The organism is Vibrio comitans (assembly GCA_024346835.1).
GTDB lineage: Bacteria > Pseudomonadota > Gammaproteobacteria > Enterobacterales > Vibrionaceae > Vibrio > Vibrio comitans.
This window is the reverse complement of the sequence record AP024867.1, coordinates 749,262-806,932: the sequence shown is the minus strand read 5'-3', so window position 1 is coordinate 806,932 and position 57,671 is coordinate 749,262. Positions and strand designations below refer to the sequence as shown.

Annotated in this window: 52 protein-coding genes (2 of these 52 cut by a window edge); 16 read left to right on the top strand and 36 right to left on the bottom strand. The window is 43.0% G+C overall.

The annotated features are described in order from the left end of the window. Nucleotides 1-856: the beginning of a GH36-type glycosyl hydrolase domain-containing protein gene (locus tag OCU46_RS17430; RefSeq protein ID WP_141271573.1), read on the bottom strand. It extends 1,502 nt beyond the left edge of the window; only the first 856 of its 2,358 coding nucleotides appear in the window; its start codon is at nucleotides 854-856; the stop codon falls past the left edge of the window. Between the two features lie 25 nt (nucleotides 857-881). Continuing rightward, a complete protein-coding gene (locus tag OCU46_RS17425; RefSeq protein ID WP_141271574.1) occupies nucleotides 882-2,501 on the bottom strand; it encodes an MFS transporter in 1,620 nt (539 codons plus the stop codon). 139 nt (nucleotides 2,502-2,640) lie between these two features. Between OCU46_RS17425 and OCU46_RS17420 the strand changes: the two genes are divergently transcribed. Both OCU46_RS17420 and OCU46_RS17415 read left to right on the top strand, forming a co-directional pair. Then, a complete protein-coding gene (locus OCU46_RS17420; protein ID WP_167495392.1) occupies nucleotides 2,641-3,462 on the top strand; it encodes a helix-turn-helix transcriptional regulator in 822 nt (273 codons plus the stop codon). A gap of 74 nt (nucleotides 3,463-3,536) precedes the next feature. Then, nucleotides 3,537-3,989 carry an exoribonuclease R gene (locus OCU46_RS17415; RefSeq protein WP_141271576.1) on the top strand — a complete coding sequence of 151 codons (453 nt, stop codon included), beginning with the start codon at nucleotides 3,537-3,539 and terminating at the stop codon, nucleotides 3,987-3,989. Between the two features lie 75 nt (nucleotides 3,990-4,064). Here the strand turns inward: OCU46_RS17415 and OCU46_RS17410 are convergent, their stop codons facing one another. Next, nucleotides 4,065-4,817 carry a hypothetical protein gene (locus OCU46_RS17410; protein WP_141271577.1) on the bottom strand — a complete coding sequence of 251 codons (753 nt, stop codon included), beginning with the start codon at nucleotides 4,815-4,817 and terminating at the stop codon, nucleotides 4,065-4,067. Nucleotides 4,818-5,485: 668 nt separating this feature from the next. Continuing rightward, nucleotides 5,486-6,391, bottom strand: a complete 906-nt coding sequence (locus tag OCU46_RS17405; RefSeq protein ID WP_244311411.1) for a helix-turn-helix domain-containing protein — start codon at nucleotides 6,389-6,391, stop codon at nucleotides 5,486-5,488. A 308-nt stretch (nucleotides 6,392-6,699) separates the two neighbouring features. Between OCU46_RS17405 and OCU46_RS17400 the strand changes: the two genes are divergently transcribed. Further along, nucleotides 6,700-7,143 (top strand): nuclear transport factor 2 family protein, encoded by a 444-nt coding sequence (locus tag OCU46_RS17400; RefSeq protein ID WP_141271578.1) that lies wholly within the window; start codon nucleotides 6,700-6,702, stop codon nucleotides 7,141-7,143. Between the two features lie 496 nt (nucleotides 7,144-7,639). Here the strand turns inward: OCU46_RS17400 and OCU46_RS17395 are convergent, their stop codons facing one another. After that, entirely contained in the window at nucleotides 7,640-8,875 is a 1,236-nt protein-coding gene (locus OCU46_RS17395; RefSeq protein ID WP_141271579.1) for a hypothetical protein, read from the bottom strand. Nucleotides 8,876-10,141: 1,266 nt separating this feature from the next. Here OCU46_RS17395 and OCU46_RS17390 point away from each other — a divergent pair. Next, nucleotides 10,142-10,945, top strand: coding sequence for a MetQ/NlpA family ABC transporter substrate-binding protein (locus tag OCU46_RS17390; protein ID WP_141271580.1), 804 nt, complete (start codon nucleotides 10,142-10,144; stop codon nucleotides 10,943-10,945). Between the two features lie 182 nt (nucleotides 10,946-11,127). Here the strand turns inward: OCU46_RS17390 and OCU46_RS17385 are convergent, their stop codons facing one another. The 9 genes from OCU46_RS17385 to OCU46_RS17345 form a co-directional block, all read right to left on the bottom strand. Continuing rightward, nucleotides 11,128-11,343 carry a hypothetical protein gene (locus OCU46_RS17385; RefSeq protein ID WP_141271581.1) on the bottom strand — a complete coding sequence of 72 codons (216 nt, stop codon included), beginning with the start codon at nucleotides 11,341-11,343 and terminating at the stop codon, nucleotides 11,128-11,130. Nucleotides 11,344-11,406: 63 nt separating this feature from the next. Next, nucleotides 11,407-13,566: a glycoside hydrolase family 3 N-terminal domain-containing protein gene (locus OCU46_RS17380; RefSeq protein ID WP_141271582.1), complete on the bottom strand. Its 2,160-nt coding sequence runs from the start codon at nucleotides 13,564-13,566 to the stop codon at nucleotides 11,407-11,409. Next, nucleotides 13,566-14,090: a hypothetical protein gene (locus OCU46_RS17375; protein WP_141271583.1), complete on the bottom strand. Its 525-nt coding sequence runs from the start codon at nucleotides 14,088-14,090 to the stop codon at nucleotides 13,566-13,568. The genes OCU46_RS17380 and OCU46_RS17375 overlap by 1 nt, the downstream gene beginning before the upstream one ends. Then, on the bottom strand, nucleotides 14,090-14,911 hold the full coding sequence (locus tag OCU46_RS17370; RefSeq protein WP_141271584.1) for a carbohydrate ABC transporter permease: 822 nt from the start codon (nucleotides 14,909-14,911) through the stop codon (nucleotides 14,090-14,092). The genes OCU46_RS17375 and OCU46_RS17370 overlap by 1 nt, the downstream gene beginning before the upstream one ends. Then, nucleotides 14,908-15,789, bottom strand: coding sequence for a carbohydrate ABC transporter permease (locus tag OCU46_RS17365; protein WP_141271585.1), 882 nt, complete (start codon nucleotides 15,787-15,789; stop codon nucleotides 14,908-14,910). The genes OCU46_RS17370 and OCU46_RS17365 overlap by 4 nt, the downstream gene beginning before the upstream one ends. Before the next feature lie 34 nt (nucleotides 15,790-15,823). After that, nucleotides 15,824-17,065 carry an extracellular solute-binding protein gene (locus OCU46_RS17360; protein WP_141271586.1) on the bottom strand — a complete coding sequence of 414 codons (1,242 nt, stop codon included), beginning with the start codon at nucleotides 17,063-17,065 and terminating at the stop codon, nucleotides 15,824-15,826. Nucleotides 17,066-17,076: 11 nt separating this feature from the next. Next, nucleotides 17,077-18,066 carry a LacI family DNA-binding transcriptional regulator gene (locus OCU46_RS17355; RefSeq protein ID WP_337972458.1) on the bottom strand — a complete coding sequence of 330 codons (990 nt, stop codon included), beginning with the start codon at nucleotides 18,064-18,066 and terminating at the stop codon, nucleotides 17,077-17,079. A 155-nt stretch (nucleotides 18,067-18,221) separates the two neighbouring features. Beyond that, nucleotides 18,222-21,602 carry a GH36-type glycosyl hydrolase domain-containing protein gene (locus tag OCU46_RS17350; RefSeq protein WP_208733544.1) on the bottom strand — a complete coding sequence of 1,127 codons (3,381 nt, stop codon included), beginning with the start codon at nucleotides 21,600-21,602 and terminating at the stop codon, nucleotides 18,222-18,224. Nucleotides 21,603-21,637: 35 nt separating this feature from the next. Next, nucleotides 21,638-22,756 (bottom strand): ABC transporter ATP-binding protein, encoded by a 1,119-nt coding sequence (locus OCU46_RS17345; RefSeq protein ID WP_141271588.1) that lies wholly within the window; start codon nucleotides 22,754-22,756, stop codon nucleotides 21,638-21,640. Nucleotides 22,757-23,263: 507 nt separating this feature from the next. Between OCU46_RS17345 and OCU46_RS17340 the strand changes: the two genes are divergently transcribed. Beyond that, on the top strand, nucleotides 23,264-24,214 hold the full coding sequence (locus OCU46_RS17340) for a hypothetical protein (protein ID WP_141271589.1): 951 nt from the start codon (nucleotides 23,264-23,266) through the stop codon (nucleotides 24,212-24,214). Nucleotides 24,215-24,488: 274 nt separating this feature from the next. On the opposite strand, the gene glpD is transcribed toward OCU46_RS17340, so the two are convergent. The 8 genes from glpD to OCU46_RS20225 all read right to left on the bottom strand — a co-directional run bounded on the left by glpD (nucleotide 24,489) and on the right by OCU46_RS20225 (nucleotide 32,073). Next, nucleotides 24,489-25,982, bottom strand: coding sequence for a glycerol-3-phosphate dehydrogenase (glpD, locus tag OCU46_RS17335; RefSeq protein ID WP_141271590.1), 1,494 nt, complete (start codon nucleotides 25,980-25,982; stop codon nucleotides 24,489-24,491). A gap of 46 nt (nucleotides 25,983-26,028) precedes the next feature. Further along, complete coding sequence (locus tag OCU46_RS17330) at nucleotides 26,029-26,844, bottom strand: phosphodiesterase (RefSeq protein WP_141271591.1); 816 nt, start codon at nucleotides 26,842-26,844, stop codon at nucleotides 26,029-26,031. A gap of 3 nt (nucleotides 26,845-26,847) precedes the next feature. Then, complete coding sequence (locus tag OCU46_RS17325; RefSeq protein WP_141271659.1) at nucleotides 26,848-27,921, bottom strand: ABC transporter ATP-binding protein; 1,074 nt, start codon at nucleotides 27,919-27,921, stop codon at nucleotides 26,848-26,850. A gap of 11 nt (nucleotides 27,922-27,932) precedes the next feature. After that, nucleotides 27,933-28,721: an ABC transporter permease gene (locus OCU46_RS17320; RefSeq protein ID WP_141271592.1), complete on the bottom strand. Its 789-nt coding sequence runs from the start codon at nucleotides 28,719-28,721 to the stop codon at nucleotides 27,933-27,935. A 2-nt stretch (nucleotides 28,722-28,723) separates the two neighbouring features. Further along, the gene (locus tag OCU46_RS17315) at nucleotides 28,724-29,536 is read right to left on the bottom strand and encodes an ABC transporter permease (protein WP_141271593.1); all 813 of its coding nucleotides are present in this window, start codon (nucleotides 29,534-29,536) and stop codon (nucleotides 28,724-28,726) included. 50 nt (nucleotides 29,537-29,586) lie between these two features. Then, nucleotides 29,587-30,606, bottom strand: coding sequence for an ABC transporter substrate-binding protein (locus OCU46_RS17310; RefSeq protein WP_141271594.1), 1,020 nt, complete (start codon nucleotides 30,604-30,606; stop codon nucleotides 29,587-29,589). 2 nt (nucleotides 30,607-30,608) lie between these two features. After that, entirely contained in the window at nucleotides 30,609-31,637 is a 1,029-nt protein-coding gene (locus tag OCU46_RS17305; protein WP_141271595.1) for a substrate-binding domain-containing protein, read from the bottom strand. Between the two features lie 355 nt (nucleotides 31,638-31,992). Next, nucleotides 31,993-32,073: a hypothetical protein gene (locus OCU46_RS20225; protein ID WP_338155905.1), complete on the bottom strand. Its 81-nt coding sequence runs from the start codon at nucleotides 32,071-32,073 to the stop codon at nucleotides 31,993-31,995. 523 nt (nucleotides 32,074-32,596) lie between these two features. On the opposite strand from OCU46_RS20225, the gene mtnN reads away from it, so the two are divergent. Together mtnN and OCU46_RS17295 are read left to right on the top strand one after the other, a co-directional pair. Beyond that, complete coding sequence (gene mtnN, locus OCU46_RS17300; protein WP_337972457.1) at nucleotides 32,597-33,322, top strand: 5'-methylthioadenosine/S-adenosylhomocysteine nucleosidase; 726 nt, start codon at nucleotides 32,597-32,599, stop codon at nucleotides 33,320-33,322. Between the two features lie 42 nt (nucleotides 33,323-33,364). Continuing rightward, nucleotides 33,365-34,633 carry a NupC/NupG family nucleoside CNT transporter gene (locus OCU46_RS17295; RefSeq protein WP_141271597.1) on the top strand — a complete coding sequence of 423 codons (1,269 nt, stop codon included), beginning with the start codon at nucleotides 33,365-33,367 and terminating at the stop codon, nucleotides 34,631-34,633. A 242-nt stretch (nucleotides 34,634-34,875) separates the two neighbouring features. On the opposite strand, the gene OCU46_RS17290 is transcribed toward OCU46_RS17295, so the two are convergent. The 5 genes from OCU46_RS17290 to OCU46_RS17270 form a co-directional block, all read right to left on the bottom strand. Continuing rightward, nucleotides 34,876-36,444 carry a polysaccharide lyase 6 family protein gene (locus tag OCU46_RS17290; protein WP_141271598.1) on the bottom strand — a complete coding sequence of 523 codons (1,569 nt, stop codon included), beginning with the start codon at nucleotides 36,442-36,444 and terminating at the stop codon, nucleotides 34,876-34,878. Between the two features lie 545 nt (nucleotides 36,445-36,989). Then, nucleotides 36,990-38,033 carry a DUF1254 domain-containing protein gene (locus OCU46_RS17285; protein ID WP_141271599.1) on the bottom strand — a complete coding sequence of 348 codons (1,044 nt, stop codon included), beginning with the start codon at nucleotides 38,031-38,033 and terminating at the stop codon, nucleotides 36,990-36,992. A gap of 406 nt (nucleotides 38,034-38,439) precedes the next feature. Continuing rightward, nucleotides 38,440-39,684 carry an NADH:flavin oxidoreductase/NADH oxidase family protein gene (locus OCU46_RS17280; RefSeq protein WP_141271600.1) on the bottom strand — a complete coding sequence of 415 codons (1,245 nt, stop codon included), beginning with the start codon at nucleotides 39,682-39,684 and terminating at the stop codon, nucleotides 38,440-38,442. 237 nt (nucleotides 39,685-39,921) lie between these two features. After that, the gene (locus OCU46_RS17275; protein ID WP_141271601.1) at nucleotides 39,922-40,152 is read right to left on the bottom strand and encodes a DUF3622 domain-containing protein; all 231 of its coding nucleotides are present in this window, start codon (nucleotides 40,150-40,152) and stop codon (nucleotides 39,922-39,924) included. A 262-nt stretch (nucleotides 40,153-40,414) separates the two neighbouring features. Beyond that, nucleotides 40,415-41,080, bottom strand: a complete 666-nt coding sequence (locus OCU46_RS17270) for a fibrobacter succinogenes major paralogous domain-containing protein (RefSeq protein WP_141271602.1) — start codon at nucleotides 41,078-41,080, stop codon at nucleotides 40,415-40,417. Nucleotides 41,081-41,424: 344 nt separating this feature from the next. On the opposite strand from OCU46_RS17270, the gene OCU46_RS17265 reads away from it, so the two are divergent. Then, nucleotides 41,425-42,192, top strand: coding sequence for an RluA family pseudouridine synthase (locus OCU46_RS17265; protein WP_141271603.1), 768 nt, complete (start codon nucleotides 41,425-41,427; stop codon nucleotides 42,190-42,192). A gap of 21 nt (nucleotides 42,193-42,213) precedes the next feature. Here OCU46_RS17265 and OCU46_RS17260 read toward each other — a convergent pair whose 3' ends face one another. Beyond that, nucleotides 42,214-42,708, bottom strand: coding sequence for a YcxB family protein (locus OCU46_RS17260; protein ID WP_141271604.1), 495 nt, complete (start codon nucleotides 42,706-42,708; stop codon nucleotides 42,214-42,216). A 211-nt stretch (nucleotides 42,709-42,919) separates the two neighbouring features. Further along, nucleotides 42,920-43,465: a TetR family transcriptional regulator gene (locus OCU46_RS17255; protein ID WP_167495393.1), complete on the bottom strand. Its 546-nt coding sequence runs from the start codon at nucleotides 43,463-43,465 to the stop codon at nucleotides 42,920-42,922. 151 nt (nucleotides 43,466-43,616) lie between these two features. On the opposite strand from OCU46_RS17255, the gene OCU46_RS17250 reads away from it, so the two are divergent. The 6 genes from OCU46_RS17250 to OCU46_RS17225 all read left to right on the top strand — a co-directional run bounded on the left by OCU46_RS17250 (nucleotide 43,617) and on the right by OCU46_RS17225 (nucleotide 48,097). After that, nucleotides 43,617-44,231, top strand: a complete 615-nt coding sequence (locus OCU46_RS17250) for a glutathione S-transferase family protein (protein WP_141271606.1) — start codon at nucleotides 43,617-43,619, stop codon at nucleotides 44,229-44,231. A gap of 70 nt (nucleotides 44,232-44,301) precedes the next feature. Then, a complete protein-coding gene (locus tag OCU46_RS17245) occupies nucleotides 44,302-45,756 on the top strand; it encodes a dihydrolipoyl dehydrogenase (RefSeq protein WP_141271607.1) in 1,455 nt (484 codons plus the stop codon). Nucleotides 45,757-45,785: 29 nt separating this feature from the next. Further along, nucleotides 45,786-46,277: a carboxymuconolactone decarboxylase family protein gene (locus tag OCU46_RS17240; RefSeq protein WP_141271608.1), complete on the top strand. Its 492-nt coding sequence runs from the start codon at nucleotides 45,786-45,788 to the stop codon at nucleotides 46,275-46,277. Nucleotides 46,278-46,294: 17 nt separating this feature from the next. Continuing rightward, nucleotides 46,295-47,140, top strand: coding sequence for an EamA family transporter (locus OCU46_RS17235; RefSeq protein ID WP_141271609.1), 846 nt, complete (start codon nucleotides 46,295-46,297; stop codon nucleotides 47,138-47,140). Continuing rightward, nucleotides 47,127-47,681 carry a rhodanese-like domain-containing protein gene (locus tag OCU46_RS17230; protein WP_141271610.1) on the top strand — a complete coding sequence of 185 codons (555 nt, stop codon included), beginning with the start codon at nucleotides 47,127-47,129 and terminating at the stop codon, nucleotides 47,679-47,681. The genes OCU46_RS17235 and OCU46_RS17230 overlap by 14 nt, the downstream gene beginning before the upstream one ends. A gap of 80 nt (nucleotides 47,682-47,761) precedes the next feature. Further along, a complete protein-coding gene (locus OCU46_RS17225) occupies nucleotides 47,762-48,097 on the top strand; it encodes a hypothetical protein (protein WP_141271611.1) in 336 nt (111 codons plus the stop codon). A gap of 244 nt (nucleotides 48,098-48,341) precedes the next feature. Here the strand turns inward: OCU46_RS17225 and OCU46_RS17220 are convergent, their stop codons facing one another. Both OCU46_RS17220 and OCU46_RS17215 read right to left on the bottom strand, forming a co-directional pair. Continuing rightward, on the bottom strand, nucleotides 48,342-49,136 hold the full coding sequence (locus OCU46_RS17220) for a hypothetical protein (protein WP_141271612.1): 795 nt from the start codon (nucleotides 49,134-49,136) through the stop codon (nucleotides 48,342-48,344). Nucleotides 49,137-49,529: 393 nt separating this feature from the next. Continuing rightward, complete coding sequence (locus tag OCU46_RS17215; RefSeq protein WP_141271613.1) at nucleotides 49,530-50,306, bottom strand: RelA/SpoT domain-containing protein; 777 nt, start codon at nucleotides 50,304-50,306, stop codon at nucleotides 49,530-49,532. Between the two features lie 468 nt (nucleotides 50,307-50,774). Between OCU46_RS17215 and OCU46_RS17210 the strand changes: the two genes are divergently transcribed. Continuing rightward, nucleotides 50,775-51,770, top strand: coding sequence for a polysaccharide lyase family 7 protein (locus tag OCU46_RS17210; RefSeq protein ID WP_167495394.1), 996 nt, complete (start codon nucleotides 50,775-50,777; stop codon nucleotides 51,768-51,770). 63 nt (nucleotides 51,771-51,833) lie between these two features. Here OCU46_RS17210 and OCU46_RS17205 read toward each other — a convergent pair whose 3' ends face one another. Then, nucleotides 51,834-52,466: a trimeric intracellular cation channel family protein gene (locus tag OCU46_RS17205; RefSeq protein ID WP_141271614.1), complete on the bottom strand. Its 633-nt coding sequence runs from the start codon at nucleotides 52,464-52,466 to the stop codon at nucleotides 51,834-51,836. 68 nt (nucleotides 52,467-52,534) lie between these two features. After that, nucleotides 52,535-53,707 carry a C45 family autoproteolytic acyltransferase/hydrolase gene (locus OCU46_RS17200; protein WP_141271615.1) on the bottom strand — a complete coding sequence of 391 codons (1,173 nt, stop codon included), beginning with the start codon at nucleotides 53,705-53,707 and terminating at the stop codon, nucleotides 52,535-52,537. Between the two features lie 245 nt (nucleotides 53,708-53,952). Between OCU46_RS17200 and OCU46_RS17195 the strand changes: the two genes are divergently transcribed. After that, nucleotides 53,953-55,494 carry a bifunctional GNAT family N-acetyltransferase/carbon-nitrogen hydrolase family protein gene (locus OCU46_RS17195; RefSeq protein ID WP_141271616.1) on the top strand — a complete coding sequence of 514 codons (1,542 nt, stop codon included), beginning with the start codon at nucleotides 53,953-53,955 and terminating at the stop codon, nucleotides 55,492-55,494. A gap of 126 nt (nucleotides 55,495-55,620) precedes the next feature. Here the strand turns inward: OCU46_RS17195 and OCU46_RS17190 are convergent, their stop codons facing one another. The 3 genes from OCU46_RS17190 to atpD form a co-directional block, all read right to left on the bottom strand. After that, nucleotides 55,621-55,881 (bottom strand): DNA polymerase III subunit epsilon, encoded by a 261-nt coding sequence (locus OCU46_RS17190; RefSeq protein WP_141271617.1) that lies wholly within the window; start codon nucleotides 55,879-55,881, stop codon nucleotides 55,621-55,623. 366 nt (nucleotides 55,882-56,247) lie between these two features. After that, nucleotides 56,248-56,691 carry a F0F1 ATP synthase subunit epsilon gene (locus OCU46_RS17185; protein ID WP_141271618.1) on the bottom strand — a complete coding sequence of 148 codons (444 nt, stop codon included), beginning with the start codon at nucleotides 56,689-56,691 and terminating at the stop codon, nucleotides 56,248-56,250. A 15-nt stretch (nucleotides 56,692-56,706) separates the two neighbouring features. Further along, nucleotides 56,707-57,671 carry the 3' portion of a F0F1 ATP synthase subunit beta gene (atpD, locus tag OCU46_RS17180; protein WP_141271619.1) on the bottom strand. 421 nt of this gene lie beyond the right edge of the window, so the window shows 965 of its 1,386 coding nt (coding positions 422-1,386); the start codon falls outside the window, past its right edge; its stop codon occupies nucleotides 56,707-56,709.

The window sequence follows — 57,671 nt, the reverse complement described above, 5'->3', positions numbered from 1 at the left end:
GTTTGTTCGCAATCTCAGCATCATCAAACGCTGGACCTAACAAAAATCGATAGTTCTCTTGCTGGTCGGTATCTAAAACCATTTGGTATTGCAAAGCTGCAGTAGGCGTCTCATACAAGGCATCACCATTGTCTAATCTGCTTTGCTGGACACCTGTAGGGTTGTGCAAACCACCCTCACCTTCAAACACTTCGCGAATAGTCTCATAAGACGTAGGCGCTCTATCATGAAGGAAGAACGTCTTATCTTTCAGGTCTTTATTCTTAAAGTAGTCAGCTACCTTTTGATAAGGCGTTATACAGCTTGCCACTACGCCACCAAGGTCTTGACGGTACTTGGCAGACTGATTCATCCAGCTCATGTAACCGATTGGAAAATAAGGGTAAACGCTGAGCTTTCTAGCACGCCCTGAAACGTTTTTCACCTTTAGCTGCCAAAGCTCTACCACGTCATCTTCTGGCAAGCTAAGACACAGCTCAACTTCGATACCAAGATGTTCAATCTGCCATTGGATATCCGACTGCCCCAATGAGAAGCAATACTGATCTAACTTTGCTCTTACCGGCTCATAAGGCGCCGAGAAGATTTCACCCGTCTCTTCGTCCTTAATGTAGAAGAAGCGCCCAGGGTGATGAGCAAAATACGGTTGCTCGGGCTGCATGAAGCTCTTCGCTTCAAGGTTTGGAGCATGCATGTATTTTGCAGGCTCTGGCTGCATAAATTGTGCGGTTGCGTAACCACGACAATTTACCTGAATCATCATCTGTTTGTTCCACAGAAACCCTGAAGCCTTGGGCATCTCTGTTGGACTCAAAAGCTCTACTCGTTCGCCATTTTGTTTGGTTGTAATCAACATTTTGCTTAGCCTTTCGTTATTATTTTTAAACCGCTGCACGCGCTTTTAGTTCTATTTGGATAGTTTCGATCTTGTTTGCCGTTAGGTCGTAGTAACGCAATGCGCCAATCGCAACAAAGGCAAAGAAAGCAGGGACGATGGTTTGTAGATAGACAATACTGGATAGCGAAGCGCCATCTTGAATTTCATTGGCCGAATATCCAACAACTGCAAGCACCCACAGCACCGTTGCCGAACCAATAGCGCCACCTAGTTTTTGAGAGAAGGTAGCAGCAGAGAAGGTCATTGCTGTTGCGCGGCGACCAGTTTTCCACTCATTGAAGTCAGCAGCATCGGCGTACATTGACCATGTAATTGGCGACTTAGGCCCAAGTGCCAAGCTGATCAAGATGTTCAGAACAAACATAGTGATAATCTCAATCGGCAGCTCTGAGCTGTTCATCACCTCGCCATTCGCTAAGGTTTTCTGAATGCTGATTACCGTACCGCGAGCATCATCAAGGCTGAGCTCTTCTGTACCCTCGGCAACCACAACCTTATCGCTAAATATCCAGAAAGATTTTTGATGTTCAATCCACTCAATATGCTCACCTTCAGCTGTTGGTTCACCCAAGACTTCAGTAGCGGTTAAGGTTATGGACTCGCTTGAAGGCACAGTGACCATGCCCATAGCGGCAGGCTTTGGCACAAAGGAAAACGCAATACTTAGCGAACCAACAATCCCCATCAGAATCATCAAAAGCTTAGCTTTATCAGCAATCTTGCGCGTTAGATAAGGCGTCGCCAAACAACCCACCGCATAGGCTGCCATTTGCAGACCAATGTACGATCCCATTAGATCTGGGCGCTCAACAAAGTACTTGAAGTAATACGTTGCGCTACTGCCGCGAAATACAATGGTCATCATGATGATCATCGCCAGAGCAAACAATATCAGCCAAGGCTTGTTGTTCATCAGATCTTTGATGTCAGAAATTGGATTGGTTTTCTGTCCAACTGGCGGTACGACACGCTCTTTAGTGGTGTAGAAAGTGATAAAGAAGCACACTGTAGCAACACTTGCGTACAGGGCCATTGTTAACTGCCAGCCTCGAGCATCATCGCCGTTACCAAAATAATCTGCTAATTCAGGTGTAAACGCGCCCACTAAAATACCGGTTGCGTACGCGAAGAAAAAACGAAGGCCAAACAGCGAGTTTCTTTCTTCTGTATCGGCGGTTATTACACCCGCTAGCGAGGAATAAGGAGTACTTAAGATGGTGTAACACAGCATCATCAGTGAGTAAGTACCATAAGCCCAGATAAGCTTTCCGCCCTCTCCTAAATCAGGTGTACTCATGGTCAGTACTGCTGCACCTGCCATCGGAATAGCACCAAGCATTAAGTAAGGTCTAAATTTACCCCAGCGAGAGTTCGTGCGATCAGCAATAGCCCCCATCAATGGGTCAGAGATTGAATCGACGATTCGAGTGACCAAAAACATAGTACCTGCAGCTGCTGCAGATAAACCAAAGATATCAGTGTAGAAGTAAGATAAGTAAGATCCGATGATGATCCAGTAGAAGTTAAAGCCAGAGTCACCTATGGCATAACCTAGCTTTTCACGCAGGCTAAGCTTTGCTGTTCTATCTAAAGAGTTCGACATTAGTTGTGCCCTATTTGTTATTATTTTCCGTTATGTCCGTATACACGGCTTATTTGACACTTTAATGTATTCATCTCCTCATTCTATGGCACAATCTCTCTTGAGCATGTCTAAAACTATCAAGAGAGTAATAACGTCGATGGTGTCAAATAAATTCAAATTGGGTAAAAACTCGACTGAGTTATTTATTTCTCAAGACAACGCGCCACTTTTTGCTAGCCAGCAAATACGCATGGCGGGTGTAACCCATGTTTGTGATGAATACCTTTGCTCTAGGAAAAATCCGGACCATCACACACTGCTGTTTACCTTGTCGGGTAATGCTACGGTGGAGAGTGAAGGACAGACAATTAGCCTAACCGCATCGAGCATGGTACTGCTCAAACACGATGTTGACTTTGTGTACTACAAAACGGACAGCCACTGGGATTTTGTATGGTTCATTCTTGAGCCAACCTCTAACTGGGCGGGAATGAACTCGCTCCCTCTCTCTTTGGGAAAGGGTCACTACAACGATAACCTAAAGCACATGCTGCACTTACTGACGTTAGATGTGCCATTTGAAACTAGAAAGATACTCAACCAAGACATCCACCTCTATATTCAAAAGTCCATCATTCAATTTGATGCACCAGATATGAAAGGTCAATTAGAGCGCCTGTTCCTGGAAGTGGATCAGCAACTTCACTTCCCATGGACGACGCAAGTCATGGCAAAGAAACTGCACATTTCAGAGCCCACCTTGCACCGCCTTTGCAAAAACACCTATCAGCAGAGTCCCAAGCAAAAAGTTATAGAACTGAGAATTAAGCGTGCACAATTTTTGCTACTAAATACGCACTGGCCCCTTGCGGTTATCGCCGAGCAAGTCGGTTATAAAGATGGTTTTGGTTTATCGAAAATGTGCAAGAAGGTATTGGGTGTTAGCCCTGAAAGCCTAAGAAACATGGCTGAGCAATAACATCTAGCACTGGTAAAATCATGCATAAGGCTTAGAATGCGGGTCCTATTAAACAGCTAACTAGAGCGATTTTTATGCTTCGTGATTACACCTTTGATTGCCTTGTCACTATGCCCCGCCACGAACTTGAAGAGTTTGGCGCACGAATGATCAGTAAAATGGTGCCAGAAGACGTGATGAGCGAGCTTTTCACATTCGATCATGAAGAAGTGGATAGCGAAGAGCGCATGATGTCAGCACGCCTAGATGCCACACTGCGCATGACGGCTATTGCTCTTAGTGAGATTCAGCAAGCCTTTGATGACTCAGAAAATGCTAAGCAAAATAGTGAGAGAATGACACGCTTGGTACTGTGGCACTTCTACGCAATTTCGTTCAACCTAGAAGAAGCCATCACCCTCGAAACTCACTGCGAGCAGGTAGAGAAGATTTTAGTCAATGCTCCTCAAGATGCTTTTGGTTGGGTAAAAACGCTCACCGAGCTTTTGCACACCTACGCGAGTATTAACGCTGAGCAGAATCCTTAATTAGAGATAAAACTCTGTATCGAAAGAAACAGGCTCCAATAATGATGCTGGAGCCTGCCCATTTATGCCGTTGCTTTACGCATCAACAGGTTTTAACGCCCAAAACATCATGGTCGTCACACTAGGTATCGCAAGGTGTGCGAAATCAAATTGATCGTATAGGTACGTAGGTGGGATATCTTTGGCAAGGTTGGTTTGACCATCAATAAAAATGATCTGATCTTGCTGTTTTTCAGCATAGATATAGTGGCTATTGTCGCGAATAAGATCCTCTTTTAAACCTATTGCAACAACAAAACGAGTCCCATTCGGGTATTCGTTCATTTCATGCCAAGACTGAGACTCCTGTACCTTGGTTTGATCTAACGCTTTCCATTGACTGCCTTGTGGTGTCGCGAGTTCAAATGGCATATCTTCGGTCTTAACAGACAAGTAGTTGGAAATACCCACTAATTGCTTCTCTACCGTAGGAGCATGCTGACCCCAAAAGTGGTCCCCAGTGTTTGGCATCATATCTTCAGCTTCATCCGAAACCGAAGCTGTTGTTTGACGCGTCGCAAGCCCAGTCGCATTCAATGAGCAGTTCGATAACATGCGACTCTCATTATTTGTAAGGAGTGCAACGTTGATAATTTCACCAACCTCACTAGAAATTTGATTCGCCACTGGCTCTAAGCCCTGATTTAGTGCAACAAACGCACCATTTTGGGCCGCCACCGCATCCTTAATCACGGCAATACGCTCATCATCTATATCACTAGAAGTAAGTGCATAAGCGCTTGGTGCTAATAAACAAATTGCCATAGCTATGGATTTTACTTTAAACATATTCATCTCCTGTATATAACAGCCAGAAAGATGCAGAAGCCAGGCCAATGTTTGCCATACTGGCCACAGTAAATGTAAGGAAGTGTAATCGGTGTCTATTTGCAACAAGCCATTGTGAGACCTATCTGCGATCTGTGCGTATCATGGGGCATAGAGGTACGATTATCCTCATTCACTTCAAGTGACTTACTCCATATGGAACAAGGCAACTCTTCATCTAGGTTACTAAAAGTATGAACTGGGTTGATTCTAGTGGTAGCTTTAAAGCTAAACCTCTGCTTTGCTTTTTCTGAGACAAAGTCGGGGTATTTTTCAAACGCAATGTTTAGATGCAACTCGTTTTAAGGCAAAGGCAATTTAGCTTTGGCTCCCCCAACTCGTCTGTGGACAAAAGTGAGTTTCGATTTTTGATGAGTAGTGAGTCTTCGGATAAAATCAAGTAGGGCAAAAGGTAAGACCTGCCTCCGTTTAGTGCGGCTTGGTTCTAAAAAAGTAACTAGAATTGAAGTCTGGCATATTTGAGCCAGTATAGACGTTGCTGGGGCATCTATGGAAAAGCCTAGCCCACATGGCTCCTTCAGGAGTGAACGAAGTTATTGACTCGATTTAATTAGTACTTTTATTAGACGCAACCTTTGTAGTATTCCATCATTCGTTCCTATCTATAATTAGTGCGTAGTACGATATTGACGAGGACTTATACCCATTTTGGCTTTGAACAGCTTCGAAAAATGTTGCGGATATTCAAAGCCTAGATCAGAAGCAATTTTGGTAATGCTATCTTTGGTACCAAGCATTTGCCGCTTTGCTCGATCAATGAGGAACAAATGGATGTGATCTAAGGCACTTTTCCCCGTTTCTTGCTTTAATAAATCACTTAAATAATAAGGTGATAAGCCTAACTCTTTACCGCATATTTGAACGCTTGGGATCCCGTACTCTAGCATGGTTCCGTCGTTATAATACTGATTCAAAAACGCATCGAAGCGATCTATTAGCTCTCTATTCTGAGGTGATCGCAGCATAAATTGGCGATCATAGAATCGAGTACAGTAACTCAGCAGCAACTCTAAATTAGCGTTCAAGACCTTCTTTGTATGGCGGTCCATATTTTGATGTGTTTCAGAGGCTATGTTAGTGGCAATCTCTCCCAAAATGTCGATTTCTCGTTGGGAGCAATGGAGGGCTTCACTGATATCATATTGAAAAAATGAGAATCGCGATATTGTGAGCGCTAAATCCATACCCTTTAACAATCTAGGGTGAAAAGCGATACTCCAACCGACATCGTCAGCGGATAATTCCATTTTATCAACACGAAATGTTTGACCAGGTGCCATAAAGGCAAGCATGCCCTCTTCGAAATCATAGATGTTATGGCCGTAACCAAATTGGCAGTTGGCGCAATCTTTTAATGCAATTATGTATAAATTTAAGTCAACTTCCGTACCTACTTCGGCGGTGACATGCAATTCAGACTGCTTAAACACGGAAATTAATGGGTGTAAAGGTTTGCCCAATCCTAAGTTGCGATGAAGTTGTGCGATACTGTCGATGGCAATGTGTTTACTCATTGTAGTTCTCCGTATATAGCACTATTTATCTCAGAAGTTGAGGCTAGTGCTTACCTTCTCTTGGTCTGTTTCACACCCCGACCTTACATCTATTGATCATACGTAACTTATACATTTCTCGAAATTTATTGTGCTGAAAGACGCAACGAGTAGCTCTCTAATAAATCAGCTAAACCGCCATATACAAAGAGGGTTCGCTGTTTTCAAACAGCATAACTGACCAATTTCAACCTTTTACGAAATGTATACGTTTTGGATTTTAACTTGCTATAAGCTAAATCTCTAATCATCAATATTAAGGAGTCAAAATGTCTATTTCAGCCAACCAGAATACGAATACTATCGACATCAATAAGAAACACGCTTTAGACGTTATTAACGCCATCAGCAATGGCGACTGGCAATACGTCTCTGATAATTTTGCTGACGACGCAAAAATATGGGTAGCTGGCTCTATGCCTATCTCAGGTTATCATGATAAATCCTTTGTGGATGGGTTAGGTGAAAGCAATAAAGTGGGTTTTCCTAATGGGATGAGCTTTACCGCCAAAGCCATGACAGCGGAAGGTAACCGAGTCGCGATTGAAGCAGAAACGTTAGGCACTCATGCCAATGGCAAAGTCTATAATAACCACTTTCATCTTTTGATGGTGTTCCGAAACGGAATGGTTATCGAGTGGAAGGAGTATATGGATACGGAACACGCTAACCAGACGTTTTTTGGTCAATCATGTTTCTCTCTTGGCTGCTAATCAAGTCTAGTTTGCAGCCATTCATTTCTAAATAGAGTTCAATACGTTATTCAAACCTGTACCCACAGGCTTATAACTACAGCATAGAACCACACTCCTGCAGTAATCCTCAAACGTCGGAAAATTTGCAGGAGCAGTTCTTGGTTTGCCCCATTAGTTTTCATTGGTTAATTATGACTGGAGAAAAGTCTTGTTTCCATCAGTGCCAGCACGGAAAGGGCATTTCTGAGTTACGAATTACCCCGTTGTGACTGTTTTGGACAAAAGTTCTAAATTAAGCTTGGTTTTTATGAAGCTCTCAAAATCATCAAGTAATGAGTGAGAAAAACTGAGCTAAATATTATATTAACAATCACTTACCAAGTAATTATTTACTTTTAGAGGAATAAATCCTCAGTAAAAAGATTGTCAACCTCGAAATAGCCTTTTATTTAACCACACAAAATTTCATCTATTAATACTCGCCCCTTAGATTCAAGGGGCGGATACTTGTACACTAGTAAAGGTTCACCTCACCTGGACCACCGATAAATGTGATAGTCGAGTCAGTACGATCTACTGACTCTTCACTAATTACAAACGTGTATTTTTTATTTGGCTCTAAGAAGACACTTGCAATATGCGGTACACCACCACTATCTTGACCTAGTAGATTCCCGTAGTCTCCGCTAACAGGTAATTCTCCTTCAAAAACATACAAACTGACAGGTATTGACCATATTGAACCTGATTTAGCTTGTACTTTGAATCCGTAAACTCCAGCAGTATCTACTTCTAACTCCCACGAGCGATATGATACCTTTTCCTCTGTGCGCCCTAAATCTTCGCCTGTGAAATAGTCAAAGTCAGGTCTATGCCACTCCCCTTTATAAGGAGTACTGCTATAAAACTCAGAAATTATTGGATTAAATAATTCAATTCTTAAATTGCTCCATTCAATTTTATTTTCAGTAATTTCACCAGTATCAGGATCTATGTTAAATTGATTGCCATTTCTATTTTCATGTTGGATAGAGTATTTATCTCCACCTGGGATACCGATTAATTCAACACTCTCACCATCAGATGAGAAATAACCTGTAGCACCAAGAGGAGCATGCCAATCTACTTTGTTTACAGTATCTTGATCTATATAACCTGTATATTTAATCCTTTGTGTTTCAAGCCCCCTCGCATACAAGAAGGTTGATGTGTATCTCATGTACTCACGAGCGTATCCGCTATGTTTTTGAGTCATATCATAGACAGTTCTAATTCCTTTATATGACTCAACATTTGGTAATTCAATTAATTCTTTTCTCGCTAAAGCACCACCCCGCCCACTACCATAAAGAGTAATATCAAATGGTTCTGAAGTAGAGTATGCAAAAGCACGATGATCCCTGTAGCACTGACTACCGTCATACTTATAAGTCAATGCATCTTCAAAAACAACATCATTTCCGCAAGGAATATACTCATTCCTATAGGGGTCAAATACTGATATATATTTAATTTTATCGCCTTTAGAAATATTAATTGCTCCTGAAATCAAGAAACTATCATGAGGGAAATAAATATGGTCTCGGCCAGAATGAATCCATCCATTGACTGAGTCAGCAGCAGGGCCGATCATACTTTGAGATTGAAATGCTCCATAAATAGGACTATCTGAAATGTTCTGAATTGATATAGTGTCAGCATGTGCAACAGCACTAACTAGAATACTACTTACTAATATGAATTTATTCATTTTTCCCTTCATTTTTTAAGTTTTAAAAAAGCATAATTACTTAGCTCTCTTTTAATATACAAGATCATGAAAAATGACTGGTAATACCACATAGATATAAATACTTCATATAAACATAAGAAAAAGACAATAAAAACCATTTATAATCAATGATTTAGAATTTTACACTGGATCTAGTTGAATTAATTAGGATAAATAAAACAATCTTCTATTTCATCTTTTTTATATATTACAAACCCTTACATAACCTAACTCGTTATTTACATATTGTGACATCGATTTGATCTTTCCCGTTTAACAATTACCATATTAAAACAATCATCAATACTTGGTATTCATATAACTCCTATTATTAATTAAGCTATATCATGATTCGTGACGACAAACGCAGCTATGGTATCGTTGTCTCTCGAACGAGTTACTCAACGACGCTATCAGTTGAATCAACCGAACAAACACTAGTGACCTAGAACCACTCTGTAGTGGCCAACTATAACTAGCCGCTGTTTGTATATTTCCCAGTAAACGTTCGGCTAATTTGGAGTGAGGTCGAAATAGTGGTATGCGATATGAGCTAACTTTAGTACTTAATGATATTGCCAACAAAACTACTCCAAATATCAGATAAACGAAGAAACGCTTCTTTAGGATATTGAATCGCAAAGGTTAGATTGCTCTGTGTAGCACAGATATTAGAACTACTTACTTTGGATAGTTATTGGTAGAGAAAACACACGAGCCCGCATTTTGGAGAATGTTCAATCTCAATGATTTAGGGGCATAAACGAGCTAGCGGTGGTCATGCTAGGATGTATCGAGACATAATGAGTTTTCCAACATCCTCCCTATTACACTCCGATCAGTACGGAAAGCACAACCTCTATAAGAAATATGCTATCCCCGCTACCTTCATTAAAACTGTAAACACTCACAACTAAAAAAGTAGTTACACCTTTAGTTATTTGAGCTATTTCATCGAGTACATAACATTCGATCACAAACACCCCAACGCAAGGGTTCAAAAAGTTGATCGAGTGCCACCTCACCTCACCCTCATTGCACCTATGGATTTGTTGATAGCGTCATCAGCGTTGGGCTAGCTTAGCTGAATCTCATAAAATCTTAACTCTCTGATAAGTATGGGAATCGTACAATTATTCGTTTACTTGGCGGGTTCTCTGAAATGTTTATTGACCCAGGAAAATGAAAAGATATTATGGATGTCTAGACATCTGTTTCGTCTTTTCTACATTAAATGGAATTATTATGAAGATCACTAAAAGAATCACAGCATCGCTGTTGGCATCTGCACTCGCATTTGGCTTAACAGGATGTGGTGACAACGATGAATCTGTTATTAAGATTGGTGCAACGGTTGGTCCACACGCCCAAGTTGTTGAAGCCGTAGCGAAAGAAGCTGAAAAGCAAGGTATCCATATCGAAGTAGTTGAATTCTCTGACTATATCACCCCTAATGCGGCCCTAGCCGATGGAAGCATCGACTTAAACAGCTATCAGCATCAGCCTTTCTTGGATAACTATAACGACAACCACAATAGTGAACTGGTTTCTATTGGTCGCTCTATCTTGATGCGTATGGGGGTTTACTCGAACAAATACAATACGCTTGAGTCGATTCCTGAGAACGCTCGAATCGCTATTCCTAACGACCCAACTAATCGCGGTCGAGGCCTACTACTACTTCAAGAAGCAGGTTTAATAACACTAAAAGAAGATGCAGGCTACAGCGCAACCTTAGGCGACGTCGTGGCTAATCCCAAGAATATTCAGTTGGTAGAGGTGGATGCAGCTCAATTGCCGCGTACATTAGACGATGTAGATGCAGCAGCAATTACCATGAACTATGTGATGTCTTCGGGTCTAGATCCTAAAGAGCAAGGCATCTACCTAGAATCAAAAGATGCACCTTTAGCAGTGATGGTGGTTGCTTCGAGAGATACAGAGAAAGACAAAGAGGTTTTCGAGCAGATCATGTCTATCTATCACTCGAAAGAAATTAGCAGCTTCTTGGATACCACCTTCAAGGGCACCATCGAAGCGGCTAATTGATAAAATCAAGAACAAACAGAAAAGTCATGCACTTTACGGTTTACTTCAAATAGCGGTAAAAAGAAGGCCTAGTCGCTAGTAATAAAGTTCGGGACTAGGCCTTCAAAAAGGTATTAATACTTCTTAACTCACATGTATTACCTCATTAGAGGCAAAGTAAAAGCTCTAGCTAATCGCGCTGATCAATCACCGTGTTCAAAGTAATCCATCGTCGCGTCTAGGCGGGCTTCTTCAGCCAGCATCTTACACAGCTTCGCATCAACACTACTCACAGCGGATGCCAGCTCGATAACACGCTCATGGTCGTTGACCGCCTGAGCCTTACCCAGTTCAATACATGCTTCGGTACTGGCAAACGCCGATGCAGAGAAGAGTGACAAAATCAGTAACTTTTTCATAATCGCCTCACAGGTCCATTTGTCCACAGATGACAAAGAGATAAGACCCGCTTTGGCTCAAATTTATTTCGTTATAGAAAAGCTAGTAAATAAAGAGCACTCACTACTACCACCCACATACACCTCTACATCGCCTTCATCATTACTAAAACAACTGTCGATGCCATAGTAAGAAAGTAACTCTGGTGTTAGCTTGAATTCAATCAACTTCGACTCTCCGGGTGCTAGTTGGATCTTGTCGAATGCTTTCAATTCTCTGAGCGGTCTCGTAGTCGTTGCCACTTTACGACGGATGTAGCACTGCACTGTCTCTAGCGCGCTCTTCTCACCAAGATTTTTAACTTCAACAGAAACCGTTTGGGTCTGATCTTGAGATAGCTCGTTTAGCGCTACACTCAGATTGCTATAACCAAACTGGGTATAGCTCAGACCATATCCAAATGGATACAAAGGCGTTTCTGATAGATCTTTGTACGGCATGTACTCTTGATAATCACGCTTCTTACCTATCTGCTTTCGCCCATAATACATAGGGATTTGCCCAGTGCTTCTCGGCACTGTCATGGACAACTTGCCACTTGGTACTGCCTTGCCAAATAACAGATGAGCAACGGCAAGCCCTGTCTCTGTACCAGATTGCCAAGCCTGCAGAAGCGCATCAGCATAACGCTCAGTCATGGGTGAGGGAACAGGGCGACCAGTACACTGAACTACAACTAAAGGCTTACCTATTTGACCGATAGCTTCAATCAACTGCTCTTGACCCGGGGGCAACGTTAGTTCTGCAATGTTGCGAGCCTCACCGGTACGTCTGTGACTTTCACCCACACATAGCACCACCACATCCGCTCTATGTGCACACTCAACCATCTCATCGCTGAAGCTAGATGCTTCTGTGAGTACCTCAACATCTGGAACCACTCTGGTTATGCCTTCGGCAATTGAGGTTACGTCCTCAGCCTTACCATCCAAACACCAAGACCCCAAATGCTGACGTTTTGAATGAGCATGTGGCCCTAAAACTGCTACCTTGAGTCCTATGGTAGACAAAGGCAGAAGGTCATCTCGGTTTTTCAACAGCACCATGCTTTGCTCTGCCAATGCCAACGCATCTGTAACATGTTCTGGATGGCGAAGTAGGTGCTTGTGTCCATTAGGATCCACATAAGGCCTTTCAAACAAACCTACTTTAAACTTGGCCAACAATACACGGCGAGTAGCCTCGTCAATAGCATCGGCTAAATCAGGTTCTTGCAAAACCTGGCGCTCAAGATGCCCCTCATAAGCATCATTAGTCATCGCCATATCAACCCCTGAGAGCAATGCTTTTTTAGCTGCTGCTTGCTTGTCTGCAGATACCCCAAAGTATTCAAGGTCTGAAATGGAGCCCCAATCACTCACGACCATTCCCTCAAAACCTTTGTCAGATTTGAGCCAGCCGTTGATTAAGCTTTCAGCCGAAGTAGTGGGTGTACCGCCTAAATCGTTGAAGCCTGTCATCAAAGTCGCAACGCCCGCGTCAACTGCAGCTTCAAAAGCGGGAAGATACACGTTATGTAAAGTGTTATCGGTGATCTCTGTAGTGTCATAGTCACGCCCACCCTCCGCAGCACCATAGCCGATAAAGTGCTTAGCACAGGCCAAAATTGAGTCAGGGTCACTTGGATTGTCCCCTTGGAAGCCTTTAACAACCGCTTTCGCAAACTGGCCGCCAAGATGCGGGTCTTCACCGCTACTCTCAATCACTCGTCCCCACCGAGGATCGCGCACTATGTCCAGCATAGGAGCAAAGGTCCAATTAATACCTAAAGAAGCCGCCTCTTTTGCAATACCTCGATAGGCTTTTTCAACCAAATTTGGATTCCAAGAACAAGCTTGCGCAAGTGGTATAGGCAAAACCGTTGACTGCCCATAAATAACGTCCCTAGCAAAGATAATAGGGATACCTAAGCGGCTCTCCTCTACTGCAGTTCTTTGGATCTCATTAAGCTGCTCAGGATCAACACTTTCGCCAAGTGCATTCCCTGCCCATGCTGTATCGGCCAAAATACGTGAGCCCCATTCGCCCTTACGAACCTTTTCAAGATATGTCTCGCGGTTATCCTGATAGTCGAGCATAGGTGACTGACAAAGCTGCCCTACTTTCTCAGCTAGAGTCATACGTTCTAGTAGGTCTTGAACTCGCAGTTCAATTGCCAAGGATGAATTTTTATACGCTTCCATTATTCTTCCTCTTCAGACAGCGTTATTTGAGCCAGTTCAATAGCACCTATGTTTTCCCTATAGAAATGAGGAAATGCTTCTTGTAAAAACTCATCCATCTCATTTGCTACTTCGATATCGCCATTAAGAGTTGCGCGACTTAGCAAAATTGAGGCGGCCTCTGGAACGTAACGCATATCGAGCTCCACGTAGATTTCAATAAAGCTCATCAGCTCTTCTTCATTGAGTTTGCCTAGCATTTCACCAACACGACCCTTTGCCTGGTAATAGAAGTCTGGCTTGTAACCAAGCACCGCCTCTTCCCAAGTTTCAATCACTTGTTGATAGCCACCTAGGTACACATCATCCCTACGAAGCTCTAGTTTATTCATCCCTTTAAGCGCAATGGTGTAGTTCTCTACTTCAGCTTGAGCTTCAGCAAACTCGAAGTAATCCGAGGACATGTTGTAGGTCTTCAACCATGCATAGAAAAATGCCACGGTAACTAAACCCACCAAGACAGAGAGTTTGACAATAGATTTCATTATTTCACTCCTACACCGGTAAAGGCTTTAATGAAGTTTTTCTGTAGGCAGAAGAAAACAATCACCACAGGGAAAGCAATCATGGTCGTCATCGCCCAAAGTTGCTCTAGATTGGTTGAAGGCACTTCTGTTTTGAAGTTGTACAGTGCCAACTGAAGCGTCATCAGTGACTCGTCGCGTACGTACAACAGTGGGCCCATAAAGTCGTTCCAAGCCCCCATAAAGGTCAGGATACCTACCGTTGCAAGCGCCGGGCGCAGCATTGGAAGCACAACCTTAAAGAAGATACGGAACTCACTAGCACCATCGATACGTGCAGCTTCAAGATAAGCGTTATCAATCTGCTTCATAAACTGCACCAACAAGAAGATGTTGTACGCACTGATCGCACCAGGAATGATAAGTACGCGATAAGTGTTAATCCAGTTCCACTCGTACATCATGATGTACGTCGGGATGGTAAACAGTACCGCAGGTATCATCATCGAACCCAGAATTACCTTCAGCCAAAATTCACGCCCTGGAAGATTCGTTTTTACAATCGCATACGCAACCATGCAAGAAAACAAAGTATTTAGAACCGTTACCGATACTGAAATAAAGATGGTATTAAAAAATACACGACCTAAATTAACCGTTTCAAATACCTCTAAATAACCTCTAAATGAAATAGATGTAGGTAGAGAGTTTGGCGAGTGTAATATTTCTGGCCCTGCTTTAAATGAGTTCATAATCATATAAAAGAAGGGGTAAATCACGATGAGGCTCGTTATTATTAACGCGCCGTAAATCAAGGTATTCTTTCTTACCTGGCTGTTCATTCGTGAGCTCCTTTACTGGTGATTTTCAATTGCATCATGGTCAGTAGATAGATAACTAGGGCTAGCATTAAGCCAATGGTTGAAGCTTCTCCCATCTTCATCTGTTCAAAACCGGTTTGATACAGATAGAGCACAGGGGTTAGAGCGGATTGATAAGGACCACCGCTCAGATCAAAGTTCATGAATACTTCCACAAACATCTGCAAGCCATTGATAATATTGATAGTCATTACAAAAATAATTTGAGGTTGAAGCATAGGTAGGGTGATACGACGAACCTTTCTCCACCAAGATGCGCCATCAATGTCCGCAGCCTCGAATAGAGACTTGTCGATACTTGCAATACCACCAAGGAAGATAATCATCTGCACGCCGAACCACTTCCAAGCGCTGAAAACGGCGATGACTGGCATAGGCAACCACTGCTCAAACTTCCAAAATACTGGCTCTTCGATAACGTTGGCATTTAGCATCACATTTTGCACCGGACCTGTTGGGCTAGATACAAACTCAAAGATGATCATAGCAACCGTAATAGAGGTAATTACCGGAATGAACATTACAGTACGAAATAAACTCGCACACCAGCGGATTTCATGAAGTAATAGTGCCAAGCCTAATCCCATCACAAAGCTCAGGATGACAAATATCACTTGGTTAAATACAACGTTAAACAGTGATTTCCAAAATAGATTATCGCTAACAATTGAAATCCAGTTTTTAAATCCCACAAAACGTGTATTTTCTGGAGTGAGAATATTTACATTTAGAAAACTACTTTCAAATGATAAAAAGAGTGGATAAAGCAGAAATACTGCGAAATAGACTATCCAAGGTGCAAGGAATACATACCCAACACTGAAGTTCTTGAGTTTCATAATTTAGCCTTAGAATTTATTTAAAGAAGTCGAACTATTGTCTTAGAACTTTTCTAGACTTATCCCCTGCATCAATAACCGCCTGTTCACCGGACACTGATTGCTTGAGCACTACCTTGGAATATTCGTCCAAAATGACATTCGCCACATCAGATACCTGGGCAAAAGGTTCACTCATTAAAGAGTTCTGCAATTGGTCCACAAATGGTTTTACATCATCTCGCTGGTAATATTCATGCTCTTTTAGGCTATTTAGAACAGGAAGTTGAGCTAGGGCCACATTGGCTTTGTGGTTCACTTCTTCTTCCATAAGAAGCTGAATAAATTCCCAGCCAAGCTGTTCTGTAGGTTCATCACTCTTAAAGATCATCAGGGCTCGCCCATCTAGGGTCGAATAAGATATATCGCCCAGATTACGAGTTGGAATAGGCGCGACACCAATGTCTTTCCCGATAGACATAGGTCTGTCTGCTGCTTCAGTAAAGTTGGCTTTCCAACCAAATCCAAATTGTGGCCACATACCGATAGTGCGAGAGAAAAAGCTCTTCTCCATGGTCATAGGAGCAAATTCTTGCGCCTTTGCAATAGTGTCCAAAAATTGATCCATATTGGCATCAGGGCGATCAAACACCGGATTAGTACCAAAACGGTTAAGAAGCTGATACAGACCGTCATTGAAGTTGTAGTACATCTGCGCGAGCATTCCCCAGTACCAACTGCCAGTAGACAAGACCTCATTCCAAAAGACAGTACCGTAGACTGGGCTACCGTCAGCACGCGGAGGAAGCTGACTGATTTTCTCAGCAGCATACAAGAACTCATCCCAAGTTCTTGGTGGCTGGTCTGGGTTTAATCCCGCCTCGCGAAATAACTCTTTGTTATAGATCATCAGCTGTGTGGTGGCATTCCACGGGATATAGTAGGTGCGACCAAAATTTTGACGCATAAATTGAGGATCAATGCGCTCTACAAGCTCGTCGTATCCCTCAAACTCATCGAAGTATGCCAAACGCCCCATCTTGGCATATCGTGCTGGTTGATAACCAAACACACCAGCATAGACGTCCGGTAAGTCCCCTGCAGCGATGCGAGTATCAAGGTTTTCATCGTTTGTAAGAGAAACTCGCACATTTGGGTGACGCTTCTTAAACTCAGGCAACACTTCTTGGCGCATAAAGTCCATGTAGTTGCCCACTGGCGTCATGATTTCAAGTTGTAGGGCGCTAGCTGTTTGGCTAGTTAGAAGCAGTAATATTCCACTCAACCATTTTTTCATTCGAACAACCTTTACAAGGTTTCCCTTGTGATCAGCTTGGTCGGTAGCATAGTGAGTTCTTCAGGCTGATTGCCTTGCAGTGCGTCAAATAGCCTTTGTGCAGCCAATTGACCCATTTCGGACTTTTGATGAGAAACTGTTGTCAGCCTAGGCATGATAAGCTCAGCCATTCTAATGTCATCAAACCCAACAATCTTTAGCTGCTCAGGAACCTTAATCCCAAATTCATTTGCAGCGCGTAAAATACCTATAGCCATCTCGTCATTCGCAGAAAAGATTGCGCTCGGTGCTTCACCCGTTTGTAGGATTTCTTTCATCTGCTGATAGGCAGTGTTCTCAGTAAAGTCTGAAGAAATCAGTAACTTACTATCGAAACCAATGTTGTAATATCCTAATGCTGCGATATAGCCGTCTAGGCGCTTTTGATTGTCATAGGAATCCTGAGGACCACCAAAAAAGTGCACTTTTTTGCTACCCGAAGCAATTAGAGCTTTGGTTGCTGCGAACGCTCCGCCGAAGTTATCGATTAGAATGGTATATATGTTAGGAGCGGCAATCTCACGGTCTAACACCACCAGCGGTAGCTGGTCACTGGCGATAGACTTTAGAAACTCGTCATCAAACGTACTGGTTAGGATGATAGCGCCATCCACCATTTGATCACGCAGATACTTATAAGCCGTAGAGTTAGTTTCGCCATAAAGGCTACACGCGACTAAGTCATACCCTTGTTGGTGAACAATATGCTCGATGCCTTTGACCAGCTCACTATATATCGGACCAAACCAAGAGTTGAAAAACACTCCTATACACTTGGTTTTCTTCTGTTTCAGTAACTTGGCGTTGCTGTTCGCAACATAATTCATTTCTTTTGCTACTGTAAGTACACGCTGTCTGGTTTCTTCACTGATGCGATCACTGCCGTTGATTGCATAAGAGACGGTTGATATCGAAACACTGGCCTTTTTTGCCACGTCTTTGATGGTCACCTTCACTTGCATCTCCTTAGATTATCGCCAGTTTCCTGGCCTTATTGGTGGTTTCATTAGAGAAAACCGTTTATTGAAACGATTCTATCAATTTCACAAATAAAGCCAATAGAAACCATGTGATAGCTCATCATCGAATTGTGTCAATGAGCTACCACTCGCATTTACTACAGTTTAATCAATAACTTATTATCGTTATCCGTGAGTTGTTTTTTCAGCCACTCAGCCGAAACGCGGGCTCCACCGGTTCGATAACGGTTTGGTTCAAGGCTAAATGGCGCCTCAATACCGTTAACAGCGATAGATTTAGGGGTATGCTCTCCCTGTGAAGTCGTAATTGTGATTTCAACAGGCTTACCGAACAGATTGAAGTTCAGGCATACATCACCCACATTTCGGTCAATTACTGGGTCAAGAATCAGATCTTGTTTCAAGAAACGTAAACCCAAAACACTGTGGATGATCTGATTAATATAAATACCTGGGCCACTTGAGTAGATACGCCATCCACCCTTCACTTCCACTTCGCCGTTCATTACCTTATCCATAGAGGCATAAGCTTGGTATCTATCGTTAAAGCGAGCATCGGAGCTTGAGAAATAGGCGTTAGATTGACGCACTGCAGCGTTCGCAACCGTACTTTGGATACCCATAGGCACAATTTTGAACAGGTTCTCGAACACTGATTTCGCATCACCTAGCTTACACAATGCTTCAATGAAGCGGATGTGTGCATGGCAGTACTGGAGACCCACCTCACGACCTAGGTTTGCAGCCAACTCAGCACGTTTGAAGTAGGTTTGCTCTCCAGCTTTGTACTCCGCCATCCTATCCATCAGGCGTACACCATCCGGGTAAACCAGTTTGTCTTGTATAACCGCCATATGGCTCTTGGCCATCTCAGAACTGAAAGTCTCCGCGATAATAGAGCGACTTGCTGGCAACAAGCGGTGCTTTATGCCCGTTTTCTTATCCGATGGATGCAGAAGGTATTCGATCTCTTCTACTTCACCTTTATCATCACGAGCGAAGTGAATAAAGCCAGCAATGGTTTCGTCTTTAATCAGATACTTCTGATAGTCGGCATGCATGTTGTCAAACAACTCGGCCAGTTTGCTGGAGAAAGTCGCGTACTCTCGATGCCCCTCAAGAGCGGTGATCATGGTTTGCAGTGCTTGCAGTGTAAGAGGAATAGTCCATCCACTTACCATGTTCTCTCGCAAGGACTGGTTTGCCGGTTGCAGGGTGTCATCCCAATCACCGTCGCCATAGCATGACAAGAAGGTTCCCGGAACTAGGTTGTCTTCGATGTGTTTGATCTGACGCTCAACGTGTGCGAACAGGGTTGTTGTTTCCTCTGTAAAACCAAACTCTTTGTCAATGCTAGTGAATGGGACTTGGGTCTCAAGGATATCTACATTTGAGGTGGTATTGATGTAATCCGCTAGCGCCTTAAGTGGCCACACAACGATATCACCATGAGCCTCTTCTTGTTGAATGGACGCATAGTTATCGAACATAAACCATTGTGGCCAGGTACCCGTTTCAATGTATTGGTGACTATAAATAGTCTCTAGTAACTGCTCTACCTTGTCGTACTCTTGCATTGCCATGAAGAATTCGAACGGACCCTGTGATACATCTCGAGTACCCCAAGCCGCGCCAGAATATTGCTCTAGGCCATGCGGTGTGCTGTAGTGAACCAGAGCATTGTGAGTAAACCACTGCATCATATCGTTGAGCTTTTGGCTGCTATCTTCATCGTTGGAAAGCTTAATACTAAACTGCTTGATGAGCGCATCTTGGTTGACTTGGTACAAGCCTTTCTCGATGGCAAAATCTAGCGTAATGTCACGAGTATCAGCACCATTTAGTGTGCCACCAAAAGTAATGCTCGCCTTGTCAGTTAAAGTGCCTTTAAGCATCAGGAACTGAGCTGAGCCAGTCTCAGAATCTTGGATTAGTTCAGCTTCAGCTAGGTTTGAGCTCGGGTTAATAACAAAGCTCAGACCTTCGCTCTTGTTAGCAATCAATGAATCATTACCAGATACGACAAAGGTGTTGTGATCGCGACTAACCTTAACCTCGGACTCATTCTCATTGTTACCAAATACAAGCTGATGGGATATCTGGATATCCAGTGCCTTGTCTAAGCCCTTGGTCTCGATGTCTATTTGAACAGCTGGTTCTTCGGCTGAAGAGAAGCTAGTTACCAAGATAAAGCCGTTTTGATACTTATAAACCCAGCGAGAAAAGTTCAGTCCCACTTCATAAGCGGATGGCATACCAAGAACCGCATAACCCGCTTCTTGTTTCACCCAAATACGCTGACCCGTATGTTTGAATTGGTTTAAGCTATTTCGATTCACACCTAGGAGCTTGTTGAAAGAGGTGTTACCTAGGGTAAGCTGGGAGTTAAAGATACCGAAGATATGGTGAGTAGAGCTCATGATTGCCTGTTGGCAATCTTGGTTATTACCCGAAGAGATAACATGACCGGTTGCTCGCTCAAGGTGCTTCTCTTTTTCTTGAAGCGTCACGTAGTGGTTGTCACCGTAGAAGAAAGAAAGCAGTTCTTGCTCACGATTCTCTTCAAAGCGTCGCTCACTTGGCTCACAGAAAAACTCATTAACTTCAATTGCTGTGAGTGACTCACCAACAATGACGTTGTCTTTAAATAGCTCGCTGTCAAATAGCTCTACCTGACGTTCAACGTCCCACGCAGTGTTTACTAGAGCATTGGCAATGTCACTAATAGGTTTAGCTAACTTAACATTAGATTTAGGACAATCCATTTCGATCATCCCGTAGAAAGCCGTCGCCTCACTTTCACCGTTGGTCAACGAAACAGCTTCTGTTTGTAGGGCAATATAAGCCATTTCATATTGATACTTTTCACTGCAAAGGGTTGGCTGCTGCAGTGCAGGGATAACCTGATCAACCTTGTATTGATTACCAAAGAACTGATAACCATCGGTACTGTACGCGATAACTTTAGACATGGAACCCAATTGAATCATAGGGTTACCACTGCTTTGTGGTAGATTCTGACGGCTGCAAACCGTATAGCCGGTATCGTCCGCATTGAATACTTGGTGATCAAGATACTGACAGCAATAGGCTTCATTAGTCTTAACTGCGCCAGTATCCGCAAGAGCCATATCTTGACCATAGACAAGGTCATAGGTCATCTCAGTGCGAGCAGAGACTTCAACTTGATAGAAATAGGTATTTGTTAACTCGGCAACCGATGCAATAACGGTAGCAGTCCACTTATCTGTAGTGGTTTTCCAGCCGATACGATTCCCAGAAAGCTCGAAGGTCTCGATGTCAGCATTTGAGAACAGAAGTGGAGTCACCTCAAAGCGACCATCGTTATGTTCACGTAGAAAAATATTAGAAATTGCGTTTTGAGTCGTGGGCGTCTCAAACTGAGAGACCATTAAATTACCTACTCTGATAGCGTGTAGGGTGTTGTTGGCATTGAATTCTAGGGCTAAAGAGCCGTTGCCAATCTTCTTAGTATGAGTTGGTGCGTTGAACAACATTGCGATTACATCTCCAAAAAGGCACAACTTCAAGATTACTTGTTGTAGAAAATATTAAATTCAGTGCTTTCGTCGAACAGATGACACTTAGCCATGTTCAACTTGAGGTGACAGGTTTCACCTGCAGAAAGGGGCGTTTCATGATTGATTAATTTACAAACTAAGCTGCAACCATTCACTTGGGTGTGTAGGAATTTCTCAGAGCCAAGCTCCTCTACTGCCATGATAGTGACTTCGATTGCCTCTTTGTCTGACGCCTCCGCTAGCTCAAGATGTTCAGGGCGAATACCGAGATAAACCGATTTATCCTCCCAGAGTGATGCTTGTGTTTGCTTGCTTTGCGGTAAGTTAAGAGAGAGATCTGCAATAGACACCGACATGTTGTCACTTGCCTTTACAAGTGTCCCCGGAAGCATATTCATTGCTGGTGAGCCAATAAACTCAGCAACAAACTTGTTCTTAGGGTTGTGATACACCTCCATTGGAGTATCTACCTGCATCAAGCGCCCTTTGTTCATAATACAAACACGATCGCCCATGGTCATCGCTTCCACTTGATCGTGTGTAACATAGATCATGGTGGCTGGATTGCCTGCTTGTTTGAGCTGTTGATGTAGTTTGCTGATACGCAAACGCATAGAAACTCGCAATTTAGCATCTAGGTTGGAAAGAGGCTCGTCGAACAAAAATACCTCAGGCTTGCGAACCATAGCTCGCCCTAGCGCAACTCGTTGACGTTGACCGCCAGACATCTGCTTTGGTTTTCTAGCCAGAAGGTCAGTGATCTCTAGGAGTTCTGCCGCTTCTGAGACACGCTGTTCAATTTCAGCTTTTGGCCTCTTTGCTGTCTCAAGACCAAAGGCCATATTTTCATAAGCGGTCATATGTGGATAAAGCGCATAGTTTTGAAAAACCATCGCAATACCTCGGTCTTTAGGCGCAACGTCATTACACAGCTGCTCACCAATAGACAAACCACCGTCCGATACACTCTCTAACCCTGCGACCATGCGCAGCATTGTAGATTTAGCACAGCCTGATGGCCCTACTAAAACCATAAACTCCCCATCTTCGATATCTAGATTGATATCGTGAAGAGCATGAAATCCATTTTCATATACCTTATTAATTTCCTGCAGTTTGACACTTGCCATGTCTGCTTCCTCTATGAGTAGAAACGTTTCAACAAAGATAACCTGAAAATTGCTTTGGTCAACCGTACTAAGCCTCGTTCTGAGTAAAAGCGTGATGTAGGTCGCTACTCAATTTCATTCATACAACTTATACATTAACCTGCTATCGAGCCCTTATTGTACAAGGGCTGACAAAGCTTCTACCAGTAAAGTTCCCAAACTGGTAAAAACACTAATAAGCATAAAAATCATGAGGTTACGCAGAGAAGAAACAAATTGTTTCGATTTCAATTTTGTGACATTGCTCAAAATAGATCTTTACGCACTACCAGAAACCGCTCATAACAAACAAATTAAACTCAATCATTTCAATAACTTAATATTAAAATGCGTGAATTGCTCATTTTTTGTTTCTGAAGTGAGTCACACTTTTACTACAACCATTTGAATTATGAATGTATAGATCGGAGTATCTTTATCGAAACGTTTCAAATCCAACTATCCAAATAACAACAATAGTGGTTCAAAATGACTAAAAAATACGCACCATTTTTACTCTCTGGCCTTCTTGTCTCTGCTGGAACATTTGCAAACGTGGAAGAAAATCAAGGGGCCCACGGAATGCTACTTGCCAACTTAAGCACCGTGGACAGTATGCAGGATCAGTACGACTATGAAACTCAGATCGAACGCATCGAAAATAGAGACATTCCGACTCGCACTCGCGCCCTGACGGGTATTGAATATGAGAACATCAACCCTGATGGACAAGGGAATATTGAATATCTTCACTACATCTACGCCGATGGATTCACACGAGTGACTGATTACTTCAGCATGGGCTACGTATTAAAAGAAATTCACTTCAAGGACGACGGCAACTCTGTAGGCCAAGCTAACTACACCGAACTTATTCCAGCCTTCTTCTTCCCTATCAGCGAAAACATTCGCGGTAACCTATTTATGGGGTATGAGAAAGTGATCGGTAACGGCTACGGCTGGAACTATGACAAATATAAATTCAAGCCTGGGCTAGACTTTGATCTTGGAAACCACTTCTTACATGTGAATGTAGAACTAGGTTATGAAGACAATCATGGAGATAACGGCGCATTCTTCGAAACTGAACCGCTTTACCTCTACAACCTGACTGACAGTATCAACCTTGGTGCAAAAGTGCTTTATGTAGATGTGGATAACGACTGGAACTATCGCGAGTTTGCAGTGAAGCCACTAGTGCAGTTCAACTTCGACAATGGTAACTACCTAGAGCTTCGCTATGAGAACGGTTGGCTAGAAGGCGCAGCTGGTCAAATGAAGCACGATTACAATATCTATGCTCTGTATACCGAGCTACCAATTAACGATACCTTCTCAATACTGGCTGACATTCAATACAAGATGCTAGAAACCAGTAAAGGCAATGCGCCTGACCAAGATATCTTCTTCTCTAAAGTAGGTATTGTCTGGAAATTCTAGACCTAACATCAAAATCAAGACCAAGCCCTTAGGCTTGGTCTCATCACTCTTGCTATTCGTATTCTTTCAAGCAGCAATTTGATGGTTTTATTTCGCTCTAGTGTAAAAAAGATAAGCACCTAACATCGACCTCACCTAAAATTCACATATAGCGCCATTCAACTCTATAATCTATTGATAATATTGGGTAGGTTAATGATGGCTCAATCTCTTAATCGCATTCCGTTTGCTATCTGACACTGTCATAGACAAGACAAAATAATCCTATGCAACATCAATGAATATAGCTATCTAAATAGTCTTGGACAGCTTTGGTTTCTTCAAGTGTATAGCCTAACCCCAACTTAGTTCGCCTTTTTAAGATATCCTGTGGTTGATACGCTTGTTCTATTTCAACCAGATAGCGTATTTCTGCCTCGAATAGGCTTGGAGCGATCTGGTTACCAAGCTCACTTTCACAAGTGACACCTTGAAGAACATTGTGAATATCGCACCCAAATTGATTCAAGTATCGCTTTGCAAGCGCACTTGATAGCCACGGATATTGTTTCTCCACCTGTTGGCTAAGCTGCTCAAAAGATTCGAAATCTCCTCCCGGCAGTACACTCGTTGCCGTCCATTTGTCATCCATATTAGTAAAGTGAGGCTTAAGCTTATCTAATGCAGCTTCAGCAAGCTTTCTGTATGTGGTTAACTTGCCACCAAACACTGATAGTAACGGGGGGATATCGGTCTCACATTCTAGCTCAAGGGTATAATCGCGTGTAATTGCTTGAGGAGAAGAAGATTCATCTTCACACAGAGGTCGTACTCCTGCATAGCTGGACACTATGTTTTGTTTACAGATCCCTTTCACGAAGTGTTGATTCACAATATCAATTAGGTAGTCGGTCTCTTCCTGGCTAATCTCACATTCTCGGGGATCTCCTTTATATTCAACATCCGTTGTGCCGACTAAAGAGTATTTATCAAGATAGGGAATGACGAAAACTATCCGCATATCTTTGTTTTGTAGAATATAAGCCTGCTCATCACTATGAATTCTAGGCACAATAATGTGAGAACCTTTGACTAAGCGAATACTGCGTGGTGACTCACGCTGCATTTGCCCTTTGATAAAAGATTCAACCCAGGGGCCAGCAGCATTCACAAGTGAACGAGCATAATAGTTAGTGCTTTTACCGCTGCGCTTATCTAACACGGTGACGCGCCATAAACCATCAACTTGCTGGGTACTAGTCACTTCTGAGTAATTGTAGGTCAGTGCGCCACGTCGCTGAGCATCCAGTATATTAGCTATGACCAATCTCGCATCATCAACCCAACAATCGGAGTATTCAAAGCCTTTTTTGATTGCGTCTACAAACATCCCGCTTTGTGAAAGGTTAACCGTACGAGTGCCCGGTAAAGTGTTGCGGCTAGCCAGTATATCGTACAGAAACAATCCTGAACGAATCATCCATGCAGGGCGAAGAAAAGGTCTATGAGGCAAGCGAAAACGCATTGGTTTAGTTATATGAGGCGCTTTATTGAGAATCACCTCGCGTTCAGCTAGAGCTTCAGAAACCAGCCTAAATTCGTAGTGTTCAAGATAGCGCAAGCCGCCGTGTATAAGTTTGGAGCTAGTGCTTGAAGTCGCACTTGCAAAGTCATTGGCTTCAAACAGTGCCACCTGCAAACCGCGACCAGCAGCATCGGCTGCTATGCCAGCCCCATTGATTCCACCACCTACGATGATCATATCGAAAGTTTCATTTATATTTGTCATTGTATTTTCCGCATTGGGTTTAACCAAGTGACTGCGCCGCAGCAGGCTAGTCGATTAAGTTGCCTTGAGCATTAAAGAAAGGGTACGGCCCTTCACTGTCACTAATGTAGCTAATGTGTGACACCACCGAATCCCCTTCAAATTTGAGAAGTTGAATCGCGTTCGGCTCAAGTGAAAAAGATGAAGGCGCATTTTTATCCAAATCTAAAGTTACAGAGTGGCTATGAGATGGCCCTACCCAAACTGGCAGTGAGTTCCACAATGCCGTAATCGGTCTGTGTAAATGCCCTGCAATCATCCCTCGGATATTACTAAATCTGCTCAGCACAGAAGATAACTCATCAGCGTTTTGTAAGTTTTGCACATCCATGTGACCTAGCCCCACCGTCATCGGCGGGTGATGTAAGAACAGTAAAGCAGGCTTACATTGATGCTGTTCAAGGGTCTCTTCTAGCCATAACAACGTCTCTGCAGATAAGCGGCCATATGGCTTTCCTATCACTGAACTGTCAAGCCCGATTAGTACCTGTTCCTCATAGCTCACGGCAAAATTACAAAACTCTGGGTGGTCGAAATCAACAAGCTCTTTTAGCCCCTTACGCAAATTGTCTCGATGGTCGTGATTACCTGGAACGATCAACATCGGCATCTCTACTTTCAGCAGTTCTTGCTTGATTACTTGATACTCTTCAGGTGTACCAAAATCGCCTAGATCTCCTGTGATCACCAGATAATCAGGCCTTGGTTTAAGGCGGTTAAGATGGCTAACCGCCTTACGTAAACAGTCAAGTGTGTCTACACGACGATAAGCTTTCTTACCGCCCTTTTTAATATGTAAATCTGTTAGCTGTGCAATCAACATGACTTATTTCTTTAGTGGAATTAGGCGAGAAGGGTCAAATGATAACGTCACTACTTGCCCCGCTTTATAATCGACGCGCTCGAAGCAATCGACCATGATTTGTGTATTGTTAACTACACCTGCGAGCATGACTCGCGATCTATCACCAAGGAAAACAGTGCTTGCCACAGTCCCAGTTAATGTACTTTCTTCACTGGTGATTTCCGTAAGCTTAATATCTTCCGGCCTTAGCATAACGTTAAGCGTTGTATTGCCATCAACGATAGTGCTGGGTAAATGTAGGCTTTTACCTGTATCGAGACGCAAGACATCATCATCAACTTGGCCTTCAAATCGGTTCATTTGCCCGATAAAATCTGCCACAAAGCTGCTGTTCGGTTGTAAATAGATCTCTTTCGCTGAGCCAATTTGAGCAATCTCACCATGATCGAGAACCGCAATACGGTCTCCCATCGCCATTGCTTCCTCTTGATCGTGCGTAACATAAACCGCGGTAATGCCTAAGTTTTTCAATAAAGTTCGAATATCCCCTCTTAAGCGTTGCTTCAGCAACGCATCCAGTGCGGATAGTGGCTCATCAAGCAAGAGAACATCTGGTTCGGTAATGATTGCACGCGCTAGTGCTACCCTTTGACGCTGGCCACCAGACAATTGGTGCACGCCTCGGCTTGCATACTTCTCTAAATCAAACATCATCAGCATTTCTTTCAACTTTTTCTCGCGAACCGCTGAATCAATACCTCGAACCTTAAGACCATAGGTGATGTTTTCACTTACGTTCATGTTAGGAAATAGCGCATATGACTGAAACACCATTCCGACTTTACGCTGCTCAATAGGTTGCGCAGTGACATCTCTGTCACCAAATAATATCTGGCCACCATTTTCATCAGCAAACTCCAATCCCGCAATCAGGCGCAGAGTCGTGGTTTTACCGCAGCCGGAAGGACCGAGCAAAACTAAAATCTCACCTTCTTCAATCACAAGGTCAGTTGGCTTAAGTGCTAAAGTGCCGTCATCAAACGTCTTGGTAATATTGTTGAGCGTAATTTCTACGCCATTTTCTTGTTTTAACATCATGTGAGTTCTTAGCTATTGGTTACTGGCTTTCTGTTGAGCAGCTGCGCAAGCACCAACAGGGGTAAAATAAGACAAAGGAAAATAAGTGTGTAAGCAGAGCTAATTTCCAAACGCATTGATGCGTAAGAGTCCGCCAGCCCTACTGGGAGTGTTTTCGTTAATGGAGTATGCAGCATCCAAGTTAGGTTAAACTCCCCAATCGATAAAGTCAGTGTCATTAACATACCTGTGACTATGCCCGCTTTGCAGTTAGGTACGATAACGTGGAAGAATCGTTGCCAGAAACTGGCGCCAAGACTTGCAGCCCCTTCTTCAAGCACCGAAAAGTTAATGCTCTGAAGGATCGCTAGCACCGACTTCATCATAAATGGCAAGGTAAAGATGACGTGACCTACTAGAATAAACATCCAACTTGATCGGAAATCGCTATAACCACCGTAAGCGAGAATCAAACCTAAAGAGATCGCCATACCTGGAATTGCGATAGGCAGCGTTAGAATTTCATCTAACAACGAAGCCCAGCGACTTTTGCTTTTTGCTAAAACATACGCACACGGAACCCCTACTAAAACATTAATAATAGTTGTCGCCACGGCGATTTTTAGCGTGAGCCAAATGGTATTGGAGTACAGAGTCCAAACTTGCTCTACCCAGCGGAAAGTAAAGCCACTTTTCATCCCAACAAAGTAATTGTTCGTCAATCCAGCCACCACAGACATGATCACTGGCACAATTAAGAATGCACAAACAAGCAGTGTGAACAACAGTTGTGCAAAAAAGTATTTGTCTTTCTTCATGATTAACCTCCCATCGCAACGGCAGAGTTACCTTGCCTTTTGGCCAGAGCCAAACACACCCAAGTAACGAAGCCAAGGATCAAACTCAATGCAGCTGCCATAGCGAAATTCGCATTCAGGGTAAACTCGGTATAGATGGTCATCGGCAATACGTTGATGTTGGTTGCAAGTGTAAAAGCAGTACCAAAAGCCCCCATCGACGTCGCAAAACAGATGGAACCAGATGAAATTAACCCTGGTTTAAGTGCAGGTAAGGTTACATCTTTAAAGATTTGCCAACGATTAGCACCTAAGGAGCGCCCCGCTTCGAGCAAGTTATGATCAAGCTTTTCTGCCGCTCCCATCACAGTTAGTACAACTCGTGGAATAGAGAAGTAGAGGTAACCAAGAAATAGACCCGCGATAGAGTATGCAAACATCCAACGTTCCCCGGCTAACAACAGCCCAGCGTGAGCAAATAGACCCTGACGACCCGAAAGCATGATGACAAAAAAACCTATAACAACGCCCGGAAATGCAAGAGGAAAACTCAGCATAGCTACCAATAGCTCTTTTCCTTTGAACTCATAACGGGTCAGAAACAGACCGCTGACTGTTGCAATAGCAAGGCTAACCACGGTGACTAACGCTGCGAGTGTCACTGTTGAAAACAAACTTTTTAAGTACACAGGTCGAGTCAAAATGTACAAGTAACTTTTCGCTCCACCGTCCACCAATGACACCTGAATCAACTGAACAACAGGCAACAAAAAGAAGGCACAACTAATGATTAATGCAGGCAGGGCCAGCAAAATGGAAAGATTATTATTTTTCATAAGAATTATGGGTGGGATAGACTCCCACCACCGAATTTAGACGATTGAGATTAGTTCACTTCACGTAGGTAGCGATCAGCGAATGTTGCTTGATTTGCAGACATAGCAGTAAAGTCTACTGCGCCAGCACGTTGATATTCCGTATCAGGCAAGAACTTGCTTTGTGTCTCTTCGTCCATTACACCTTCAATCACTGGACGTAAGTAGGCGTTGGCCCAAAGTTGTTGGCCTTGTTCAGAAAGAACGAAGTCGAGTATTTTCTCTCCATTTTCTGAGTTTGGTGAATTCTTCACCTTACTCATCACGTAAGGTATGGCAATGGTGCCTTCTTGAGGAATAACAAACTCGACGTTTGAAAAGTCATTGTACTTAGCTCGGTAAGCATTGAAGTCATAATCAAGAAGAATTGGGATTTCTCCTGAAATAACACGTGCGTACGATGTCTGTCTTGGCACAATTGGTCGGTTGGCCTTTAACTTCTTAAAGTATTCAATGGCTGGCGTAAAGTCATTAATATCGCCCCCCATAGCTTGGTTAACAGCGACCGCACTGGCATAACCCACAAATGCACTAGTCGGATCAAGGTACCCTACCATGCCTCGGTATTCTGGTTTTAGCAGATCGTTCCAGCTTTGTGGTACGTCTGCACCATCAAGCGCATCAACGTTAACAAAGAAACCAATCGTACCAGAGTGAATAGCAAACCAGTTACCTTCAGGATCTTTCATTCCTTCAGGAATTTTATTCCAGTTGGCAGGTTTGAATGGCTCAACAACTTCTTGGTTTTTCGCGTTAATGCCAAATGAGACACCGTAATACACCACATCCGCAACTGGGTTGTTTTTCTCAGCCACTAGCTGAGAAAGGGATTGACCAGAGTTTTTGTTATCCATCGGCACTCGAATACCCAGTTCTTTATTGATCAACTGAAGTTGCCCACCCCAATTAGCCCATTCTGGAGGGCAGTTGTAGCAGATCGCATCTGATGCTTGAATCTGGAACGAGGCAAAAGCTAGACCAACCAGCATTCCTGCTGCTTTAGTTAATTTTGAACGTGTTTTAACAGCCATTTTTATTCTCCGATAAGTGCCTGTTCATTAAAGCGTGATTTTGGGGCTGCACCGAGTGAGCCGTTCATTTGAAGTTCGTATTCCATCGCTAGGCTGGTAGCTAATTTTGAGCCTGCTTTGGCATTAAATAATATGTCTACGGCGACTTGCCCCATTCTTAAGTGGGGAACTGAAACCGTGGCAAGACCTGGGGTGATTAATTGGGCTAAGCTCATTCCATCAAACCCTATAATAGAGACATCGCTTGGGACGTTGAGCTCAAGCTCTCGAGCTGCGTTTATTGCTTTTAATGCAAGTAAATCGTTACTACAAAACCATGCAGTTGGAGCATCATCTGCTGTCATTACTTGGGTTTCTTGCTTACCAAATGAATCGAGTTTATTTTGGTCAACCTCAAGTAAGTCACTTAATTGAATGCCTTGCTCTACCAATCCATCCCTAAACCCTTGATAACGCTTTTTCGCTCGATCCGACGACTGAAATGAACCTGTTATCATGCCAACTTTTTGATGCCCTAACTCAATTAGCTTTAATGCGACGTCACGCCCTGCTTGGTAGTTATCAACGTAAACGCAAGGCGCTTGAGTGGACTGATTGTGGACTAAGCAATAAGGAAAGTTGAAATCCTTCAGCACAGCCAAAGCCCTATTGTTTGCAGAATTGGCAACAGTCATAACAACACCCTCAACGCGTAACCTGATCAAGTCAGCAACAGCTTGCATTTCTTGTTCAGAGTTATATTGCGTGTCAATGACGATTGTTGAATACCCAAAATGTTGAGCTCTTCGTTGAATACCCGCTACAACTTCGGAAAATACAGGATTGAGAAGGCTTGATATCACGACCCCAATGGTAGGATTTTTACTCATCTCCACCTTTTTATCCTGTTTCGCAGCGTTGTAACCCGTGAGCGCAATAACGCGTTCGATTTTCTCGGCAGTGCCTTTCGCAACTGAAACTGGTTGGTTCAAATACCTAGACACAGTAGAGGGCGAAACCCCGGAAAGCGCAGCTACATCCTTGATGTTCATCTTTGTGTCCTTACCTGATTCGATGTGGGAGAGAGTAATGAAGGCGCATTACACTTTTATTAATGTAAATTTCAGTTTTAATGAAAAATACCTACCAATTTCACCAAGTTAACCGCCATTTAGTGAAAATTAAGTCATGAAACACTTTCGTTTCATGAATATCATGTGAATTAAATAGATTGTTCGGCCACCACAGAATTGTGACTAGAATCACATAAAAACAGATCGTTATTATCAAAGCAGAACAAAATTCAAAATGAAAAACACTATGAAGTGGGCTTAGGCGGCGAAGAAAACCGTCTAGTATGAGGCTAGCCATTCCATGTTTTACCTTCTGCTCGCTCTCTCTAGAAAATTAATCCATCAAAGTTAGCCATTTATATTCGCCAAGCGGTGCTTCTATTTTCTTGATAAAGCCTAAAATGTTGGTATACAAATCGAGAGCTTTCTCTTGGTCGTCAACAGGAACGCTCGTTACGTGAATTTTCTTTGAAAATAGCCTATGACGTTTGGAATAAGCCAATAATAGTCAAAGCGATTTGGAAAAATTTATTCTAGATTGCTTTTATCTAACTTTTCACACTTGCTGAATAGGTCGGAGAACTATCTGAGTATTGATAGCCTTCACTAAAGCCCAAATAACTATCAAGATAGGCTGAAATATCCCGAGTTACATCTAGTTACCTTTACTCGAGATCACTGGTGTTTGGGTTCCTGTCTATACCCTTAAATATTCTGGGCATTTATGTCTATGAATACTCTGCATGTTTTTCGATGATCACAACTAGCTTCAATTAAACATGGGTAGGTTTAAGCTCTTATGCAGCAATATAAGCGCATTGAAGCAAACGATTGCAACTGGTAGACTCCGCGCTCTTTTTCATTGAACAGTTTTACCTATGCAAAATAATCAAGTGTTAACACATTCAAAGGGCCAGCCTATTCTTGTGCAAGGAGCCATGGATGTTGAAACAGAGGCTCTCATTGCCTCTTTAGATAACCCGATTAAAACCACCATCGCTTCATGGACGTTTTGGCAAGGTGAATATTTTAACTACCCTGTTGTTGTCTCTCGTACTGAGATTGGACTTGCGAATGCTGCTGCCGCAACAACACTAGCAATCGAGCACTTCAAACCAGCCTGCATTATTAACCAAGGTACAGCCGGAGGGCACGATCCAGAACTTTATCGTGGCGATATTGTTGTTGGTGAACGTAGCTTCAATATGGCGGCGCTTAAGTCACAGTTCACTGATAAAGGAAAAGGAATGCATCCTCAAACGTGGAAACGCCTTGGTTATCCAATGCACCTAAGAGAGGATGACAAAGTCGTTGAACACGAGCAGTTTTTTGCGACCCCTGAACTTGTAACACTCGCACTAGAGCAAGCTGGGCATTACTCACAAGGTAAGGTGGTTAAGGGTGTTATTGGTACCGCTGATGAGTGGAACCGTGAGTTGGATAGAATCAACTGGTACCACGAGACATTTGGTACCTCAGTAGAAGAGATGGAAACATCCGCTGTTGCCCTAGTTGCACACGCTTATAAAGTCCCTTTCTTGGGTGTTCGAGTTCTATCAAATACCGACCAACACGAGCAAGATTTTGAGCCTCGCACCGCTATTGATTGCCAGAACTATACCCTAGTCGTCATTGAGGCACTTATCAAAAACGTACTTTCTTAATCGAATATACATTCTCCTTTAAAGATTCTTTCGGAACACAAGATGCACATTTTTATTAGTTTTATCGGCATTTTTGCGCTGCTATTTATTGCTTACTTAGTATCAGAAAATCGCAAAGCCATTAATTTCCGTACTGTTGGTTACGCATTTCTAATCCAATTTATTCTGGGTGGAATTGTTCTTTATTCATCGTTTGGTCAGGCAATCATCCTATCTCTAGCCAATGGCTTTTCAGCCGTTATTGGTTATAGCAATGAAGGGATCAGCTTCCTGTTCGGTGGTCTTGTTAGTGACAAGATGTATGAGCTATTCGGTGGCGGTGGTTTTGTCGTCGCATTCAAGATTCTACCGGTCATCGTTTTCTTCGCGGCGCTTTCGTCCATTCTTTACCACTTGGGCATTATGCAGTTTGTGGTTAAGTGGGTGGGTGGCTTCTTGCAGAAACTGCTTAGAACCAGTAAAGCAGAATCAATGTCGGCAAGTGCTAACATCTTCCTTGGCGTGACTGAAGCTCCTCTTCTTATCAAGCCTTATATGCCAAAAATGACTCGCTCTGAGCTGTTCGCTGTAATGTGTGGTGGCTTGGCTTCAATTGCCGGCACTATGCTAGTGAGCTATGCACAGCTTGGGGTTAAGATGGAATACCTTCTAGCCGCTTCATTTATGGCTGCGCCGGGTGGATTACTTTTCGCTAAGCTTCTTATCCCAGAGACAGAAACATTCAGCGATGAAGATTTAAAAGAAAGCGAAGAAACCAAAGCCTCAAATATCATCGATGCTGCGACCCAAGGTACACTAAGTGGCCTTTACCTCGCATTCGCTGTTGGCGCAATGCTACTCACTTTTGTCAGCTTGGTTGCCATGTTAAATGGCATGCTAGGTGGTGTTGGCGGTTGGTTTGGTTTCGAAAACCTTAGCCTTGAGCTTATCCTTGGTTACATCTTTGCGCCAATTGCATGGCTTATGGGTGTTTCATGGGACGAAGCTATGCTTGCTGGCTCATTCATTGGACAAAAGATTGTGGTAAACGAGTTCTTCGCGTACATCAATCTAGCTCCATACCTGTCTGGTGATGCTATTGTTGCAGCCACGGGCCTGCCAATGACTGAGAAAACTCAGGTAATCATATCGTTTGCACTGTGTGGCTTTGCCAATATTGGTACGGTAGCGATCGCAATCGGCGGTATTGGGGGCATGATCCCAGAACGTCGCGAGCAAATTGCTTCTCTAGGCGCCAAAGCTCTGCTAGCGGGTATCATGTCAAACCTAATGGGAGCGACAATCGCCGGTATTTTCATCAGCCTTACCTAAAGTAAGACTTCCTTAAATAAACAATAAAAAGGGTAATGGCATACTCAATGCGCCATTACCCTTTTTTGTATCTTCACTCAGCAAAAGTCTTTGTAGATTTTTGCCTCAACTTGATTGCTATCAGTGTAGTTAAAGCCGAGACATTTTATTGCTATATCTAGATTTATACAGTGAAAAATGAAGACGGGTTATTCACTTTAAAGTGAATAACCCGTCTTAAAATTAATAGCTATATAACGCTATTATTTGAATACGATGCTAGAACCAACCATGTCTTCAGTTAATACTGTTAGGTTAGATGCACCCACAGTACCCACCGCTTTGATTAGGCCTTGCTCATCTCTTTCCATTGCTGGCTTTTCAGTTGAGATCCCTTCTGGCATTGGCTCAAGTCCTTGGATTTGACCGTAGAAGATGTTGTTAACATATTCAGATCCAACCATTTGGAATTTTTCACCGTCAAACTGTCTGAATGCGTTTGTACCTTCATTTGCTGCAATCGATAGGTTGTTTTCAAATACCGTATCAACTGCTGGGAAGATAGTTTCTACACGAGCATCATCAGTTAAGCTCACTCGGTGAATTGCGTTGCTCGCAAAGATGCCTTGCGTGTTATTGACTAGGGTATTGTTCTTAACAATCACGTCTTTAGGCGTCCACTGCTTTTGTAGTGTCTTACCTTCAGTAGAGTCCTTAGTTAGCACTTCGCCATTAGCAACATCGATAATACCTGTGTTTAGAACAAGTGCGCCTCGGTAGGTGCCTTTACCTAGAGTACCCTCAATGTAGTTATTCTCAATTAGATGGTTCTCATCGTAGATTCTGATGCCGCCAGAGTTCGCCGTGTCACCCGGCAAGATAACGTTGTTGGTGACAACGTTGTTGTGGCCGTGTCTTAAAGAAATCATTGAAGTACTATTCTTGATAGTATTTCCATCAAATGTGATGCCACTTGCCTTAACTGAAATCAGTTCAATTTCACCAGAGCCGTTTTTACCAACGTAGCCACTGATGTTGTCGAAGTAGTTATTTCTTACAACACTTTGAGAGTCAAATAGTGAGTTGTGGCTATCGCCAACTCGGATTGCTTGTCGGTCGTTACGGTTTGTTCTCACCATTTTAGGGTCAGAATTTTCGATCAACTCGATATCCAAAGCAGTTAAGTCTTTGAAGATATTACCTTCAATCAATGTTTTCTCTAGCTTGTCAGAAGTCGCAACTACAAGCATAGCGCCACGCTTGTACTTACCTTCAAACGTATTGTTGGTGATTTTATTGTTCTCGCCACCAACAGTTACCCAACGGATGTTAGGGTACTTGCCTTTTTCATCTGCAACGTATTCGTAGTCATTGAATTTGTAAATCACAGAGTTGTTTAGAGTGTTGTTTTTGCCGAAGATCCCAAAAACACCCATGATGTTAGCATCATGACTTTCTTTGCTTAATGTCGCGCCACCATCGGTGAATACCAAGCTTTCAATCAGGTTGTCATTACCCTTGATCACAAACTGAGTCGAACCATTAAAGATTACAGAGCCAGGTTTTTCAGCTTTGATAGTTACGTTATTTGCAGTCAGAGTAACACTACCTAGGTCTGCATAACGACCCGGCTTAATGCTGATGGTATCGCCATCTTGAGCATTAATAATGCTTTCTCGTAGCTCTAAAACCTCTTGCATTGAAGCGATAGCAACGCCTTGGTCTACCATGATAAATGTTGGTTGAGTAACTAGCTCTGTGCTTCCTTGATTAGAAGAACAACCAGCTAACAGTAATGAACCGGCAATTAATAGAAGTGGTGACTTTTTCATAAGTGTCTCTTTAAAAGGGTGTTTCGGTTGAGCAGCAGGTTAGCAACTTGCATCATATCTAGAAAGTCTCTTTGGCCTAGTAATGCCGACTCAAACCAACTTTGTTTACCAATTTGTGGACACCTTCAAATAATTTAATAATACAATTAAACACAAATCGAAATATGCTTGAAAAAGACAGGACATCGCGTTAACTGTATTCTGTGCCAACCGTAGAGAACAACAAGGAAACCACAGTAAATTATTGTTTTAATTTGATTTATCTAGGTAAACCCATTGGTAGATAAGCCTAGATCGCTTTCATAGAAGTGAATGTTCAGTGAGGTGATGCATAGTTAAAACAATAATAAAACCCCTCAAATTTGAGTTAATTGTAATATTTTATTTCTTTGAGTTGATGACTTAATCGATAGGCTAGTATGACGAACCGCTTGGCCAGGTTCCTATATCATGTCGCTAGACAGTAAAGTGAGGACAGTAAATGCTAGCATCAAAAAAGGCCTGAATAATCAGGCCTTCTCATCAGCAAATTTAGATAGTTGTGGCTATTTTACCGGAGCGATACCTTTACTCGGGTCAATGCCCTTATACAGGAACTCGGTCGTTGGTGCATAGTGACGCACTAGCACGTTCCATTTTTGGCCTTCCTTCAAGCCGTCCAAAGGAATATTGTTCGCACCGTATTTTTCTTCATCACATCCAAAGTACACTGTGTAAGTACCATCTGCATTTGGTTGTGCTACACCACTGTTAGCGCTCGCATCATCATTGAACATGAAGCCGTCTTCGTTATACACAGTAAATGACCAGAAGCCTCTGTTTTTAGGATCTTCAAATGTCACTGAGTGACACTGAGTAGATTCAAAGTTAGGCGAGTATTGATAGATATTATCTTTGAACGTCGCCCCGCCCCATCCGTAAGCTGCACCTTGGATGCGTTTTTCTGCGGTAGTGTATTCACCCGTACCAAACATCTTCTCTGAGTCAGCTACGCCTTCAACAGCGATCTCTGTCAAAATATCTTTCTTCACTGGCTCAAGTTTGGCTGCAAGAGTTGGCAAGTCGTAGCCACCGAAAATTGGGTAGTCATCTTTTGAGCCCGCTTTGATAACTAGCTTGTCTTGTAGCTTATTTAGCTCTGCGATCTCTTGCTTATCACTAATGTTTGGAAGATAAGCGCGAACAACCACGAACATGAACTTTGTCGAATCTGGCACTTCTAGCGTTTCATCGCCCTTAGTGTAAACCATGTCAAAGGTTTGGTGGTTTTCATCAGTAAACTGCACCATTACAAAGCGATCACCAAAGTCAGGTAGTGTCAGTGTCGCGCCTTTTTCCGTATCAATGACCGCTGTAGAGTAGATAGTGTCACGGTTCATACGCACGATTGGCTGGTCTTCAGTCAATGGCGGAGTACGGAAGTGTCTCCAGCTATTCACGCCATCTGTCGCTTTTGCTTCAGTTACCGCAAAATACTTAGAGGTTTCAGCTTGAATATAATTGTCTCGACTAATATTTACTTCCGCAGATGCAATATTTGACATGCCTAAGATACTTACCGCAATTGGTGCTAGTAGAAACTTTTTCATCTATTCAATACCTCAATTCTTTCTAAGTAAAATGCAACCACTGTAGATATTTTCAATATTAGCAGTTGATTCAAAAGTTATGCTTCTCAATGAATTGCAATCATTGTCTCAGCAAGTACGAATGAGTTTATGGTGTACTGGGGCGAATAACAAATTCCTATTCATGATATCAATAATAACTGAAGAGCATATCATGCTATTCATGGCTATTATTTCTCGCATATCACAATGACCCTAACCAAGAAAGATTAGAGCACTTGGAGAGGGACAGATTAGTTACTATTACAAAGGATGGAAGTATATTGTCTAAACAGTGTACCTGAGCGGTTCATCTATCTTTGATCGACAGAGCCTAACACAGGCTCTGTCATTTAAGGCATCGCACTTACTTATCTAAATTCTGGGGTTATGCTCTACGTTTTTTGAATGTATGCCACCCTGCACTTAAGATGGTTTTAACTACAACACCAAGTGCACTTAATTTAGGGTCGGTGTTTTTACCATCAGCAATACGCCACATTTGGTGCTCATACCATACCAATCCAACCATCGCCATTTTATCGAGCGCCGGTTTGCCCGTGGTTGGGACGGTCAAAGGCATTCCATAATTAGGGTCTTCAATTAGCTTGTTAGGGAAATCGGGATCCACAGCCATAGTTCGTGCAATACCAATAAAATCCGTCGCTGATGTATTTAATGCTTCGTTCATCGCTGGAGCTGTTCTAAAGCCACCCGTCACCACCAGCGGTGTGCTTACCAACTCTCTGGCCTTAACCATATAATCCATGAAATAAGCTTCACGCTTTATTGTGCTGGCTTTCACTGGCTCACTTTTACTCTTAGATCCCATCATAGAGGGGCTTTCATAAGTACCGCCGGAGATCTCGATGAGATCAATGCCGTTTGTACTCATAGCTTGCACAACCTGCATCGACTCTTCTTCGGTAAAGCCGCCTTTCATAAAATCAGCACTATTGAGCTTAATCCCTACAGGAAAATCATCACCCACCTCTTTACGAATCGCTCGGTACACTTCCAATACAAATCGAAGTCGGTTTTCCAATGAACCACCCCATTTGTCATCTCGTTGATTGTGGCGTGATGATAGAAACTGGCTGACAAGATAGCCATGAGCACCATGGATCTGTACCCCAGTGAATCCCCCATGCTTTGCAAGCTTGGCACTAGTGGCAAACTTATTAATAATTTCGTGGATTTCTGTTTCAGTTAATGCGCGTGGCGTATTGAAGCCTTTCTCCAAGCCATGACCCAGTGAAATTGCAGAAGGTGCAACTGGCTTATCACAAAGAAACTTAGGAATTTGTTTACCTGGATGATTCAGTTGCATCCATATCTGCGAGCCATTTTGCTTTCCAGCATTTGCCCACTCAACAAATTGCGACAAGTCACTTTTCTCATCGAGAACAACATTATTTGGTTCACCAAGGGCACTTCGATCCACCATTACATTACCCGTAACAGATAAGCCAATCCCTCCTTGAGCCCAACGTTGATATAGGGTGGCGATGCCGGATATCGGGTTATGCTGCTTGTCTCCAAGCTGCTCACTCATCGCTGATTTAAACAAGCGATTCTTGATAACTTGGCCGTTGGTAAGGGTGAAAGGTTTGCTGAGATCGATTGAATTCATGCTTACTCTAACAATTAGGTAATCTGGGTATGATGCAGGCAGTATGCTTTATTTTGCGTAGAGTTCCGAGCATTTAGCGCACAAAAAGGCTTAATTTAGAAACTGTAGGACTTGTTGGAGATGCGAAGTAGAAAAGGTTTTTGGGTGCTCGTGAAAGGCAATATTCAATGTCGTGAGCAAAAGAAAAGTCAGCGAAGGTTTCGCTGACTCGACAGTTGGTGCGTTCTACAGCGGAGCTTAATCTTCTGAACGACGATCAGCCGCTTTACGTTTGTTACGCTCTACTTGGTTTTCAATGAAACCTTTTAGCTCGTTCTCGCCCCACGCTTGCGCTAGTTCTTCAGTTTCGAAGCCCATTTCTCGCTTAGACACGGTTGTTCTACGAGATGTTACTTGGCGAACAATCTCGGCACACCAGCCATTACGTTTTTCAGTAGTGCGAACCGTGAACTTTTTACTATCAGACATATGTAATTCTCTAAAAATCTTTGCATTGCTTGGGGTAAAAACACTCTCCCCCGAGCTCATTGCCAACACAAGCTAGCTTGGTTGAAAACTATAGATGACATCCATAAATAACACCACCTATTGGAAGGGCGACATTAAAGCATATAAGCGGGATTTAATGTAATTATTTATTGAGTAACCTTTTGTCAATCTTCGAGAATCACCTGTGGTGCGGGGAAAAATCTTAGCTATAAAATGATATTTCAATAGCAGCTACACAGCGCTAGATCTTCACACACCGAACCGAAAACATGTAATCCTTTGTACTAGTAGCTCTTCGGATTTCCCCTTTGTGCACATTCCACCAAGAGTAAGCTAATGTTCGGATAATCGCTTTTTTCTCTGATTCGCTGTTTGCTGTCCAGAACTCGCTATAAGCACCTTCGGTGATATACCAACCGTTCCATTTCACGCCAGCAGGTCTTGCAAAGAAGTTATGCTTGTTCACTACAGCAGGGTCGATTTTTGTGAATAGCCCCCCAGCTTGGGCTTCTTTTAGCTGCAGGCCTAGGCTCTGCTCGCCGCCGCGCCAGCCTTCTTGATTCACTTCTTCTTCAGACATGCCGATATTTCGTTCTAGCTGCTTCCAATCGGCATCAGTCGCTACACGCCATCCCACAGGGCACAAATTTCGGTCATCAGCAACATCATGCCAGTTGTACAATCGACCGTATTTCAATAAGTTTGCTTGATCGTCCTTTGGAATTACCCCTGTTCGCACATCAGAGCCATCTTGAAATTTAGTGCTTCTAAGGCTTTCGGCTAACCAAAGCTGATCTCCGATCTTAACAGTGCGATACACGTTCCCTTCCATATCCTTAACCGTATCTTCCAGTTTATATAGCTCTTGGTTAATTGGGCTTGCAGATGATGTCGCGGCAAAAACCATGCTGACTCCTATTGATAAGACTGACTTATTCACGCGGGGATACCTCTAGCGATAATATGCCCATACTTTATATATCAAAATGCTTTAAACCTAGGCGATATACTCTCTAAAACATGCCTATTTATATCAAAGTGATTGAATAATTGACTCGCTAAGCAAAACTAAAGAGCAGACATTGAAAATCAATCTAATCGCAAAGAAAGGCTACTATTTCAAAATTATCGAGACTAAGAAGTTTAGGAGGACAGATTGTATTGCAATGGGTTCGGTTTACCGACAAAGTAGAGGCAAGCTGAGACTACCTCGGCTTATACCATCCGATTACTACCGCATCAGGGCTTTAAATGTCTCAATCAGACTCTGCTACAACCAGTGACATAATAGATAACTTTGTAGCGCCAAAGTGTCTGGCGAGGCTAGAGATACTGTATCAAGATGATGATATTTTATTGATTAATAAGCCAAGCGGATTGTTGAGTTTATCAGGCAAAAACCCTCTGAATTGGGATTCCGTACACTATCGTCTAGTTAACGGTCAAGATGCAACCGAGGTGGCAGAAGCCACGCCTGCTTTTGCTGATGCCAAACTGCCACATCGGCTAGATTTGGGGACTTCTGGAGTTATGGTAGTAGGGCTTAACAGCGCAGCATCGAAGAGTCTAAATAAGCAGTTTCAAGCACGTACAGTACAAAAGCGATACCTCGCTATGTTAGCTGGCTGGGTTGAAGCTGATAGTGGCCAAATATCAGCCCCTATCGCTAAAGATAAAGCATTATTCCCTCGCGTAAAGATTTGCCACGATACGGGCAAAAGCGCGCTGAGTGGCTATCAAGTCGTAGATCGCTTGGCTAATCCTTTGAGAACCCTAGTGCAATACACTCCCGTTACAGGTCGTACCCACCAGCTACGTATCCATAGCCTTGAATTCGGCCACCCTATTTTGGGTTGTGACCTTTACAATAGTGCAGAGCTAAAAAGTAATTGTGAGCAAGAAATCAGTCTTGAAGCAGGTGAATTTGCTCAACGCTTAATGCTGCATGCCAGCGATATCTACTTCACTCACCCCACCACAGGTAAAGCTATACATGGTCATAGCCCAAACCCCTTTTAAACGGGTTTGTACCCATTAGCGCTAGTTGCTTTTTGACATTTCTTGCTTCTCAACAATGTACGCGATCGCTTCATTATTTAAGCATGATTTACTGACATATTGGCGCTGTTTGCCTAAATGAAGGACTAGTCCTAAATCGCTTTGTTCAAGCTGATCTATTTCACCCCAGGCAATGTCACGAGTATTTTTACCACTTTTGTAGCTCATACCCTTTGAGTTAACTTGAAGTGTCACTTTGCTACCAGAGCTTGTACCGAGTGTTTGGCGCCATAACCACCAAGCTCTCTTAAAATAAACACTAAGCGCTTCAATAAAACTCAAAACAACGAAGAACCAACCCACATAACCACTCGGTAGCAGTTCAAATTCTAATAAAACCACACCAAAAACAAGAAAAAACAGTGCTTTCAAATAGTCTTTAAACACATTAGGTGGACGGCTCGTTTGATCGTAACACTCAGCAAAAAAGGTCTTGTCGAGCGTATATTCGGTGGTGAAATCAAAATCTTTAGACATATGGGGCTACTTTGAAGTTTTCTGTGATTGAGCATCCCATGCTGAGATCTCGCAACCGCAGTATTGTATCGCTTCACAGCGTTTTTCTTTAGCTATTTTGGCTCTCTTTTTAAGTCGGCAACACATCGAGGAGTTACTACCCTAACCCACTTTCTATTCAAGCTAAGTAGACTGCACGTAAATATGAAAGACTAAAGACCTGTAATCAAAATTACTTGATGATCTCCAATACCATACATTTGGCTGACTGAACCATTTTAACATCTTGATAAACCAACAATTTAGACATAAGTCCTTCGTAAATAAGCTCGATATGAAATAACCGTTCAGGATCCTGGCAACCTATCATTTTCAGCCTAGACAAGAGTTCGTGTTGAACCGCCTGTTTATGCTTCTTTGCGGCAATGTGGATGTCATGTTCGAGCTCTGGGTACTCACGACACATGTTTACGAAGATACATCCATGAAATAAACCAGCGTTAATGATCTCTTCAAGCTCAGTGAAAAAGCGCAAAAACAGCTCTTTTGAGTCTGCTATATCAACTCTATCTCGCTCCCAGTTAGCTTGCACCCTATTGCTAAATCTAGTCAGAGCTTCCACTGCTAAGGCTTCTTTACTGCCAAATTGATTGTAAATCGTCTTTTTGGAAACATTGGCGTATTTTGCTATCGAGTCCACGCCCGAAGCACTCATCCCTTGTTCAGATACCAATGCAATAAAGCTATCAATCAAATGATCGCGTTTAGTTGTATTCATACTCATCTTCGTAATGTTTTCTTTTAAGCAATCATAACACGTAAATCTAAGATTACACAGATCGGTGTAAAAACACCTTGTGCGTTTAGTTGGGTACTTATAACATTCACTTACACCGACCTGTGTAAAAGTTTAATAATAAGGTTTAACAATGGATATATATAGCTTCCCATACTCACTTCCTTCTTACCGTGCTCGCTTAGCCGCTTCAATGCTCGGTTGTGAATTCAATACCGTCAATATTGATTTAATGGCAGGTGAGCAAAAGTCTGAGCATTACCTAGCAATCAACCCAATGGGAAAGATTCCGGCTCTAGTTAACACCTATAAGGGTGAAAAACTGGTTGTTTCTGATTCAATGGCAATTCTTCGTTACCTAGCTCGCACTAGTGGAGGCAGCACTTGGTACCCTGAAGAACAATTCGATGTAGCAGCAAAAATCGACGTTTACTTATCTATGGTTGCAAATGAGCTATTCGACTCTGTAGAAAAAGGCCGAATAATCAAGGCATTCAAAATGATTGATGAGGCTGAATACCCAGCATGTTCATCTCTTGCTTATGATCTTTTTACTCAAATTGATACAAATCTCGCTAGGTCAAAATTCTTGGCGGCTGATTTCATCACCCTGGCTGATATTGCTGTTATTTCTACATTGGTTTACTTCGAAGAAGCCGGCCTTTCTTTAGATAACCATCCAAATATTCAACGATGGATGACCGACATCAAAGCCACTGAAGGCTTTATTGCACCTACCTTGTTGTAAGTATTTTGGTGCTCCCTACAAAGTCATTGCGCACAAGAGAAATGGCTCCCTTCAACTTATCGGAATTATTATGAAAAAAACGCTAACCGTTGATGTCGCGATTATTGGTTCTGGAACCGCAGGTTTAAGTGCCTATCGTGCAGCAAAACTGAAAACACCTAATGTAGTGATGATAGAAGGTGGCCAATATGGCACTACATGTGCACGCGTAGGTTGCATGCCTTCAAAGCTTCTTATTGCCGCTGCTGAACGAGCGCATCAAGTGGAAACGTCAGAAAAGTTTGGTATTTCCTACAACGGTGAGCATCAAATTGATGGTCGCCAAATCATGGGCCACTTGAAAAGTGAACGAGACCGCTTTGTCGGTTTCGTTATTGAGGGTGTTAACGCGATTCCAGAGCAGGATCGTCTTGTCGGTCATGCTAGGTTTGTAGATCAACACACAATTAAGATTGATGACGATATCACTGTCAATGCTGAACGCATTGTGATCGCAACTGGCTCTCGCCCATCTTACCCACCAGCTTGGAATAAGCTTGGCTCTAAAGTTATCGTGAATGATGATGTATTTGAGTGGGATGAACTACCAAAATCAGTCGCAGTATTTGGCCCAGGCGTTATCGGCTTGGAGTTAGGTCAAGCGCTACATCGTTTGGGGGTTGACGTTCGAGTATTTGGAATGGGGGGCAAAGTAGGTCCTCTTTCAGACCCAAAAGTAACTGAATGCGCAATCGAAGTCTTCAAAAGCGAATTTTATCTTGATGTTAATGCTGACGTTAAATCAATTGAATTAAGTGAAGACGGTTCTGCCGTTGAAGTCACTCATATAAACCTAAATGGTGAAGTTGAAACTTTCACCTGTGATTACCTATTAGCTGCAACAGGTCGTCGACCAAATATCGACACTCTAGATATTCAAAATACCGATATCGCTCTTGATGAACGTGGCGTGCCAATAGCTAACCCAAGCACGATGCAAACATCGGTACCAAATATTTTTATTGCAGGTGATGCAAGTAACCAACTGCCTTTACTGCATGAAGCCGCAGACCAGGGCTTTATCGCAGGAACAAACGCAGGTAGTTTCCCTGACATCGAATCAGGACTGCGTCGCTCAGCGATAGGCGTCGTATTCTCTGATCCTCAAATAGGTACAGTTGGTCAAACACACCATCAACTAACAAATCAATATCACGGTAACTTTGCCGTTGGTGAAATGTCGTACGTGAGTCAAGGGCGCTCGCGAGTCATGCAGCAAAATAAAGGTTTGATGCGTGTTTACGGTGAATTTGGGTCGAACAAATTTCTTGGCGCAGAGTTTTTTGGCCCTGCTTCTGAACATATTGCTCACTTGCTCGCTTGGGCACACCAACAAAACATGACGGTTCCTGAAATGCTCGATATGCCTTTTTATCACCCAGTGATTGAAGAGGGGCTGAGAACAGCTTTAAGAGATCTAAACGAGACCCTCAGATCGTGTAACTGTCCAAAAGAAGACTGCAGTAACTGTACTCCAGGCTGCTAATTAATTTTAAATCTTTACGAGGTAATATTATGTCCAACGTTAATGAATCAAGAGCAGATCAAGTTGCTCTACTAAAAAATCTATTAAAAACAAATAACCGCGCTGTTTCTTATGCAGCATGGGCGGCCGCTTTTACAACAGGCAGCACTTACGTTCGCGATCTTGTTGCAAATGAAATCGATGCTCTTTCTGAACTAGAAAAACGAGATGTAGAGTTCGCTGTTGCGCGCATGGGTGTCACAAACCCTTACTTTGTTGCACGTCAATTTGTATCTGTCGGCGCAGGAGGTTCCTTGGAGGCACTTAACTTCCGTGGCTTCCCTCAACTCGATGTCCAAGATGATGCTGCTTATCATCACGCGTGCGTTGCAGTATCTCTAATTAACGGCGGTTACGTTTGTCTTCGTTCACACGTCACTCAGTTACAAGCAGCAGGCGTTTCTGATCAGGATATCGATGTCACTATGCGTATCGCGGCAGCGTGTCACTCCCTAAAAATCTTAGGTACTCTGCCAGAGTAACCCTTGGGAAATACACTATGTATGCATTCTTAGGAGCACTCGCATTTGTAGTATGGGGATTAGTCCCCATCTACTTCCATGAGTTAGGCCCTCACGAACCACTATTGATTCTCGCTCATCGTATCTTTTGGTCAGCACTTATCTTAATTATTATTGGATGTGTTAAGACAAACTGGATGCCGACTAAAAAAGAGCTGACTCGAAAAAATGTTGGATTGACCGCTTTATCCGGTTTTTTCATGAATATATCTTGGTGCGGCTTTGTTTACGCTAGTATCAGCGATAATCTGATGGCAGCGTCATTGGCCTTTTACATTACCCCTATTTTTGTATTCGCGATTGGATATGTGTGTTTTAAGGAAAAGGTCAAACTAAACCAAGTGTTCTCGTTGGTGCTTATGGTTTCAGCTGTAGCTATCTACGCCTTCTCTGACGGTCATTTCCCTATTCTAAGTCTATTTATAGCTTCATCTTTTGCTGTCTATATAGCACTAAAGAAAATGATGAATATAGGGACTTTCAGTAATTTGTTACTGGAGCATGTTTTGTATATGCCTGTTGCGTTAATTTATATCGCTATGCATTCCCAAAACCTAGGGTTTAATGCTGATTTATTATCGCTAGTCGGTACGGCACCACTGCAGCTGATTCCAGTGTTGCTAGTGACAATTTCTTTACTGAAAACGTCACTCAACAAGATGAGTCTGCTTCAATATATTGAGCCAACGCTTCATTTCTTATTAGCTATATGGTTCTTTCATGACCCTGTTTCTAACGGACAGAAGTACGCTTTGATCATCATCTTTGTCTCAATCTTAATGTCATCGTTTAAAAGGAGTTCTTTTAATCATGCTCACCATTGATACACGAAATACTGAGCATTTCATTCAAGCTCATATTCCCGGCAGTGTTTTTGTCGGCTACTCAGAAGGCAACTTTGAATACTGGTTCAAACAGGTTGTTCCTGACCCAAGTACCCGATTCCGTCTAGTTACTGAATTGAGCCAACTCAGTGAAATCTGCCATAAGTTGAAAGAGATGAACTATGAAAGATTTACTGTGGTTAATGACCCAAGCTTGTTCACGCAGCGCACGCCCAACATTACGTCTACTGATTTACAGAAACAGCTACAACAGTGTCGAATCTTAGACGTACGTGAAAGGTCTGAGACACAGAAAATCAAATTGAAAAGTTCTGAAAATATGCCTCTGTCAGATATCTTAAACGGCAAAAATCCAAAGGCAGATCTTGAATACTATGTGCATTGTGCGGGTGGGTATCGTTCTTTGGTTGCCATATCTTGGATAAACCGAAGCAAAGCTTACAACCTCATCAATATACAAGGCGGTTTGGAAGCTCTAAGAGCAACATTAGAAGATGAGCTTTTTGTAATCCCTGAATAGGAAAATGGTAGTACGAGACCTAATACACAAGGTTCTAACTTTTCCTAAGTCGTTATTAATCATATTGAGGAAGAAATACTGTGCCAAATACATCAGCAGAACGCGCCATAGAACTAGGAGCGCCATCATTAAGCCACATCGCTACACGGTGGGGATGTACGACTCAAGATCTTGAATATTTGTTTAAGGTGTATCCAGAGCGATTTGAGATGCTAGTTTCTGGCGTTCTAACTTACGATGAATTAGATGCAAAGAAAGCAAGTCACAAGCAAGCTCATGACCTCGAGTTTGAAGTAAAAAGCTTATTGTTTGAAATCATAGAAAGTGCCCGTCTCGACTCGATGTGCGAGGCTAGAAATCTATCGGAAATTGCGTCTGCTCGGGTAGAAGAGCTTTCTAGAATAGCCAAGAGTTAAAAGGGCACTAACATTGAATAAGCTAATTGCTAGCCTATCAAAAGTAATCGATGAGTTGATGAAAAGTGGCTCGCTCTACTTGAGATACTGAGCCACTTCGGTCAAGAAATGATAAAGGTGCTTCACTGAGCCTATCTGTTTCGCAATCCTAGTCGTGGACAAACCGAAGAATTTGACAGGACTAACTTAAAAGGCCCCATCATTAACCAGATCCAAAGCTTGATTTTCCATATCTTCAATAAAGTTAATCAGAGAAAGTGTGGCTGTATGCAAGGATGATTTTCTGCTCAGCGCCGTAATCGTTGTCGGTAGCAATACCTAACAAGTTGATGGAGTCTTTCTTGGTAAACTTGTATCCAACACCTGCTCCAAGCCAATAGCCGAAATAGTCATCCGAGCCCACGGAAGCCCCGGCAAAGGTAATAACCGTAAATTCTTCTGAAAGAGGTTTTAAAGAGAAGTAGCCAAGGTAACCACCCGTGCTATCACTTGGGTGCAGTACGTATGGGTTCGATGGGTCGAAATTTGGCTCTCCCTCGTTAAGTGGTCTTTCACCATCGGTGTAATTAAAGCCCGCCATTGGGAATATTTGCCAGCCAGCAGGCTCTATACCAAACACAGAGAGGGGAACAAAGGTTCCGATACTGTAGTTGTTGAAGTTAGAACCGTCCTCATACTCGCTCTTGCCGAAGTTGAAATTGACAATACCGAAGTCGAACAGCCATGAACCACCTAGAGTCCACTCCTCACTATCAGGGTGATATCTGAGATTAATTTTCTGTGCTTCACTAAGGCCGATAGAGCCGGATATCGAGTAACCAAACTTATCAGATTCAAAGTTGTAGTCTCCTGCAACACCTAGCTTTGTAACCACGCGAGTTGGGTCATCAACATGCTTATTTTCGTTGTCGTAAATATCCTTTTTAGACTCTGAACGATTAATAGTACCGTCTTCAGACGAGCTAGAGGTATCTGCGAGCGCACTTGTGGTATTTAAACCAGCAAAGAGAATAAGAAAGCTCGTCGATAATTTACGCATTAATAGGCTCCTGTGAAGACTCACATGCTTGTAGAAAATAGAGGGAAGAAGCCTACGAAAATTAGGCTATAGACAAAAACAATTCAGAAAATTGATCAGATATAGTGTACGGCATGAAATCCTAAGAAACTAATTCTTTGTATTTATATATGATATTCACTAGAGCTATGTTGTTCTATGGAAGAAACTGTGGGTTCAGGCTTAGATAGGTACAAATAAATTGTTATAGCCCTACACAAACGCTCGTCTCCAAAGCATTTTATCAGAGGTATCTTCTACGACTATGCTACATAGGCACACTAAGTGGTAGCTTGTAGCGGTACTGGTTTTAAAGTGATGGCGATAGTTCAATACGACTAAAACACCACCACTGCATGTTGCTAAGTGAGATCTCTAAGCTGCTTCAATATTGGTAGTAACATACGGCAGCCATGCGTTTTGGTACAACTCCTTTGACTGAAAACGATAGCGCTTGATCTGAGAACGTTCGATATCGGAAAAATCACGCTGTTCCATTGCAGCCAAGCGCTCTATTTTCTGCACTTGTTCATAGATACTGTGTTCATAACCGTTTTTCACATCAGCAATGTCTTTAAGGTGAAGCTGAACTTCGGCAATCATGTTGGTTTTTGGCAGTTGCACCAAGACATTTAAGTCGCGATAACCTGACTCGGTAGGCTTTTTAAAGCGGTTCTTCACTTTTACAATCGTCGCTTCACGCTCAAGTACTTCATAGGCATTCATTAAGCTAGAGATATCATTCGCCACTATGGTTGCGCGAGCCAGATCTGTGATTCGTTCAGCTTTGCCACCCAGCTCGTACTGCACTTTCTCCTGTGCACGTTGTTGTGATTTAACACCTGCGAAGTAGGCTTCTGATGAGGTCAATAATGCTGTGCTTTTACACAAGGTTTCTAGCTCTGATTGAGCTTGATGTGCCTTACTGAACAGAACGTCAAAATCGGAATAAGGTTGAAGTGGAGAAACGTCGTGATTTGGGATGCCGTAAAGCCCACTCAAGCTATGTTTGAATTTAGCTGAGCACACTTGGCCTTGATTGTTGTTCGATCTAGAGTTGTCGTTGTTTGGTGCTACTGGAACTGCGGCAAACGCAGGAACACGGGTCAGCACTAACAGAGATAGTACTGCGGCACGCAAGAATAAGCTCATTGGCTCTCCTATTTTGTTTCGACTCAAAAACGGTATCGTAAAAAGACTGAGTAAATACAAAAAAGGTTCTGATTACGATATGGGGATAAGACCGAGAGATCCAACCTCTTTACATTTCTTTTCGTGTCTAAATGTGAATGAAATCACACCATATTTCGCAAACTGTTGTTTAGATTAATAAATCTATGAGCATCGCCTTTTTGGCAAGACTAAAACGAAAATTCACCTATCTAGTATTAGCCCATTCAATCTGTTTGTTTCTTTATAGGAACTTCCCTTCTGCCCAATGCCCACTTGTCTCACCCCTTTAGATTAGGCTCATTCGCTAAACAAATGATTGTTATACATTAATACTATTTCCAAACTGCATTCTGCCTGTTTATCTTATTTTTAGTGCAACGGATTTCGCAGAAACCAAGCGCACTAAAACAAGAACTGACATCCCTAATACTATAAAAAAGAATAGCTATGAAACTAAAAACAAAAACTCTGTTAACTGCAATTTTGGCAGCCACTGTATCCTCCCACGCATTTGCACAGTTAGACCCAAACAAAGCGCCTTCAGAGAACTTCGATTTGAGTCAATGGAAACTCAATGTACCGATTGAAGACACCAAGCCTGAGCGCAAAGGCCAAGTAATGGAAGTCTCTGTAGCCGAGTTAAATGAAGGCTATGTTCATCCAGAATGGTTCTACACTGACTCACGCACTGGCGCCTTGGTTTTTGTCGCACCGAATAAAGCAATGACAACACCAAATTCCAGCAATGCGCGTTCAGAGTTGCACGCTATGCTGGCTGATAACCCTGAAGTAGGTACTTACGACCCTGCAAATAACTTTGCAGTGGCATCGAACAAAAATACTGAAGCCTACGCCTCTGTTGGCGGTAAGTTGAGCGCTGAGGTTTCAGTTGATCATGTGAGTGTCAGTGGCGATCACAGACACAACGATTCTTTCTCAGTAGTTATCGGGCAAATCCATGCTCGCCACAACGAACCACTAAAAATCTTCTACCGCAAACTTCCGGATCATGAGTATGGCTCTGTTTACTGGAACTACGAGAACAATGCATTGGGCGATGATTACCATAAGCGCTTAGACATTTCTCATGACGTGTTCGGTAAAGCAAAGCAGCGCTTCGGCCACGAAGACCCGCAAGATGGTGTGAAACTAGGTGAAAAGATCTCTTATGAGGTGAATGTTGAGGGCGACATTATGCACCTTGAATTCATCAAAGACGCCGATAGCGATAATCCCGTGAAGAAGACGTTCGCAATCAATATCGCAGAGGGCAACTATCTTGGTAACAAATACGATGCTGGCTATGCGCAATCACTATTCTTCTACAAAGCAGGCGCATACAATCAATGTAGCACTGGCTCTGTAGGTTGTACTAACAACGGTATGGAAGCAGGTGACTACACTAAAGTGAGCTTCTATCATCTAGAATTAGACCACGGTTAAGCTTCTTCTATTCAACTAGAAGTCACAAGGGATCTCAACTGAGATCCCTTGTTATTTAATAGATTAAAGTGATGCCCATTTTGGCACCTGTACTTTCTTTCTTATCGCTAGATAACGAATATACAAAACCAACGCAATGGCTATTACTGCGCTAATATCAGAAAGTTGTGGCACATAAACTAGCGTGGCCGAATATAATATACAGCCAATCGTCACCGGGATTGCATACAGTTCTTTTGAGAGCAGTAGTGTTGGTCGTTGGATTAATACATCCCTTATCACACCTCCGCCTACAGCTGTAATTACACCTAGTATAATCGGCCCAATCGGTAAGCCAAATCCCAAGCTCCATGCCTTTTGTGTACCTTGAATTGAAAACATCGCAATGGCGACAGCATCCACATACAGATTGATCGTGTTAACCCAATGCTTTTTCAAAAATGATACGCAAACGAACCCAAAAATACTGCTGGCGATCGCTATCCAAATATAAGACAGCTCTTCTGACCAAAATACCGGAACGCCCAATAACACATCTCGGGTTGTCCCCCCTCCCACTGCGGTAACTATACCAAGGACCACAACAGTTAGAATATCGCTGTGCTTTTCACTAGCCGCCAACACGGCGGAAAAAGCAAAAGCGACCGTACCCAATATCGATATGATACTAATGAGCTCTGAAGTTGTTGCAAACATAACTAGACCTTTCAGAGTCGAGCTTTACATCACGGCAAAGCTCTTCTCGTCTATTACAGGAGTAAAGCTTATTTATTGGTAAACAACGCGTTTACATCGATATGCGCCCAATTTGAATCATCACCTAAGGCGGGCAGCTTCACCCACATTTGTAGCTCGTTGAGGTCTGCTACAACTTGATAATTGGTAAGATCGACGTCCTGGTTTGTTGGTTTGGTCACGCCGCCATTTTCTTTGAAACTGCCGTCTGCATTGTACAGTGGTAAATCAAAAATATTGCGCATTGCGCTAGCATCAATATGACCTGATAACTCATCATGGCGAGCATTAAGGTTTTCCAATCGCTTCAAGGAATAGCTTTGCGTTTCACGGATACCCAAACCCCAATCTGGATTCAAAAAGGTATTAACCGTTGCAAACGAGCTTGAGCCTTTATCACTTACACGCTGTCTATTTTCTTGAATGGTATTTTCAAAAGCGCACGCTTTTCCACTTTTGTCTGCTAGCATCCAAATTGCTGCAATATCAGTACGAGAGGCTTGGAAACGAGCGCTCAGTGCGTCAATTGAATCTGATTCTGCCATGTAATCGACAACCGAATTTAGGAATGATGGTTTTTCTACAGAAACGATGTTGCCTCCCATTGAAGTACCATCATGCAGGTCAGTGTACACGCCTTTATCGTTAAAGCCTGTCACCATCCATTGCCACCCCGGCCAACTCACATTCACTAAAGCATTTGAGCCATCAGTAGGGTTATATACCGTCGCATAGATTGGGAAATCCAAGAAGATTTCGCTCCAGTCCATATTACGACCAATAACAGAGTGACCTTCGATCGTGCTTTCGCCCCATGATGCTAGAGAAGAACAACCCGAGAAAGAGTGTAGCTTGCCAAGGTAAATAGCCATTGGCCCGCTTTGGTCCAACACAATCACCTTTTCTACAGGCCAACCTAGACCGTCAGCGACACCTTGGAAGTATTTCTTGCGACGAAGAGAAAGCGCAGCAAATACTCGAGCTCCAAATAGCTCAAATGCCTCTGCTTGGCTAATCAGCCCTTTATCAAATTCTGGCTGAACAATAACGTCATACATGGCTTGCATGTGGTCTTTGGTAAGGTTGCCATATTGCAGCCCCATTTCGTACCAGCTGCCATTAAGTTGCAACACGTACAGCATCTCTTGCTCAGTTGTAAACATGGTGCCGTTTTGGAATGTATCCTTAGTGGTGATATTCATAGTAACCTCTGCGTAATAAATTGGTTTGCGTATTAAGTTGAGGCCAGTTTATGGAGGATTTTGAAAATCCAACAATTGCATATGGCGGATGAGACACGGCGAAAAAGCAAGCTATGTACGGTATTGAGACTGAACTAGGAGCGGTCACGGTAAATCACAGTTGACCCAGATTTTAATTCAGTCATGCTAAATAGTTGTTAAAATTGATATAAACTGAGAATCCAGAGGCAAAGGAGCAATGCGTTATGGAGAACAGCACCACTAAACTCTCTTTAAGAACCATCGAGGCTAAAGACTACCCTGAATTAGCCGCATTGATGGACTTGGTGTTTCACGATGTTGGGGGCGCATGGCCGCGCTTCACCATCATGGATTTGATCCACCAGTTTCCAGACGGACAAATCTGCATCGAAGACAATGGCAAAATCATTGGGGCAGCCCTCACCATAAAGGTCGATTACAACCGATTTTCTCTGCCTCATGTGTACACAGATATCATTAACGAAAAAGACGTCATCCAAAACAAGGCAACGGGCGATGCCATGTACGGGTTAGATGTCTTTGTTCACCCGGATTATCGCGGCTTGCGTTTAGGGCGACGACTGTATGATGCGCGTAAAGAGCTATGCCGAACCAAAAATTTTAAAGCCATTCTCACCGGTGGCCGAATCCCCTCTTACAATCAGTATGCAGATGAACTGTCCGTGACAGAATACATCAACAAGGTGAAGCGCCGAGAACTCCACGACCCCATTCTTTCATTCCAACTTGCCAATGACTTCGATGTAAAACGACTGATGCGTAACTACTTGCCTGAGGATGATGCTTCTTTAGGTTACGCTACCTTGCTGGAGTGGGATAACTTCTTCTATGAGGCCGATATTCAATCGGTTCATGATATCGAAAAGACCTTAGTTCGTATCGGGGTGGTGCAGTGGCAAATGCGAGCGATTCGAGACCTTGATGACTTTATGGATCAGGCAGAGTTCTTTATATCTTCGCTGTCCAACTACAAGGCCGATTTCGCCTTGTTCCCAGAGTTTTTCAATGCGCCGTTAATGGGGTTACAACACGATCAAAACTCTGTAGAGGCGATTCGTTTTCTCGCCAGCTTTAGCGAAGAGATCAAACTTCGAATCTCACAACTGGCAGTGACCTATAACATCAACATTATTGCCGGTAGCGTTCCCGTAGAAGAAGACGGCAAATTATATAATGTGGCCTATCTGTTGCAGCGTGACGGCAATATCAATGAGCAATACAAAATTCATATTACACCCCATGAAGAAAAAGACTGGGTCATTGATGGCGGCTCTCAAGTAAAAGTCTTTGACACTGATGCAGGTCGCGTGGGCATTCTCATTTGCTACGACAGTGAATTTCCCGAACTCGGCCGAATGATGGCCGACCAAGACGTGCAAATCATCTTTGTTCCATTTTGGACGGATACAAAAAATGGCTATCAGCGCGTGCGAATTTGCTCGCAAGCTCGAGCCATTGAAAACGAATGCTACGTGGCCATTGGTGGCAGCGTAGGTAACCTGCCACGCGTCGACAATGTCGATATTCAGTATGCACAGTCAGCGGTATTCTCTCCCTCTGACATCTATTTCCCGCACGATGCTACACTCGCTGAGGCCAATGCCAACACAGAGATGATCATCTTTGCAGACGTTGATCTAACTAAGCTCAAACAACTTAACACCGAAGGTTCAGTGACCAATCTGAAACATAGAAGACGAGACGTGTACGGTACATTCAGTGTGACGCATACTGACGAAAACTAGGCTTGGGCTTATTAATTAAGTTATCGCTTTCCAAGCGTCAGTTATAAAAAAAACAGGGGCCTCATACGAGGCCCCTGTTTGTATCTGCATGCCGACTATGAAGTCGAATGTCAGTAAAAGAGTGCTCTACTCTTGGTTATCACCGACCGTAAATGATTCTTCAATTCTTCGCAGTTCTTCTTGCTCTTTAAGCTTAGCCTCTTCTTGAAGCGCCGCCTTTCTCTCGTTCATTGCTTTCTTTTCTGACTTAGTCAAAAACTTGACTGCTTTCTTATTGGTCAGAGCATACGCAACAACGTCTTCACCCTTTTCACGGCGTTCATTGACGCGTTGAGAGAAACGCTCGTTATCGCGTGCTTTACGTTCAGCTGAACTTAATTTGCTCATATTTCATACCTATATTAAAAATTCGGCGCCTGTTGCTACCTTCAAGTAAACAAATGAGATGTCATTCATATAGCTGATGAGGGCGATTTTAGCATAGATAATGATGCAAATAGCGGTATGTAGATTTGAATACTGCAAGAAAGGAAAGGACCTCAGAGAGAGGGTGAGTCACCTGAGGCCTTCTGGGGATCAGAACTACTACTGTTCTGAGTTTCTCTGCTAAAGAAATCGTTGCTCCCATGTGTAAGTCTTACGTTCAACGGCTTACTTAGGGAGGCCAACCTGCTGGTAAGAGACAACAAGTCAGCCTATTGACTGATACCAACTCAAGCATTAACCCAAGTTGGTAGATGAGCCCGAAGACTCTTAGTGGCGAACGTGAGAGCCTGTTAGCTCCACAGCGCGCAACTGGGCAATGGCTTTTGCTAATTCAAGCTGAGCTTGAGCAAAGTTAATATCCGCATTGCCTTTATTGATGTTTTCTAGCGCAGCACGTTTTGCTTCTTCTGCGCGAGCACGGTCAATGTCTTTCCCATGCAAGGCAGTATCTGCCAAAACCGTTACTACATCGGGTTGTACTTCCACTAAACCGCCAGAAACATACAACACTTGCTCTTGTTGCTTCTCGCCAGTAACAAATACCGTTACCCCTGGCTTAATTTTACTTAGCAGTGGCGAGTGACCTGGGCGAATACCCAGTTCACCATCGGCACCTGAAACCGCAAGGGCATGTGCAGGCCCTGAAAACAGCGTACCTTCCGCACTTACGATGTTAAGTTGAAATGTATTCTCTGTAACTCCGATAGCCATAATGCACCCTGCCTCTTAGATAGATTTCGCTTTTTCAAGCACTTCGTCGATAGAACCACAGTACAAGAACGCTTGCTCTGGGATATCGTCGTATTGACCGTCTAGCAAGCCTTTAAAGCCTGACAATGTTTCGCTTAGAGGAACGAATACACCTTTCTGACCAGTAAATACTTCGGCTACGTGGTAAGGCTGAGTTAAGAAACGTTCAATCTTACGAGCACGAGATACTGTTTGCTTATCTTCTTGAGACAGCTCATCCATACCTAGGATTGCGATGATATCTTTCAGCTCTTTATAACGTTGAAGCGTTGTTTGAACTTTCTGTGCAATGTTGTAGTGCTCTTCACCAACAACTAAAGGATCTAGCTGACGTGAAGTTGAGTCTAGTGGATCGATTGCTGGGTAAAGACCAAGCGCTGCGATGTTACGAGACAATACAACTGTTGCATCCAAGTGAGCAAAGGTTGTTGCTGGCGATGGGTCAGTCAAGTCATCCGCAGGTACGTATACCGCCTGGATAGAAGTGATAGAACCTTGCTTAGTTGACGTGATACGCTCTTGAAGCACACCCATCTCTTCAGCCAGTGTTGGCTGGTAACCTACCGCTGAAGGCATACGGCCTAGCAGTGCTGATACCTCAGTACCCGCAAGGGTGTAACGGTAGATGTTATCGATGAATAGCAGTACGTCACGACCTTCATCACGGAAACGCTCAGCCATAGTAAGACCTGTCAGCGCTACACGTAGACGGTTGCCCGGTGGCTCGTTCATCTGACCATAAACCATGGCCACTTTGTCGAGAACGCCCGCTTCTTTCATCTCGTAGTAGAAGTCGTTACCCTCACGAGTACGTTCACCAACACCGGTAAATACAGAAAGACCTGAGTGAGCTTTCGCGATGTTGTTGATAAGCTCCATCATGTTTACGGTTTTACCTACACCCGCACCACCAAACAGACCGATTTTACCGCCCTTAGCAA

Excerpts from the sequence above, each read along its gene's own strand:
- OCU46_RS17270 (WP_141271602.1), bottom strand. The coding sequence starts at position 41,080 with ATGGTTTTTGCCGCGACATCATCTGCAAGCCCAATTAACCAAGAGCTA.
- OCU46_RS17405 (WP_244311411.1), bottom strand. The coding sequence starts at position 6,391 with ATGAGTAAACACATTGCCATCGACAGTATCGCACAACTTCATCGCAAC.
- OCU46_RS17320 (WP_141271592.1), bottom strand. The coding sequence starts at position 28,721 with ATGAAGAAAGACAAATACTTTTTTGCACAACTGTTGTTCACACTGCTT.
- OCU46_RS17290 (WP_141271598.1), bottom strand. The coding sequence starts at position 36,444 with ATGAAAAAGTCACCACTTCTATTAATTGCCGGTTCATTACTGTTAGCT.
- OCU46_RS17250 (WP_141271606.1), top strand. The coding sequence starts at position 43,617 with ATGGATATATATAGCTTCCCATACTCACTTCCTTCTTACCGTGCTCGC.
- OCU46_RS17315 (WP_141271593.1), bottom strand. The coding sequence starts at position 29,536 with ATGAAAAATAATAATCTTTCCATTTTGCTGGCCCTGCCTGCATTAATC.
- OCU46_RS17395 (WP_141271579.1), bottom strand. The coding sequence starts at position 8,875 with ATGAATAAATTCATATTAGTAAGTAGTATTCTAGTTAGTGCTGTTGCA.
- OCU46_RS17325 (WP_141271659.1), bottom strand. The coding sequence starts at position 27,921 with ATGTTAAAACAAGAAAATGGCGTAGAAATTACGCTCAACAATATTACC.
- OCU46_RS17330 (WP_141271591.1), bottom strand. The coding sequence starts at position 26,844 with ATGTTGATTGCACAGCTAACAGATTTACATATTAAAAAGGGCGGTAAG.
- OCU46_RS17375 (WP_141271583.1), bottom strand. The coding sequence starts at position 14,090 with ATGAAATCTATTGTCAAACTCTCTGTCTTGGTGGGTTTAGTTACCGTG.
- OCU46_RS17340 (WP_141271589.1), top strand. The coding sequence starts at position 23,264 with ATGACTAAAAAATACGCACCATTTTTACTCTCTGGCCTTCTTGTCTCT.
- OCU46_RS17220 (WP_141271612.1), bottom strand. The coding sequence starts at position 49,136 with ATGCGTAAATTATCGACGAGCTTTCTTATTCTCTTTGCTGGTTTAAAT.
- OCU46_RS17255 (WP_167495393.1), bottom strand. The coding sequence starts at position 43,465 with ATGAATACAACTAAACGCGATCATTTGATTGATAGCTTTATTGCATTG.
- OCU46_RS17285 (WP_141271599.1), bottom strand. The coding sequence starts at position 38,033 with ATGAAAAAGTTTCTACTAGCACCAATTGCGGTAAGTATCTTAGGCATG.
- mtnN (WP_337972457.1), top strand. The coding sequence starts at position 32,597 with ATGGATGTTGAAACAGAGGCTCTCATTGCCTCTTTAGATAACCCGATT.
- OCU46_RS17295 (WP_141271597.1), top strand. The coding sequence starts at position 33,365 with ATGCACATTTTTATTAGTTTTATCGGCATTTTTGCGCTGCTATTTATT.
- OCU46_RS17410 (WP_141271577.1), bottom strand. The coding sequence starts at position 4,817 with ATGTTTAAAGTAAAATCCATAGCTATGGCAATTTGTTTATTAGCACCA.
- OCU46_RS17185 (WP_141271618.1), bottom strand. The coding sequence starts at position 56,691 with ATGGCTATCGGAGTTACAGAGAATACATTTCAACTTAACATCGTAAGT.
- OCU46_RS17345 (WP_141271588.1), bottom strand. The coding sequence starts at position 22,756 with ATGGCAAGTGTCAAACTGCAGGAAATTAATAAGGTATATGAAAATGGA.
- OCU46_RS17245 (WP_141271607.1), top strand. The coding sequence starts at position 44,302 with ATGAAAAAAACGCTAACCGTTGATGTCGCGATTATTGGTTCTGGAACC.
- OCU46_RS17380 (WP_141271582.1), bottom strand. The coding sequence starts at position 13,566 with ATGGAAGCGTATAAAAATTCATCCTTGGCAATTGAACTGCGAGTTCAA.
- OCU46_RS17310 (WP_141271594.1), bottom strand. The coding sequence starts at position 30,606 with ATGGCTGTTAAAACACGTTCAAAATTAACTAAAGCAGCAGGAATGCTG.
- OCU46_RS17355 (WP_337972458.1), bottom strand. The coding sequence starts at position 18,066 with ATGCAAGTGAAGGTGACCATCAAAGACGTGGCAAAAAAGGCCAGTGTT.
- OCU46_RS17240 (WP_141271608.1), top strand. The coding sequence starts at position 45,786 with ATGTCCAACGTTAATGAATCAAGAGCAGATCAAGTTGCTCTACTAAAA.
- OCU46_RS17365 (WP_141271585.1), bottom strand. The coding sequence starts at position 15,789 with ATGAAACTCAAGAACTTCAGTGTTGGGTATGTATTCCTTGCACCTTGG.
- OCU46_RS17200 (WP_141271615.1), bottom strand. The coding sequence starts at position 53,707 with ATGAATATCACCACTAAGGATACATTCCAAAACGGCACCATGTTTACA.
- OCU46_RS17275 (WP_141271601.1), bottom strand. The coding sequence starts at position 40,152 with ATGTCTGATAGTAAAAAGTTCACGGTTCGCACTACTGAAAAACGTAAT.
- OCU46_RS17265 (WP_141271603.1), top strand. The coding sequence starts at position 41,425 with ATGTCTCAATCAGACTCTGCTACAACCAGTGACATAATAGATAACTTT.
- OCU46_RS17415 (WP_141271576.1), top strand. The coding sequence starts at position 3,537 with ATGCTTCGTGATTACACCTTTGATTGCCTTGTCACTATGCCCCGCCAC.
- OCU46_RS17390 (WP_141271580.1), top strand. The coding sequence starts at position 10,142 with ATGAAGATCACTAAAAGAATCACAGCATCGCTGTTGGCATCTGCACTC.
- OCU46_RS17195 (WP_141271616.1), top strand. The coding sequence starts at position 53,953 with ATGGAGAACAGCACCACTAAACTCTCTTTAAGAACCATCGAGGCTAAA.
- OCU46_RS17190 (WP_141271617.1), bottom strand. The coding sequence starts at position 55,881 with ATGAGCAAATTAAGTTCAGCTGAACGTAAAGCACGCGATAACGAGCGT.
- OCU46_RS17305 (WP_141271595.1), bottom strand. The coding sequence starts at position 31,637 with ATGAACATCAAGGATGTAGCTGCGCTTTCCGGGGTTTCGCCCTCTACT.
- OCU46_RS17420 (WP_167495392.1), top strand. The coding sequence starts at position 2,641 with ATGGTGTCAAATAAATTCAAATTGGGTAAAAACTCGACTGAGTTATTT.
- OCU46_RS17205 (WP_141271614.1), bottom strand. The coding sequence starts at position 52,466 with ATGTTTGCAACAACTTCAGAGCTCATTAGTATCATATCGATATTGGGT.
- OCU46_RS17400 (WP_141271578.1), top strand. The coding sequence starts at position 6,700 with ATGTCTATTTCAGCCAACCAGAATACGAATACTATCGACATCAATAAG.
- OCU46_RS17425 (WP_141271574.1), bottom strand. The coding sequence starts at position 2,501 with ATGTCGAACTCTTTAGATAGAACAGCAAAGCTTAGCCTGCGTGAAAAG.
- OCU46_RS17360 (WP_141271586.1), bottom strand. The coding sequence starts at position 17,065 with ATGAAAAAATGGTTGAGTGGAATATTACTGCTTCTAACTAGCCAAACA.
- OCU46_RS17230 (WP_141271610.1), top strand. The coding sequence starts at position 47,127 with ATGCTCACCATTGATACACGAAATACTGAGCATTTCATTCAAGCTCAT.
- OCU46_RS17385 (WP_141271581.1), bottom strand. The coding sequence starts at position 11,343 with ATGAAAAAGTTACTGATTTTGTCACTCTTCTCTGCATCGGCGTTTGCC.
- OCU46_RS17210 (WP_167495394.1), top strand. The coding sequence starts at position 50,775 with ATGAAACTAAAAACAAAAACTCTGTTAACTGCAATTTTGGCAGCCACT.
- OCU46_RS17350 (WP_208733544.1), bottom strand. The coding sequence starts at position 21,602 with ATGTTGTTCAACGCACCAACTCATACTAAGAAGATTGGCAACGGCTCT.
- OCU46_RS17370 (WP_141271584.1), bottom strand. The coding sequence starts at position 14,911 with ATGAACAGCCAGGTAAGAAAGAATACCTTGATTTACGGCGCGTTAATA.
- OCU46_RS17215 (WP_141271613.1), bottom strand. The coding sequence starts at position 50,306 with ATGAGCTTATTCTTGCGTGCCGCAGTACTATCTCTGTTAGTGCTGACC.
- OCU46_RS17235 (WP_141271609.1), top strand. The coding sequence starts at position 46,295 with ATGTATGCATTCTTAGGAGCACTCGCATTTGTAGTATGGGGATTAGTC.
- OCU46_RS17280 (WP_141271600.1), bottom strand. The coding sequence starts at position 39,684 with ATGAATTCAATCGATCTCAGCAAACCTTTCACCCTTACCAACGGCCAA.
- glpD (WP_141271590.1), bottom strand. The coding sequence starts at position 25,982 with ATGACAAATATAAATGAAACTTTCGATATGATCATCGTAGGTGGTGGA.
- OCU46_RS17260 (WP_141271604.1), bottom strand. The coding sequence starts at position 42,708 with ATGTCTAAAGATTTTGATTTCACCACCGAATATACGCTCGACAAGACC.